The following is a 55,522-nucleotide window of genomic DNA, read 5'->3' as shown; positions in this document are numbered from 1 at the left end:
GGTCGCATCGAGTTTTTCGCCGGCCATGACGCGGGCGGCGATCTTGGCGATCGGCGCGCCGATGGTCTTGGCGACGAAGGGCACGGTACGCGAGGCGCGGGGATTGACTTCGAGAACGTAGACGGTGCCGTCCTTGATGGCGAACTGGACGTTCATCAGGCCGCCGACATTGAGGGCCTTGGCCATCGCCTTGGCCTGGCGCTCCAGCTCGTCGAGCATCTCGTTGGAGAGCGTGCGCGGCGGCAGCGAGCAGGCGCTGTCACCGGAATGGATGCCGGCTTCCTCGATATGCTCCATGATGCCGGCGACATAGACGTCGGTGCCGTCGGAGAGGCAGTCGACATCGACTTCGATGGCGTGGCTGAGATAGCTGTCGAAGAGCAGCGGGTTCTTGCCGAGCAGAGTGTTGATCTGGCCGGTCTTGTCGTTGGGATAGCGCTGCTTGATATCCTCAGGCACCAGCTCAGGGACGGTATCAAGCAGGTAGCTCTGCAGCTGGCCTTCCGAATGCAGGATCTGCATGGCGCGGCCGCCGAGCACGTAGGAGGGACGAACGACCAGCGGGAAGCCGATTTCGGTGGCGACCATGCGGGCCTGCTCGACCGAATAGGCGATGCCGTTGTTCGGCTGGTTGAGGTCGAGCTTCATCAGCAGCTTCTGGAAGCGGTCGCGGTCCTCGGCAAGGTCGATCATATCGGGCGCGGTACCGAGGATCGGGATGCCGTTCTTTTCCAGCGCCTCGGCAAGCTTCAGCGGCGTCTGGCCGCCGAACTGGACGATGACGCCGACGACTTCGCCCTTTTCCTGTTCTGCCCGCAGAATCTCGATCACGTCCTCGGCCGTCAGCGGCTCGAAATAGAGGCGGTCCGACGTATCGTAATCGGTCGAGACGGTTTCCGGGTTGCAGTTGATCATGATCGCCTCATAACCCGCATCCTTCAGCGCGAAGGCGGCGTGGCAGCAGCAATAGTCGAACTCGATGCCTTGGCCGATACGGTTCGGGCCACCGCCAAGGATGACAACCTTCTTGCGGTTGGACACTTCAGCCTCGGAGCGGGCGGCGCCGACGAAAGGCGTCTCATAGGTCGAATACATATAGGCGGTCGGCGAGGCGAACTCGGCCGCACAGGTATCGATGCGCTTGAAGACAGGGCGGACATTCAGGCTGTTGCGGAATTCGGCGACTTCCTTCGGGCGCTTGCCGGTCAGGGTCGCCAGACGCGCGTCGGAGAAGCCCATGGCCTTCAGCATGCGCAGGTTTGTGGCATCCTGGGGCAGGCCGTGCTCGCGGATGCGAGCCTCCATCTCGACGATCGCCTTCAGTTCGGCGATGAACCAGGGATCGATCTTGCAGCCTTCATGGACTTCGGCCTCGCTCATGCCCTGGCGCAGCGCCTGGGCGACCATGCGCAGGCGATCGGGCGTCGGTGTGCCGATTGCGGCGCGGATGGCGTTCTGGCTGGACTCTCCCTCTTCGAAGCCGGGGATCTCGATCTCGTCGAGGCCGGTCAGGCCGGTTTCGAGGCCGCGCAGTGCCTTCTGCAGAGATTCGGCGAAGGTGCGGCCGATCGCCATGACTTCGCCGACCGACTTCATCGCGGTCGTCAGCACCGGCGAAGCGCCGGGAAATTTCTCGAAGGCAAAACGCGGGATCTTGGTGACGACGTAGTCGATCGACGGTTCGAAGGAGGCAGGCGTTGCACCGCCGGTGATATCGTTATCCAGTTCGTCGAGCGTATAGCCGATCGCGAGCTTGGCGGCGATCTTGGCGATCGGGAAGCCGGTGGCCTTGGAGGCGAGCGCCGACGAGCGCGAGACGCGCGGGTTCATTTCGATGACGACGAGACGACCGTCCTTCGGATTGACGGCGAACTGGACGTTCGAGCCGCCGGTCTCGACGCCGATCTCGCGCAGCACCGCGATCGAGGCGTTGCGCATGATCTGGTATTCCTTGTCCGTCAGCGTCAGCGCCGGCGCGACGGTGATCGAATCGCCGGTGTGGACGCCCATCGGATCAATGTTCTCGATCGAGCAGATGATGATGCAGTTGTCCGCCTTGTCGCGGACGACCTCCATTTCATATTCCTTCCAGCCGAGCACCGATTCCTCGACCAGCACTTCGGTGGTCGGCGAGGCATCGAGGCCGCCGCCGACGATCTCGAAGAATTCCGAGCGATTGTAGGCGATGCCGCCGCCGGTGCCGCCGAGCGTGAAGGAGGGGCGGATGATAGCGGGCAGGCCGACATGGTCGATCGCCTGGGCGGCAATCGCCATGGCATGGCTCATGTAACGCTGCTTGCGGTCGCTCTCGCCGAGGTTCCACTGGTTTTCCAGTTCGTCCAGCGCCGTGTCGAGGTCGGGTCCGGAAAGGCTTTCACGCAGCTTGATGCGCTCGGCCTCGTGTGTCTTGCGGTCGAGGTCCTTGATGTCGGTGGCGTTCGCCAGCATCGAGCGCGGCGTTTCCAGCCCGATGCGGGCCATCGCCTCGCGAAACAGCGCGCGATCCTCTGCCATGTCGATGGCGGCGGGTTTGGCGCCGATCATCTCGACATTGTAGCGGTCGAGCACGCCCATGCGCTTCAGCGAAAGCGCGGTGTTCAGCGCCGTCTGGCCGCCCATGGTCGGCAGCAGCGCATCCGGACGCTCCTTGGCGATGATTTTGGCGACGACTTCGGGGGTGATCGGCTCGACATAGGTGGCGTCGGCAAGACCCGGATCGGTCATGATCGTCGCCGGGTTGGAGTTGACGAGGATGACGCGGTAGCCTTCCTCTTTCAACGCCTTGCAGGCCTGGGTGCCGGAATAGTCGAACTCGCAAGCCTGGCCGATGACGATCGGTCCCGCGCCGATGATGAGGATCGATTTGATATCTTGGCGCTTCGGCATGAGTGCTTCCGTTTTCTGGCTGCGCAGAAAGCCGGCCAGGGTGGGTGATCACCGGGTCGGGTCGCGCATGCTGGGTCTTTTCAGGCTAGAAGCGGCTTATAGGCAAATGTATTTGCAAACGGAACCCCATAAATCGCGGAATCGACAGGAATCCAACACAGCACGAAAGACTATTTCCCGTCAGGCACGACCACCACCCGGATTTCGCCGCCGCCCTGCTTCCGGAAGAGCGAAAGCGGGAGTCCCATCAAGCGCTTGGCGCGACTTCTTTAGGTGAAGCGGCGGCGCACATCCTCGGCATAGCTGCGGCTGACCGGGATTTCCGTGCCGTCGCGGGTCAGGATCAGCAGCCTGCCATTGTCGCGTTTCAGGCTTTCGACATGGGCGTCGGCCACCCAGTGCGAGCGATGGACGCGAAGGCCCGGCGTTGCGGCGGTTTCCTTCAGCGCATCGGCGAAACGCAAGAGTACCAGTTCGCGCCCGCGGCCGGTCACCACCTCGGTGTAGTGATCCTGAACGGAGAGGCGCAGCAGCGGGCCCCGATTCTCAGGCTTCAGCCGGTTGAGGATCGAGGCGCCCGGGCTGGCTTCCTCAGGAACTGCGGCTTCGGCGATTTTCTGGCTCATCGCCATGTAGGTCAAAAGGCAGAAGAGGGCGCAGAGCGGCACCGCAAAAAGCGCGCGCTGCAGGCCGCTTTGCAGCGTGGTCGTTTCGCCGGTGAAAACATAGTCGACGAGGCCGATGGCAAAACCGATCGGCAGGGCGGCTATGAGCGAACCCGTCATCATGCGGGCGAACATCGAAACGATCACCCCCCGCAGCAGTCTTTCGGCCGTTACCGCGCAGAGGATGGCTATCGCCCAGGCAAGGGCATGCAGGGTCAGCCAATAGGCGAGGCGTTCGCCGAACGCCATGCTTTCCATCGTGCCGTAGGGACCGGTGAAGGCAAAGAGCAGGACGATCGCGGCAAAGGTTCCCCAGAAGCGCCGGGAGTGGAGAAAGACCTGCAATTCGCGAAGCGTGGATTGCAAGAAGGGGTGAATCACGAAGTTTTCCTGCCGTTTGCGCGGTTCGGATTGAGGCTGATGAAGTCTTGGCGGAAACAGCGATCGAATTCAACCGGATGCTGCCCATGACCCTCGAACCGCTCCTCGGCGCCCCGCTCGCCGTTCAGATCCATGTCACTGCTGTTACGCCGGCGGCACTTCTCGGTGCCTATATCCTGCTGCGCCCCAAGGGCACGCCGCTGCACCGGCTGCTCGGCAGGATCTGGATGGCGCTGATGGTTGTCACGGCGATATCGAGCTTCTTCATTCACCAACTCGATCTCTTCTACGGGTTCAGCCCGATCCATCTTTTGTCGATCGCAACGTTGTTCGGCAGCTGGAATGCGATCGCGGCGGCCCGCCGCGGCGATATCCGTCTGCACAAGCGCATCGTCGCCGGCCTTTATTTCGGTGGCATCGTCCTTGCCGGCCTGTTCACTTTCGTGCCTGGCCGGATCATGCATGCGGTCGTCTTCACCGGCGTCGAATGGCCGGCTGCCCTTGCCGCGGCGGTGATCGGCTCGATCCTGGTCGCGATCGTGCTGCGTCGCCGGCGCGGGCGCCTGATTGCCCGATGAAGTCGCTGGAATTCCGGCCGCCGACGGATATATAACTCGTTGAGTGCAAGCACGGGCATTGCCGGGGAGAGCGAAGATGGAATGGAGAGGCCGGCGTCAGTCCGACAATATCGAGGATCGCCGCAGCGATCCGACCGGCGGCGGTTTCGGCCGCGGCGGTGGCTTCAACTTTCCTTCCGGCGGCGGTGTTCGCCGCGCCGGCGGCGGCCTCAGCATCGGCACGATCATCTTCCTCGTCGTCATCTATTTCATCTTCAAGATGATGGGCATCGATCTGCTGCAGGTGCTCGATACCGGCAGCACGACAAGCGGTCCCGGCTACGAGCAGAGCCAGTCCAGCGGCACACGCACACCCGCCAATGACGAGATGACCGCATTCATGCGCACCGTCCTTGCCGAGACTGAGGATACCTGGAAGGGCATCTTCCAGGCGCAGGGCCAAAATTACGAAGAGCCGCGTCTCGTGCTGTTCTCGGGCTCGACGGCCTCGGCCTGCGGCTCGGCATCGGCGGCAACAGGTCCGTTCTACTGCCCGAGCGACCACAAGGTCTATCTCGATACAGAATTCTTCCAGGAGCTTTCCGACCGCTTCGGCGCGTCGGGCGATTTTGCCGAGGCCTATGTCGTTGCCCATGAGGTCGGCCATCACGTGCAGAACCTGCTCGGCATCCTGCCGAAGTTCAACCAGGCCCGCCAGCGCATGAGCGAGGCCGAGGCCAACAAAATGTCGGTGCGCGTCGAATTGCAGGCCGATTGCTTTGCGGGCATCTGGGGCAAATATACCCAGCAGAAGGGCCTGCTCGAGTCAGGCGATCTGGAGGAAGCGCTGAACGCCGCCCAGCAGATCGGCGACGATTCGCTGCAGAAGCGGTCACAGGGTTACGTCGTGCCTGAGAGTTTCAACCACGGCACCTCGGAGCAGCGGGTCAGATGGTTCAAGCGCGGCTTCGACAGCGGCCAGCTGTCGGCCTGCGATACGTTCTCGGGACCGGTTTGAGGGGAGATGAAGGGCGCATGGCACAAAGCACATCGCAGCCCCTTCCATTCCTTGCTTACTTCTCGCTGTCCATATGCTGCAGCATATGTTCCGGATAACGCCCACCCGCGGCCGCATCTTTCGGCACGGCGCGTTCGATGATGGCGAAATCGTCTGGCGACAGGTCGACGGCGCGTGAGCCGAGCGCCTCGGTCAGTCGGTCGCGGCGGCGAGCGCCGATGATCGGGACGATATCCTTGCCCTTGGCGGCGACCCAGGCGATGGCGATCTGGGCGACCGAGACGCTCTTTGCCTGGGCGATCTCACGCAGCTTCTCCACCAGAGCGAGGTTCTGTTCGATATTGCCTTCCTGGAAGCGCGGGCTGTAGGCGCGGAAATCGCCGGCCGTCCCACCCTGGCCCTTCTGCCAGTGGCCGCTGATCAGGCCGCGCGAGAGCACGCCGTAAGCGGTGATCGAAATGCCGAGTTCGCGTGTCGTCGGCAGGATCTTCTCCTCGATGCCGCGCGAGATCAGCGAATATTCGATCTGCAGGTCGACGATCGGGGCGACAGCGGCGGCGCGGCGGATGGTGTCGGCGCCGACTTCCGACAGGCCGATATGCCTGACATAACCTGCCTTGACCATGTCGGCGATGGCGCCGACCGTGTCCTCGATCGGCACGTTCGGATCGAGGCGGGCGGGGCGGTAGATGTCGATATAGTCGACGCCGAGGCGCTGCAGCGTATAGCTGAGGAAGTTCTTCACCGCGACCGGCCGAGTGTCGATGCCGCTCCAGCCGCCGACGGGATCCCGCAGACCGCCGAACTTGACGCTGATGACGGCGTCCTCGCGCCTGCGGCCCTTCAATGCCTCGCCGATCAGCATTTCGTTGTGGCCCATGCCGTAGAAATCGCCGGTGTCGAGCAGGTTGATGCCGGCATCGAGCGCGGCATGGATCGTCGCGATGCTTTCTGCACGGTCGGAGGGGCCGTACATGCCCGACATGCCCATGCAGCCGAGGCCGATGGCCGAGACATCGGGTCCGGTCTTTCCCAAACGATAGGTCTGCATTGTCTTCTCCTTTTCGGCGCCGGGGCGGCGCTGTCGGACGCCGTTTTACCGCTTTCGCATTTGTGCGATAATCCGGATAGTGTCGAACGGGTCGTACGGAAAAATGCACAATGAACGATCTTCCTCTGAGTGATCTGGATGTCTTCACGGCGATTGCAAGGGAGCGAAGCTTCCGCGCCGCCGCCCGCAAGCGCGGGGTTTCAGCGTCTTCGCTGAGCGAGTCGCTCAGGCGGCTGGAAGAGCGGCTCGGCGTGCGCCTGCTCAACCGGACGACGCGCAGCGTCACGCCGACGGCCGCCGGCGAACGATTGCTGGCCCAACTGGCGCCGGCGCTCAGTGAGGTCGCGGCCGCACTCGGGGCGCTCGACAATTTCCGCGACAGGCCGGCCGGTACGCTGCGGCTCAATGTGCCGACGATCGCGGCGCGGCTGTTCCTGCCCGACATTGCCTGCCGGTTCCTGAAGCTCTATCCCGAGATCGAGCTGGAGATCGTCGCCGAGGATACGTTCATCGACGTGCTCGCCGCCGGTTTCGATGCCGGCATCCGCTATGACGAGCGCATCGAGCGCGACATGATCGCCGTGCCGATCGGCCCGCGCCGGCAGCGCTACGTCACCGCCGCTTCGCCGGCGTATCTCAAGGAAAGGGGCGTGCCGCAGCATCCGCGCGACCTGCTGGAGCACAGCTGCATCCGGCACCGGTTCCTCAGCGGATCGGCGCTGACCTGGGAGTTCGAGCGCGGCGGGGAGTCGCTGACGATTTCGCCGCGTGGAGCGCTTACCTCCAATTCAATCGAGGTGGAGCTTGCGGCCGCTGTGGCGGGACTGGGCATCATCGGCTCATTCCAGGAGCTCCTGGAACCGGGCCTTGGCTCTGGTCTACTGGTTGCTATCCTCGACGATTGGGTCAGCGAGTTTTCCGGACCGTATCTCTACTACGCGAGCCGACGGCATATGCCGGCACCGTTGCGCGCTTTCGTCGATTTTTTGAAGCTGGAACGGCCGCGCGCGCCCTCCGGTTGAGATCTCTGATAAATTCCCGTACAGCATTATCAAAAGCTTTGAAATGTTCACGGATTGTTTCGGTTTCTTTTCTGAGCTATGTCACTTTCTCGGCGACGAGATCGTCTTTTCAGAACAAACCGCTGTAGAGATGCCTCATGCTTGACCCGAAATTTGTTCGCCGCGGCCTTTTCCTGGTCTTCATCATCCTTTTCCTCGACATTATCGGCATCGCCATCATCATGCCGGTGCTGCCCGCCTATCTGGAGCAACTGACCGGCGGCAGCGTCAGCGATGCGGCGATCGACGGCGGCTGGTTGATGCTCGTCTATGCCGGTATGCAATTCCTGTTCGCGCCGCTGCTCGGAAACCTGTCCGACCGTTTCGGCCGCCGGCCGATCCTTTTGCTTTCGGTGCTGACCTTCGCGATCGACAATTTCATCTGCGGCATCGCCACCAGCTTCTGGATGCTGTTCGTCGGTCGCGTGCTTGCCGGCATCAGCGGCGGCAGTTTCGCGACCTGCTCGGCCTATATCGCCGATATCAGCACGGAAGAGAACCGGGCGAAGAATTTCGGGCTGATCGGCATCGCCTTCGGTGTCGGCTTCACCATCGGCCCCGTCGTCGGCGGTGTCCTCGGCGAATTCGGCCCGCGTGTGCCATTCCTCGGCGCGGCCGCGCTATCGCTTGTCAATTTCATCGCCGCCTGCTTCCTGTTGCCGGAAACGCTGGAGGCGAAGAACCGCCGGCGGTTCGAGTGGAAACGTGCCAATCCGCTCGGCGCGTTGCGCCAAATGCGCCACTATCCCGGCATCGGCTGGGTCAGCCTCGTCATGTTCCTGTTCTTCCTGGCGCATGCCGTCTATCCCTCGGTCTGGTCGTTCGTCTCAACCTATCGCTACGGTTGGAGCGAGGGGCAGATCGGCCTGTCGCTCGGCATTTACGGCATCGGCGCCGCGATCGTCATGGGGCTGGTCCTGCCGCGGATCGTGCCGGTGCTCGGCGAGTGGAAGACCGCTCTTCTCGGCCTCTGCTTCTCGGCCGTCGGGCTCACCGGTTATGCCTTCGCCTGGGAAGGCTGGGTCGTCTACGTCATCATCGTTGCGACCGTCATGGAAAATGTCGCCGATCCGCCGCTGCGCAGCATCGCCGCCGGCATGGTGCCGCCCTCGGCGCAGGGTGAGTTGCAGGGCGCGCTTACCAGCCTCAGCAGTATCACCACCATCGCCGGGCCGCTGATCTTCACCCAGATGTTCGGCTACTTCACACGGCCCGAGGCGCCTGTCACCTTTGCCGGCGCGCCCTATCTTGCCGCCGCCCTGTTCATCCTGGTGGCCGCCGGCGTGTTCCTCGTGCGGGTCCGGGTCCGTGAACCGGCCGAGGCGCTGGAAGCGGCAGGTTGATCGATCAGAAACGCTGATGTGATGATGAATTTTTCATCATCTGCCTCATTTGGGGTAGTTCTTTGCGGGGCTTTGATCTAAGCCCGGATGATATTTCGCCGCAAGCTGCGGCGACGCATATTTCAATCACAGGACTGGTGTCATGGACACGCCGATCGACGCGCGCAGACTTGCGCCGACAACCGATAATCGTTGGGGCGCACATTTCCGTGCCACGCTGGCGCTCGGCATTCCGCTGATCGGCGCGCAGCTTGCCCAACTCGGCATCAACACCACCGATGTGATGATCGTCGGCCGCCTCGGCGCCGAGCATCTGGCGGCAATGGTGCTTGCGGCACAGTTCCTCTTCACGATCCTGATCTTCGGCTCGGGCTTTGCCATCGCCGTCATTCCGATGGTGGCGCAGGCCTATGGCCGCGGCGACCTCGTCTCGGTGCGCCGGTCGCTGCGCATGGGTCTGTGGGTGGTGATCGCATACTGGGTGATCATGCAGCCGGCCTTCTTCAATTCGGAGCAGATCCTTCTCTTCGCACAGCAGAAGCCCGAGGTGGCCAAGCTCGCCCACGGCTACATCATGATCGGCCAGTTCGGCGTGCTGCCGGCACTGCTCTTCAACGTCATGCGCGCGCTGGTCAGCGCCATCGGCAAGGCGGGCATCATCCTCAACGTCACCATCGCCACGCTGGTGATGAACGCGATCTTCGCCTATATCCTCGTGCTCGGGCATTTCGGCTTTCCGGCGATGGGGCTCGAAGGTGCTGCAATCGTTTCGGTCGTCGTCCAGACGGCCGGCTTCCTGTTCATCCTGGCTTTCGTGCAGCGGCGGGAAGAGACGCGGCGCTACGAGATTTTCGTGCGGTTCTGGAAGCCCGACTGGCATGCGCTGCTGGAGGTCATCCGGCTTGGTTTCCCGATCAGCGTTACCATCCTCGCCGAAGTCAGCCTGTTCACGGTGGCCTCGCTCTTGATGGGCTATATCGGCACCATCGAGCTCGCCGCCCACGGCATTGCCCTGCAATGGGCCTCGATCGCCTTCATGATCCCGCTCGGCCTCAGCCAGGCGGCGACGGTGCGCGTCGGCGTCGCGCATGGGCGGGGCGATTATCAAGGGCTGGTGCGCGGTTCGATCACGGTGCTCATCCTCGCCTGCGCCATTTCGGCGGTGGGCAGCGTGCTCTTTGCCACCATGCCGCAGTTCCTCGGCAGCTGGTTCCTCGACGTCAACTCGCCCGAGGCGCCTAAGGTGCTTGCCTATGCCGGACCGCTGATCGTCGTTGCCGGACTTTTCCAGCTCGTCGACGGGCTGCAGGTGATTGCCAATGGATTGCTGCGCGGCCTCAAGGACGCACGTGTGCCGATGATCATGGCGTTGATCGCCTACTGGCCGATCGGCTTTTTCCTCGCCTGGGCCTTTGCCTTCCCGCTGGGTTTCGGCGGCATCGGCATCTGGTTCGGCTTTCTCGTCGGGCTGGCAGCCGCCGCCGTCATGCTCTGCGCGCGCTTCTACCTTCTTCTTCGCCGCGAAGGAGTGGCGGCCGGCGCCTGATATCTCCTGATCAGGCTGCGACCGGCTTGTAGCCGGCGATATCGGCGCGGATGCCGAGCCGTTCGAACATTTCCTGCGCACTAAGGTTCGTCGTCGCCTGCGCGGCGGCGCCCGCTGCCTGCGATTGCTCGAACGCTTCGGCATTTTCCCATTCGGCGATCGTCACGAAGTTGAATTCGCCGGGTCCTGCGACCTGTTCCAGGACAGAGTGACGGGTGAAGCCTTGCTGCGTCTGCAGCAAGGCATGTGTGCACACCATATGCATCAGGAACTCGTCACGCGCCGGGGGCGGCACGGCGAACTTGTCGATCCTGTAGAAAACGCCGTTCATCCGGTTTACCCCCGCATCAGATGTTTGCAGGCAGATCTGTAATCCCTCAAGTTAAGTTGAGGTCAATATGCGAATGAAGAAAAAGGCCCGCCTAAGCGAGCCTTCGTCTGAATGGGTATTATTTGAAATCAGCGCTCGGCGAGCGCCGGTTCGCCCTTCTTCTCGCGCACCATGTTGATGAAGCGACGGAAGAGATAGTGGCTGTCCTGCGGGCCGGGAGAGGCTTCCGGGTGGTGCTGGACCGAGAAGACCTGCTTGCCGAGGACGCGCAGGCCGCAATTGGTGCCGTCGAAAAGCGAAATATGAGTCTCTTCAACGCCATCCGGCAGCGACTTCGAGTCGACCGCGAAGCCGTGGTTCATCGAGACGATCTCGACCTTGCCTGTGGTATGGTCCTTGACGGGGTGGTTGGCGCCGTGGTGGCCCTGATGCATCTTCTCGGTCTTCGCGCCGAGTGCCAGGCCCAGCATCTGGTGGCCGAGGCAGATGCCGAAGACCGGGATATCGGTCTTAACAAGCGTCTTGATCACAGGCACGGCATATTCGCCGGTTGCCGCCGGATCGCCCGGGCCGTTCGACAGGAAGATGCCGTCCGGCTGCATGGCGAGCACGTCTTCGGCGCTCGTTGCGGCCGGCACGACCGTCACTTTGCAGCCGAGGCCGGCAAACAGGCGCAGGATGTTGCGCTTGACGCCGTAGTCCAGGCAGACGACGTGGTATTTCGCCTCCGTCGCCTTGAGTTCACCGTAACCTTCATTCCACACCCACGGCGTTTCGGCCCATTGCGAGGACTGGCCCGAGGAGGCGATCTTGGCAAGGTCGAGACCTTCGAGGCCGCTCCAGGCTTTGGCTTCGGCCTTCAGCGTCTCGGTGTCGAAGACGCCGTTCGGGTCGTGGGCGATCACCGCGTTCGGAGCGCCGTTCTCACGGATCCAGGCGGTCAGCGCGCGCGTGTCGATGCCGCAGAGACCGATGACGCCGCGGGCCTTCAGCCATTGGTCGAGGTGCTTGGCGGCGCGGTAGTTCGAAGGGTCCGTGATGTCGGCCTTGAAGATGACGCCGACGGCGCCATGGCGGGCGGCAGGGGTCAGATCCTCGATGTCTTCATCGTTGGTGCCGATATTGCCGATATGCGGGAAGGTGAAGGTGACAATCTGGCCGAGATAGGAAGGGTCCGTCAGGATCTCCTCATAGCCGGTCAACGCGGTGTTGAAGACCACTTCGGCCGGCACCTTGCCGGTGGCGCCGATGCCCTTGCCTTCGATGACCGTGCCGTCGGCAAGAACGAGCAGGGCGGTCGGCTTTTCGATTGTCCAGGGTGCTGTCGCGGTCATCTTCATCCCGTTTCCGGCGATCGGTCACGCGTTGCCGCGGCTGGCCGCCTTTTGATCTCGCAGGCGTGTGGACGCGGCAATGCCGCGCGCTTCAAGCCTGATCACGAATTTTGGTGCAGGTGGCGGTAAATAGCCACGCAATCGCTTGCGGTCAATCTTTGTAGCCGAGATTGCTGCCGTTTTCCTGCGCTTTATCGCACTGACCGCGCAATTTATTTGATCCCCCGCATCAGCGTGGTTTATGAAGCGGCATCAAAACAGGAGTGAAGACCATGCTGCGCGATCAACTCGCCACCCAGCTGAAAGAGGCGATGAAGGCCAAGAATGCGGAGCGGCTTTCCACCGTCCGGCTGATTCAGGCCGCGGTCAAGGACCGCGATATCGCCAATCGCGGCATTGGCAAGGAGCAGGCGAGCGACGACGAGATCCTGCAGATTCTCGCCAAGATGGTGAAGCAGCGCGACGAATCGGCCAAGATCTACGAGGAGAATTCCCGGCCGGAGCTTGCCGCCAAGGAGCGCGCCGAAATCATCGTCATCCAGGATTTCATGCCGAAGCAGCTTTCCGACAGCGAAGTGCGCGCCAACGTCTCGGCGATCATCGCCGAGACGGGTGCCGCAGGCGCCAAGGACATGGGCAAGGTGATGGCGGCGCTCAAGGAGCGTTATGCCGGCCAGATGGATTTCGCCAAGGCGTCGGCGACCGTCAAGGAACTGTTGAACGGATAAGCTTCAGATAACGCGTCTTGCCTGCGGTTCGTCACGGACCGCAGGCCCGAGCACCGCTTCGGCGGCAGCATCGATGATGGCGAATTTCGCCGCCTGATAATTCCAGTATTCACGGATGAAGTGGCCCGACAGCCAGAAGTCGCCCTTGCGGGAGGGTTCCGTCCAGCCAATGCTCTCCATGGTCGCTGCCTGCATCAGAAGCCGCTTCAGGTGGGTATTGGAGATCATGAACTGTTCGCGGATTTCCCTGAGCGACAGAGGGCCGAGCACGACGCGATCGGCCGTCCTTGGAAAATCGGGAAGGCGCGATATCAGGTAGTCCATCACCAGCCCGCCGGAATTCGCCCAGTTGAAGAGGTTGAAGGTGACGCCTGGATTGCGGACCGCTTCACTTCCTATGATCGCCCTTGCGATTAGCGGCTGGATCGCTGCCATCATCGCCGAGGGGTCGGCGGTGATCTTATCGGCGCGCTCACCGCCGTCGAGGCTGTCGAGGATCATCATATGGGCGACGAGCCATCGGGTGAAATGCTGCTCGGCGATTTCGGTAGGCTCCAGGTAACGTGTGCGCTTGTCGGGGCCGGGAACCGGTCGCAGGAAGCGATAGGCCAGCATTTCCTGCATGAAGGCCGCAGCGGTGTTGCGGCTGGCAATGTCGTTCCTGACTGCAAAATCGATGAAGCGGCCGGAATAGAGGCCGCCGCTCTTCCCGTCGTCGGAATAACCGTAATGAAGCGCGAAGCCGGCATGGGCCATCAGCCAGCGCTGCTGCGCGGCGAAGATCGAGGCGATGCGCGGGCTCTCGCGATAGATGGCGAGCATCTGATCGGCGCAATGCAGGATGGCAGCGAGAAAGCGATCGTCTGCTGCGAGATTGTCCGCGGTAAAAGCCATTTGGAGAGGTCCAGGGAGTTCGGCGCATACATCTTTCATGCAGGCGCCGCCTGTCAACGGTTTTGTCAATAAGCGGTTAATTTCAAAGGGAGAGTTGTCGCAGGGAGAGCCACAATTTAAGAAGGCAGGAGCTGGGGGCGCTCCTGCCTTCTTGCTCTTTGCGTCCACCGGCACGCAGGGCCGAAGCCCAAGCCGGAGGGTATTTGCAAAGGCACCCTTGCGAAGCGGCGCCGGGGGTAGGGATGGTGCTTCGCTCGGGGATCGCTTTGTTGAGATCGAACCTATTGCGGTGCGGCGGCTTATTCAAATTACAAAAAAATAATAATTGCCGGAATCGGCGGATTGGGAGGCGTCGAGGCGGACTCTCGGGAGGTGGCGCAGAGGATGATGAAGCGCAATCATCTGAGGAAATAATCCATTGTTTCCAAAAGATTTTTTCTCATCTCTGTTGGATGCCGCCGCCCTCGCTGTAGCTTTTCTGACGGCGGAATTCCGGCTCTGAAGGGACAATAATGTCGCACCCTGTCGCAGGGGGCGATAACGCGTTGTTGATTGGATAATCGGAGCCGCCGATGACCGCCACATAGCCTGTGAATAGTGGGTTTTCATGACAAGTTTCGTGGCATGGAGCGGAAAAGCAGCTTATATGGAGATTGGCCAAGAGGTATAAATGCGCTTTTCCAACACCTTTCTCGATGATATTCGCGACCGCGTTCCGATTTCGAACGTGATCGCGCGCCGCGTCAGCTGGGACAAGCGCAAGACCAACGTGTCGCGCGGCGATTACTGGGCCTGCTGCCCGTTCCACGGCGAGAAATCACCGAGCTTCCACTGCGAGGACCGAAAGGGCCGCTATCATTGCTTCGGCTGCGGTGTCACCGGAGACCATTTCCGCTTCCTGACGGAACTTGAAGGTCTGAGTTTCCCCGAGGCGGTGCAGCAGATCGCCGATATGGCCAGCGTGCCGATGCCGCTTGCCGATCCTGTGATGGAGAAGCGCGAGAAGGAGCGCGGCTCGCTGATCGACGTCATGGAGATGGCGACACAATTTTTTCAGGATCAGCTGCAGACGGCGAATGGGGCGAGGGCGCGCGCCTATCTGCGCGACCGCGGATTGACGGGCCGCACCATCGAGACCTTCCGTCTCGGCTTTGCGCCCGACAGCCGCAATGCGCTCAAGGAATTCCTCGCCGGCAAGGGTGTCTCCAAGGAGCAGATCGAGGCCTGCGGTCTGGTCGTCCATGAAAACGTGCCGGTTTCCTACGATCGTTTCCGCGACCGCATCATGTTCCCGATCCTCTCGTCGCGGGAAAAGGTGATCGCCTTTGGCGGCCGCGCCATGTCGGCCGATGCGCCGGCGAAATATCTGAACTCCAACGAGACGGAGCTCTTCCACAAGGGCAACGTCCTTTACAATTTCGCCCGCGCGCGGCGCGCGATCCAGGGACCGGGCCGCAGCGACGCTCAGGACGACAATGCGACCGGCACAATCATCGCCGTCGAAGGCTATATGGACGTGATCGCGCTGCATCAGGCGGGCATCGAGAATGCCGTTGCGCCGCTCGGCACGGCGCTCACCGAAAACCAGCTCGAACTGCTCTGGAAGATGGTGCCGCAGCCGGTGCTCTGCTTCGACGGCGACGGCGCCGGCATCCGCGCCGCCAATCGCGCCGCCGAACTGGCGCTGCCGCATCTGAAGCCCGGCCGTTCCGTTCGCTTCGCGCTTCTGCCCGACGGTAAGGATCCCGACGATCTGGTGCGCGATGACGGGCGCGCGCCTTTCGACAAGGTGATGAGCCAGGCAAAGCCGCTTTCCGAGATGCTTTGGAGCCGGGAGATCAATACCGGCAAGTTCGACACGCCCGAGGCGCGCGCCGAGCTCGAGGCGCGGCTGAAGCAACTGGTCGCCGTCATCGCCGACGAGAACGTGCGCCGTCACTACCAGCAGGATATTCGCGACCGGCTGAACGCCTTGTTCCAGCCGCAGTTCCAGAACCGCAATAATGGCGATCGCCGCGGCGGCTTCAACGGCAATGGCAATTACCGGACGGGCCGCGACAATGCGGGCAAGGCCGGACCGAAAAGCCCGAGCGTCATTTCCGAAAGGCTCGCCCGCTCCGGTCCCGTGCGCGGCCACCAGAACAATACGGCGCTGCGCGAAAGCGTGCTCGCGCTGACCGTCGTCAATCACCCCTCGCTGATGATTGACGATTATGACGAGATCGCCGCGATCGAATATGACAGCCGCGAGCTGCAGCGGCTCTGGTCGGCGATGCTGGGGGCAGCCGCGGCCGTCGCCGGCCCGCATCTGACGCGCGAATATCTGACCGAAAGGCTGGAATTCGAAGGCTTCGGCCCGCTCATCAAGAGCCTCGACCAGCAGGTGCGCAATGCCCGGCTGTGGATCGCGACCGAGGAGGCGGCGATGGAGGATGCGCGTGAGGGATACCGCCAGGCGCTGGCTTCCCACAAGCGGGCGAAGGCGCTGCGCCGGCAGAAGATCGAGCTCGAGCGCGAGATCGCGCTGGCGACCGAAGCCGGCGACGGCGAGGCGATCGTTCAACTGATGCGAGCGCAGCAGGAAGTGCATTTCGAAGGGGTGCGCCTCGAGAACCAGGAGGCCATCATCGATGGCTTCGGCGTGCTTTCCGGCCGCGTCAAAGGGGCGGCGAACCACTGATGTCGCTGACTGAACGCAATGAACCGGGCTTTTCCGCTTCCGGCGCGCTGTTTTCTTCCGGCCGCTCGCCGCTCGATATCCTCAAGCAAGTCTACGGCTATTCCTCCTTCCGCGGCAAGCAGCAGCAGGTCGTCGAGCATGTGGTTTCCGGCGGCGATGCGGTCGTGCTCTTTCCCACGGGCGCCGGCAAGTCGCTGTGCTTCCAGATCCCGGCGCTCTGCCGCGACGGTGTCGGTATCGTCGTTTCGCCGCTGATTGCGCTGATGCGAGATCAGGTGGAGGCGATGAAGCAGCTCGGCATCCGCGCCGCAGCACTCAATTCGTCGCTGTCGCGCGAGGAGTTCGTCGAGGTTCGCCGCGCGCTTTCGGCGGGCCAGCTCGATCTTCTCTACGTGACGCCCGAGCGTATTCTGACCGATGGTTTCCGCGAGTTGATCGCCAACGAGAAGATCGCGCTGTTTGCGATTGACGAGGCCCATTGCGTCTCGCAATGGGGTCATGATTTCCGGCCGGAATATCGCGAACTCGGCCGGCTCGGCGAGCAATATCCCGGTGTTCCCAGAGTGGCGCTGACGGCGACGGCCGATCCGCATACGCGCGACGACATGATCGAGCGGCTGGGTTTGGATTCTGCTGAGATCTTCACGACCAGCTTCGACCGACCGAACATTGCCTACGAGATCGTCGAGCGCGACCAGCCGCGCCAGCAGTTGCTGCGGTTCCTGTCCGGCCACAAAGGCGACAGCGGCATCGTCTATTGCCTGTCGCGCGCCAAGGTCGAGGATACGGCCGAGTGGCTGAACGGGCAGGGCATTCGCGCGCGTGCCTATCATGCCGGCATGGACAGGGCGGTTCGTGACGCCAACCAGGATGCCTTCCTGAAAGAAGAGAATCTTTGCCTGGTCGCCACCGTCGCCTTCGGCATGGGCATCGACAAACCCAACGTGCGTTATGTTGCCCATCTCGACCTGCCGGGCTCGGTAGAAGCCTATTATCAGGAGACTGGGCGCGCCGGCCGCGACGGCCTGCCGTCCGAAGTCTGGATGGCCTATGGCATGGCCGACGTCATCCAGCGCGGCCGGATGATCGACGAGGGCAGTGCCGCCGCGGAGATCAAACGGGTCGAACGCGCCAAGCTCAATGCGTTGCTGGCGATCTGCGAGACCGCCTCCTGCCGCCGCCAGGCAATTCTTGCCCATTTCGGCGAAGCGCATGCCGGACAATGCGGCAATTGCGACACCTGCCTGAAGCCGGTAGAGACCTGGGAGGGCACGGAAGCGGCGATCAAGGCGCTGGCGGCCGTCTACCGCACCGGCGAGCGTTTCGGCGCTGGCCATGTCGTCGACGTGCTCCTCGGCAATGTCAACGAAAAGACCGAACGTTTCGGCCATGCCGAAATGCCGGTCTTCGGCGCCGGCAAGGATATTCCGGCGCGCGTCTGGCAGTCGGTCTTCCGCCAGCTGCTCGCCATGGGGTTGATCCGCGTCGACCACGAGGCTTTCGGGGCGCTGAAGCTGGAGCCGGAGGCGCGTGCCGTCTTCAAGCACGAGCGGCAAGTGTTCTTCCGCAAGGACCGCCCGGCCTCGGAACGGCGCACGAAGAAGGCAGAGCGCAGCGAACGCAAATCGGGACTATCAGGCGCCGACGGCGGTCTTTTCGAGGCGCTGCGGGCCGAGCGCATGGCGATCGCCAAATCGCTCGGCGTGCCGCCCTATGTCGTCTTTCCCGATACGACGCTGATCGCCTTCGCCACGGAGCGGCCTCGCAGCCGCAAGGAATTGCTCGCCATATCAGGCGTCGGGCAGGCGAAGCTTGAGCGCTACGGCGATGCCTTCCTGGAGATCATCCTGGCGCAGGACAACGGTTAACGGACCCGCCTGATCCTTGAGATCGGGCGAGGGGGCATGGTAGTGCTGCCTCTACAGCGCCGCGCGTCTTTTCAGACGCGCAAAGGACGCTGTAGCACTTTGAATGGCTGCATAATTTTATCCTTAAATCGATTCCGATTTAAGGAATTATGCAGTAGGGAGGAGCGCCGATGGCCCAGAATATCTACGACCGACCGGAATTCTTCGCCGGATATAGCGGCATGAGACGATCCTTGCATGGGCTCGACGGAGCATCCGAGTGGCCGGCGGTACGCGCGTTGCTGCCCGATCTTGCCGGCAGGCGTGTTATCGATCTCGGCTGCGGCTTCGGCTGGTTTTCGCGTTTCGCCGTGAGCCAAGGTGCTGCAAGCGTGTTGGCGCTCGACATCTCGGAAAAGATGATCGCCAGAGCGAGGGCCGATACGACTGAAGCAGCGATCACCTACGAGATCGCCGATCTCGAGCATCTCACGCTTGCTCAAGCTTCTTTCGATTTCGCCTACAGCTCGCTAGCGCTGCATTATATCGAGGATTTCGCCGGTCTGGTCGCGACGGTCTATCGCGCGCTTTTGCCGGGATCGCATTTCGTCTTCACCATCGAGCATCCGATCTTCATGGCGCCGACCAATTCCGCCTGGACAACCGATGCCGAAGGGCGGCGCATCTGGCCGCTCGACCGCTATTCCGTCGAAGGTTCGCGCACCACCGACTGGCTCGCCAAGGGTGTCGTCAAGCAGCATCGCAGGCTCGGCACGACGCTCAACACCTTGATCGCGGCCGGCTTTGCCATTCGCCATGTCGAGGAGTGGAGCCCGAACGAAGATGAGCTCCAAGACAATCCAGACTGGGCGGAGGAGCTGGACCGGCCGATGTTCCTGCTGATCTCGGTCCAGCGCTGAGAAGACAAGCCGGCGGCAATATGCTAACCCGGCGGTAGCGCATCGGCCCGAAAATCGGAATCGATTTTTGGAAAGCACGATGCGCAGATTAAAAGTGTAACAGCGTCCTTTGCGCGTCTGATAAGACGCGCGGCGCTGTAGGGAAATCTCTGGGAAAGGCCGTCCATGACCTCGCAATTTCTCTCCCATCTCAGCAACGAGATCTCAGCGCTCAAGGATGCCGGCCTCTACAAATCCGAGCGCGTCATCAGCTCCAAGCAGGCGGGCGAGATCGTGATTTCCACCGGCGAGCGGGTGCTGAATTTCTGCGCCAACAACTATCTCGGCCTTGCCGACAACGAGGAACTGGCCGAGGCCGGCAAGCAGGCGCTCGACCGATACGGCTACGGCATGGCCTCGGTGCGCTTCATCTGCGGCACGCAGGAAGAGCATAAGCAACTCGAAGCGCGCATCTCCTCCTTCCTCGGCATGGAAGACACGATCCTCTATTCCTCCTGCTTCGACGCCAATGGCGGTCTGTTCGAGACGCTGCTGTCGGAAGAGGACGCGATCATCTCCGACTCGCTGAACCACGCCTCGATCATCGACGGCGTCAGGCTTTCGAAGGCCAAGCGTTTCCGCTACGCCAACAACGACATGGCGGCGTTGGAAGAAGAACTGAAAAAGGCCGAAGGCAGCCGCTTCAAGCTGGTCGCCACCGACGGCGTCTTCTCGATGGACGGCATCATCGCCAATTTGGGCGGTGTCTGCGATCTCGCCGAGAAATACGGTGCGATGGTCATGGTCGATGACAGCCATGCCGTCGGTTTCGTCGGCAAGAACGGTCGCGGCTCCGCCGAACATTGCGGCGTCGAGGGCCGGATCGACATTATCACCGGCACGCTCGGCAAGGCGCTCGGCGGCGCCTCGGGCGGCTATACCTCCGCCAAGGCGGAAGTCGTCGAATGGCTGCGGCAGCGCTCGCGGCCCTATCTGTTCTCGAACACGCTGGCGCCCGTCATCGCCGCTGCCTCGCTCAAGGTGTTCGACCTCATCGAAAACGGCGATGCCTTGCGCAAGCGTCTTTCCGACAATGCGGATCTCTTCCGCAGCGAAATGACCAAGCTCGGCTTCACGCTTGCCGGCGAAGGCCATCCGATCATCCCCGTGATGCTGGGGGAGGCTAAGCTCGCCCAGGATATGGCCGGCCTGATGCTGAAGAAGGGGATCTATGTGATCGGCTTCTCCTTCCCCGTCGTGCCGAAAGGCCAGGCCCGCATCCGCACGCAGATGTCGGCGGCGCATTCGCGGGCGGATGTCGAGCGGGCGATCGCGGCCTTTGCCGAGACAGGGCGGGAACTGGGTGTGATTTGAGTTTGACGGCGTGCCGTGTCGCCCCCTCATCCGCCCTACGGGCACCTTCTCCCCGCTGGGGAGAAGAGGGGATAGCAAAGTCGGGCGCCAAGTAAGGGTGGATATTGTCGATGTCGAACATGATGAAGGCGCTGGTCAAAGCGAAACCGGAAGTCGGGCTCTGGATGGAGAATGTGCCGGTTCCCGAGGTCGGGCCGAACGATGTGCTGATCCGGGTGAAGAAATCGGCGATCTGCGGCACCGACGTCCATATCTGGAACTGGGACCAGTGGGCGCAGAAGACCATTCCGGTGCCGATGGTGGTCGGCCATGAATTCTCCGGCGAGATCGCCGAGATCGGCTCGGCGGTCACCCGCTATCATGTCGGCGAGCGGGTCTCCGGCGAGGGGCATATCGTCTGCGGCAAGTGCCGCAACTGCCGGGCGGGCAGGGGGCATCTCTGCCGCAACACGCTCGGCGTCGGCGTCAACCGCCCGGGCTCCTTCGGTGAGTTCGTCTGTATTCCCGAAAGCAATGTCGTGCCGATCCCGGATGATATTTCCGACGAGATCGCCGCAATCTTCGATCCGTTCGGCAATGCCGTGCACACGGCGCTTTCCTTCGATCTCGTTGGCGAGGACGTGTTGGTTACCGGCGCCGGGCCGATCGGCATCATGGGCGCGCTCGTCGCCAAGCGATCCGGCGCCCGCAAGGTCGTCATCACCGATATCAATCCGCACCGGCTGGAGCTGGCGCGCAAGCTCGGCATCGACCATGTCGTCGACGCATCGAAGGAAAACCTTGCCGACGTGATGAAGGTGATCGGCATGACGGAGGGATTCGACGTCGGGCTCGAAATGTCGGGGGCCGCACCTGCCTTCCGCGATATGATCGACAAGATGAACAATGGCGGCAAGATCGCCATTCTCGGCATCGCGCCGGCCGGCTTCGAGATTGACTGGAACAAGGTGATCTTCAAGATGCTCAATCTCAAGGGCATCTACGGCCGCGAGATGTTCGAGACCTGGTACAAGATGATCGCCTTCGTCCAGGGCGGCCTCGATCTCGCGCCCATCATCACCCACCGGATCGGTATCGACGATTTCCGCGACGGCTTCGAGGCGATGCGGTCGGGCAATTCCGGCAAGGTTGTCATGGATTGGATGTGAGGGGACGACATGCGCTATGAAGGAAGCTGCCATTGCGGCAATGTGGCTTTCGAGGTCGAAGGCGAATTCACCGAGGCGCTCGACTGCAACTGCTCGCCGTGCTTATGACGGCGCGGCGCGATAGCCACTATTCCTCAGGCTAGCTCATCGGCCCGAAAATCGGAATCGATTTTCGGAAAGCACGATGCGAGGATTGAAAGTGTTAGAGCGTCCTTTGTGCGTCCGAAAGGACGCACGGCGCTCTAAGCGCGCATATATCGCCTGCACAACTGCAAAAATGGTGGAAACAACTGCTACGGCGGGCAAAATTCTTGCTGCCCTTGTCTTTTGTTCGCCGCATCTTAAATAAGGCTTCGCAATCGCTGCCGCGGTTCGAAGCCTGTGGATAAGGCTTTTTCCGTATTTTTGTGGGCTTTTTTTCCGGAAAAGCTTGACGAGAACAAAAAATGTGGGAATCACCGTTCGACTTGTTGAATGGTGAACTGGGTCAAGGCGGATCGCGCAACCATGGCCGGAAATCCAAAAGCAAGAAAGCTTTGCTGTCCGGTGCCGGTTATCGTGGTTAATCAGGCTTTAAATGTCATCCCGTTAGGTGGGCAAAGGTGATTCGAGGGCGGCGCGTGCGGCGCGTCAGGCCCTGAGACAGCCCGTTCACCGTAGCGAGATTGGATAGCGTCAGGAAGGCGACGATATAAATGGCAACCAAGGTCAAAGAGAACGAAGACGCGGAAGTCGAACGCGACGGCGCAAGCGACGGCCCTCTTCTCGATCTTTCCGACGACGCGGTCAAGAAGATGATCAAAGCCGCCAAGAAGCGCGGCTATGTGACCATGGACGAGCTCAACGCGGTCCTGCCGTCCGAAGAAGTGACGTCCGAGCAGATCGAAGACACGATGTCGATGCTGTCCGACATGGGCATCAACGTCATCGAAGACGAGGAAGCCGAGGAAGCCGGTGCTTCCGGCGGCAGCGATGACGACGACGCCGGCGGCGACGAGGAGAGCGAAGGCGGCGAACTCGCGCCTTCGAGCGGCACGGCGCTGGCGACCGCCAAGAAAAAAGAACCGACCGACCGTACCGACGATCCGGTTCGCATGTACCTGCGCGAGATGGGCTCGGTGGAGCTTCTTTCCCGCGAGGGCGAAATCGCGATCGCCAAGCGGATCGAGGCCGGCCGCGAGACGATGATCGCGGGTCTCTGTGAGAGCCCGCTGACCTTCCAGGCGCTGATCATCTGGCGCGACGAACTCAACGAAGGCACGACGCTGCTGCGCGAGATCATTGATCTCGAAACGACCTATTCCGGCCCTGAAGCCAAGGCTGCGCCGCAGTTCCAGAGCCCCGAGAAGATCGAGGCCGATCGCAAGCTCGCAGAAGAGAAGGAAAAGACCCGTCGCGCCCGCTCCGGTGACGACGACATTACCGATGTCGGCGGCGAAGGCCTGCCTCCCGAAGAGGAGGAAGAGGACGAGGACGAATCCAACCTTTCGCTGGCGGCGATGGAAGCCGAGCTTCGCCCGCAGGTGATGGAGACGCTGGATACGATCGCCGAGACCTACAAGAAGTTGCGCAAGCTGCAGGACCAGCAGGTCGAGCAGCGGCTGTCGGCTTCCGGCACGCTGTCCACGGCCCAGGAGCGCCGCTACAAGGAACTCAAGGATGAGCTCATCAAGGCCGTCAAATCTCTGTCCTTGAACCAGAACCGCATCGACGCCCTGGTCGAGCAGCTCTACGACATCAACAAGCGCCTCGTTTCCAACGAGGGCCGCCTGCTGCGTCTGGCCGAATCCTACGGCGTCAAGCGCGACTCCTTCCTGGAGCAGTATCAGGGCGCCGAACTTGATCCGAACTGGATGAAGTCGATCGGCAATCTGGCCGCTCGCGGCTGGAAGGAATTCGCCAGGGGCGAAAACACGACGATCCGCGACATTCGCCAGGAAATCCAGAATCTGGCGACCGAGACTGGTATCTCGATCTCGGAATTCCGCCGCATCGTGCATATGGTGCAGAAGGGCGAGCGCGAAGCGCGCATCGCCAAGAAGGAAATGGTTGAAGCGAACCTTCGCCTCGTCATCTCCATCGCCAAGAAATACACGAACCGCGGCCTGCAGTTCCTCGACCTCATTCAGGAAGGCAATATCGGCCTGATGAAAGCGGTCGACAAGTTCGAATACCGCCGCGGTTACAAGTTCTCGACTTATGCGACATGGTGGATCCGTCAGGCGATCACCCGTTCGATCGCCGACCAGGCCCGCACGATCCGCATTCCGGTGCACATGATCGAGACGATCAACAAGATCGTCCGCACATCGCGCCAGATGCTGCACGAGATCGGCCGCGAGCCGACGCCGGAAGAACTGGCCGAAAAGCTGGCCATGCCGCTCGAAAAGGTCCGCAAGGTCCTGAAGATCGCCAAGGAGCCGATCTCGCTCGAAACCCCGGTGGGCGACGAAGAGGATTCGCATCTCGGCGATTTCATCGAGGACAAGAACGCGCTGCTGCCGATCGACGCCGCCATCCAGGCGAACCTGCGCGAGACGACGACCCGTGTTCTCGCCTCGCTGACGCCGCGCGAGGAACGTGTTCTGCGCATGCGCTTCGGCATCGGCATGAACACCGACCACACGCTCGAAGAAGTCGGTCAGCAATTCTCGGTCACTCGCGAACGTATCCGCCAGATCGAGGCGAAGGCGCTGCGCAAGCTGAAGCATCCGAGCCGCTCCAGAAAGCTGAGAAGCTTCCTCGACAGCTAAGGCTTCGGCCACGCCATTCTGATTGGAAAAGCCGGGCTGCGTGCCCGGCTTTTGCTTTTGTGATTAATACCAATGATCCCGGCATCTTTCTTGTCCCTCCACGGTGACAAGCCTATAATCCGGCCACGGGGGAAGGCATCGATCGCAACCCGCGAGCGAGGGCTGACGTGTGCCTGCGTGAACGAATCCTCCGCTAGATCCGGATAATTTCAGGCCTGACAGGCCTGAAATCTGAGTCTGGATCCACATCAAAGAAATAGAGCATGACCTCGTCCGAAAACCGCTGACACTTTTCGGCATCATGCTCTGGGAGGTGCGACATGACCACTTACATTCTTTTGATCAATTGGACGGATCAGGGCATCCGCAATATTCGCGACTCGGCAAAACGGCTCGATGCGGCGAAGAAATTGCTCGCCGGCGTCGGAGGCTCCTTCAACCAGTTCTTTCTGACGATGGGCGGGCACGACATGGTCGCCGTCTGCGAGGCGCCCGACGACGCCGTCATGGCGCATTTTACCCTCTCGCTGGCGATGGGCGGCAATGTCCGCACGGAGACGCTGAAGGCATTCCCGGAGGCCGCCTACCGGGATCTCATCGGGTCGCTCGGGTAGCTAGAGCCTTTCCGGGTTAGATTGAAGCATTCTGTTGGCTCAAACGGAGTCGGATGGCCGGTCGATCAGCCGGCCCGTTTCAGCCAACCTTCCCGCAGATTTGCCTGGCAAATCTGCAAGACTCAGAATCGCCGGGCGCACCTATCGCTTCGCCCTGGCGAAGCGGTGCGGCCGGTGGGCCGGGCATCTTTCCGCCAGGATCAGAGGCGATCGGCTCGGACGTACCAAGAGGTATGCCCTTCGCCAATCGCCTCTGCCCTGACGAAAACCTGCTCCGGCAGAATGCTTCAATCTAACCCGGAAAGGCTCTAGGGCCGGCGATCGTCGATCTTAGACGTTGCGGAGCACTCGCTGCGCTGGCAGTGTTGCGGCGTGCTTCAATTTCTGCGGCAGGCTCCGGCCCGACTTTTCGGCAAGCTCATAATGAAAGCGCTCATCAGTTTCATGATCGTCATCGATCGTCCGACAGCCGCTTCCTGACCGATGGAACTGGCGGCGGACAAATGGGATGACGGGATCCGGCGGGGCGCTACAGCGTCCTTCGCGCTGCATGCCATCGCGATCCTGCTCCTTCTGCTGCTGTTGCCGAAGGCCGAGCCGCCGTTGCCATTACCGGATGACGGTCTGTCGGTGGAGATCGTCCCGCAGCCTGTGGAATCGCTGAAAATGCCCGAACCCGCCAAGACGCCTTTGCCGGAAGAGGCAAAGCCCGAGGCGGCAAAACCCGAAGCCCAGCCGGCGGCGCCGGTTGCAAATAATCCGCCTGCTGCGGCAATGCCTTCTGTGGCACCGATCACTTTGCCGATGCCAAAGCCGGCTGAATTCGTCGAGGCAAGGCAGCTGTTTTCCGACAAGGTCCTTGCCGATCCGCGCAGCCGCCGCGCCCGCGAGGCGCTGCGTGGCCTTGCCGGCAGCGAGCGCAATTTGCAGCTCTGTGATCTCGAGGCGCTGGAGCAGGTGCGCCGGGCGCTGCCGGCCAAGGCGCCGGATGCGCTTGCGCCCTATGCGATGGCGGCGGAGAAAGTCAGCGGCAACAGCGTCGAGGTGAAGGGCGGCGCCTTCCGCAGCAAACGCAAGTGGTACAACATCCAGTTCAAATGCGAGCTCGATGCCGGCTCCGGCAAGGTCCTGTCCTTCGCCTTTCTCGTCGGTGATGCCATTCCGCAAGGCGAATGGCAGGAGCACAATCTGGTGGCCGAAGATGGAGCCGCCGACCAATAACTCTCGTCGCTGCTGCGATCACGCGGTTTTTTTCTTTTGTGGCTTGATGCTGCCGGCTTTAGAGGCCACATCGCTGCTGTGACAGAAGAAGACGTGGAACCGCCGGAAACGCAGCACGAAACGGGAAAGCAGCGGCCTGAAATCCGCTGGGGCATCGTTGCGTCCGTTGTTGCGCATATTCCTATCATTGCTCTTCTGATTTTCGGGCTGCCGAAGATCGAGCCGAAACCTGCCGAAGACGAGAGCGTGAAGGTGGAGCTCGTTCCGCCGCCGGAGGAGAAGAAGCCGGAGCCCAAGCCCAAGGAAAAACCACCGGAGCCGAAGCCGCCGGAAGAGGCCAAGAAGCAGCCACCACCTCCGCCGCCACCGCCACCTCCGCCTCCGCCTCCGTCGCCGGAAGCTGCAAAGCCTCCCCCCGAAGCCACGAGACAGTTGTCTGCCACTCGTCCGGTCTTTGAATTTGGAGATAAGAATACCGGACGGATGAAGTCAGACACAGGAAACTCCTCGCAGGGTGAGGCAAGCCTGACACCTGTCCCTCCGCCGTCGGCGCAGCCCCAGGTGCAGCCTGAACCTGCCGAGCGTGCCGCGGATAAGCCCCAACCGATCGAGCAGCCTCCGGGCAATCCGGTTCCGAAGGACGTGAATTTGCCTGAGCTTACCGCGGTGGATAGCCATCCGGAACGAAATGCACCTTCTGTCCCGGCAACAGGAGAGGCGCGGACGAGCTTCGAACCGGAGAAGCCTTCGGAGGCAAAAAAGCCGACGCAGCAGAAAGACGAAGCGCCAAAGGATCAATTGCCCCAAGTAAAGACGCTGTTTTCACAGAGCGCCAACGATGATCCGGTTGCTCGAGCGGCATTGGGTAATATGTCGCCCGGCCAGCGCGTGAACGAGTTGTGCATGACCGAGTTAAGCCAACAGCTTGCGCATGAGTCGTCTAAATATTGGGACGCTGCTCTTCCATCCTATTCGTTGACCAATCAAACCGTTGTGGACGTGCGGAAGGGCGTCTTTACCAGTGGCGGCAATTGGTACGGTATCCAGTTCAGGTGCGAGGTTAACGCTGATGCCACGAAGATCCTGTCGTTTGCCTATAAGGTCGGCGGATTGATCCCTCGCAGCCAGTATGCGAAGTACAAAATCCGCGATTAGTCCTTGAGACATCTATCGTGTCGGAGCTTTGCAACAAGCCACGCGCAAGGAACCGCACCTAGCCTCTCCCCATGGCCGTGATGATCCGGTGAAGAAGAGGACAATGATATGTCGAACGAGATTGAGCGTTTTTTTGAGCGACAGGACGAGGCCGTGAGCGCGGTGTTCCTGGAAAACAAAGGTGATGAGCTGACCGATATTTTGGTGGCTGCTCTGGAAGAAGCTTTTGAAATCCTTCTCGAAGCCGCGCCCGCCGAAACCGTTCATTGAGGTCGCAGAGGGCTCGCTCAGTCTGCCAATGTGTTCTGACCGATCGTGCCGCTTGCGGTGCCCCGCCTTGTCGGGATAATGCGCCAGCATCAATGGCCCAGATATCATGTCGATTTTCCAAGAGGATCAACCACCGTCAGCGGGCGCGCTTGATGCCCGTCTGGCCGGTTACCGGTTCGAACGCGATGCGCTCGGCCGTTCCGCCGCGAGTGTCTTCCGGCTGGAAGCTCTCGGATTGCCGACGCTTTATCTGAAGGTCGAAGAGGCCGGTCCCTTCGGCGAACTTGCTGACGAAGCAGCCAGGCTTCATTGGCTTAAGGCTTCCGGTCTGCCATGTCCCGATATCATCGCAGAGGACAGCGACGGTGTGCACAATCGGCTGCTGATCAGTGCGCTCGCCGGGAGTGACCTCGCCAGCGCATCGGCGCTGACGCCGCTTGCGCGGGTCGAACTGCTGGCTGTGGCGCTCCTCGATCTGCATCGCCTGCCGATCGCATCCTGCCCCTTCGATCACCGCCTGAAGATGCGTATTGCGGCGGCGAAAGCACGGATGCAGGCCGGCATCGTCGACGAGACCGATTTTGACGAGTTGCGACTTGGAAAGAGTGCGGAGGCTCTGCTTGCCGAACTCGAAAGCGGGAGGCCTGGCCGCGAGGATCTCGTCGTTACCCATGGTGATGCCTGCCTGCCGAATTTCGTCGTCTCCGAAGACGGGTTTTCGGGCTACATCGACTGCAGCCGTCTCGGCGTCGCCGACCGCTATCAGGATATCGCGCTCGCCTGCGGCAGCATCGCCTACAATTTCGGCGAGGCGCTGGTGCAGCCCTTCCTTGATCGCTATGGCATGTCGGCCACGGATCCGGCGAGACTCGATTATTATCAGCTACTCGTCGAGTTCTTCTAAAGCGCGTCTCGATCTTTCAGATTCGCCCTCGCGCTTTAGGTCTTTATTTTTACGCATGTCGTTGTCGCAAAACCGCTGCACACTTTTGCGCGACCTGCTTTAGGCATGCATCCTAGCCGCCACGATTGCGTCATCTCACGGCGGCTGGCAGAGTGGCCGGCGATCGGACCTGCGGACAGATGATGGCGAGAAACCAGTTCAGGATGTTGCGCTCGGCGCTGGCAGGCATCGAAGTGGTGGAAGCGGAAACGCATCACAGCTTTGCGCGCCATACGCACGAGCAGTTCGGCATCGGTTTGATGTCCGCCGGGGCGCAGTCGTCGCTTAGCGGTCGCGGCATGGTGGAGGCTGAGGCCGGCGACATCATCACGGTCAATCCGAACGAGGTGCATGATGGCGCGCCGATCGGCGAGGGGCGATCGTGGCGCATCCTCTATTTCGATCCCGCCATCGTCAGTGGTCTGTCGCAAGAGATCAGCGAAGATGAGGCTGGGCGATCGGAAATCCCGCATCCGGTCATCCGTAATGCGGCGATCGCCGCCCGTTTCGAGACGCTGTTTCGTACGGTGACCGGCGGCGGCGCGGCGGATGGGCTGCTTTGCGAGGAACTGCTTCTGCAGCTCATCGCCGATGTCATGCGCGAGCGCTGCGGTACCGAAGAGCGGCCGCTGGTGCCGGCGTCGATCCGCGTGGCCCGAAACCTGATTGACGACGACCCGCTTGCGGCCGTCTCGCTCGCCGATCTCTCCAGGGAAAGCGGGCTCAGCCGCTTCCAGGTGCTGCGCGGTTTTGCCAAGGCGACGGGCTTGACGCCGCATGCCTATCTCGTCCAGGCCCGCATCCATATCGCCCGCCGGCTTATCGCTCAGGGCATGCCGCTTGCGGAAGCGGCCTTTGCCAGCGGCTTTGCCGATCAGAGCCACATGACGCGGGTCTTCGTGAGCAAATACGGACTGTCCCCGCGCCTCTATGCCGGCGCCTTTCTCTGAGCAGCTGCTTTGCACCTGCAATTTCGTTCAAGACCCTGATCCATCCCTGCTGTTTTCTCGGCGCATTCAACAGGAGACGCTGAATGTCGAGGCAGGTTCAAGGTTATGTCTATCTGGCGCTGGCGATGCTGACGGTCGGAAGCACTGTGATCGCAAGCAAGCTGATCGCGTCGGGTCTGCCGCCGTTCAGCGCCACCGCATTGCGCTTCGCCATCGCCTTTCCGGTCTTACTCCTGTTGATGCGGGCGACTGGCGCGCGGCTGCCGAGGTTTTCCCGGCATGACCGCCTCATCCTCATCATCCAGGCCGGGGCCGGCAGCGTTGGTTATACGACGCTGCTGATCTCCGGCCTCAACCTGACCTCGGCCGCCGATGCCGGCGTCATCATCGGCACGCTGCCGGTGGTTTCGGCCGCAATCTCCATCCTACTGCTTCGCGAACGGCCGCAGCGTGCCCTGCTTCTGGCCGTGGCGCTTGCGACGGCGGGCGTGCTTTCGATCGCCTTCACGCCGGATGCGGCAGGCGGATCATTGGCCGGCAATGCGTTGACCTTCTGCGCCGTCGTCTGCGAGGGGTTGTTCATCCTGCTCAACAAAAGACTGAACACCGAGATTGCGCCGCTTGCGCAGTCGACGCTGATGGCCGGCATCGGTTTCATCGTCGCCGCTATCCCGGCTATTTTCGAAGCGCCTTTCGCACATGGTATTTCCGCAAGCGCTGTAGGCGCCGTCGTCTATTATGCGCTGGTGCCGACCGTCGGCGGATTTCTGTTGTGGTATGCGGGGGCAGAAAGGGTGAGCGGCACGGAAGCGGCGCTCTTCACCGCGCTGGCTCCGGTTTCCGCCGTCGTGCTTGCCTTCATCATCCTTGGCGAGCCGGTTGGGCTCCACCAGTTCGCCGGTATCGCCTGCGTGCTTGCGGCCGTGCTCGGTCTTGCTTTTGCCGGGAGCCGTACAGTGAAACTTGCCAGCGGGAGATAGATCATGCAGTTCAGCCATTCCGATGCCGTATGGCAGGCCTTTCCGGAGCTTCGCGCCGGCGCGCTGCATGCGGGAGGGATCCATGCGGATGCCGATGTCGAGGCGGCGATCGCAGACTTCAACGCGATCGCCGAGGCCCGGCTGACGCAAGCGCAGGAAGGCGAATTCCCCGAAATCCAGGCCTGGCGACGCGGCTTTTCCCGCATGGGGCTGAAGCCGACGCAATATCGCTGCGCTTCCGAAGCGCTGCTGCGCCGCTTCCGCCAGGAACATGCGCTGCCGCGCCTGCATCCGCTCATCGATCTCTGCAATGCGATTTCACTTGCCTTCGCCATTCCGGTCGCCGTCTTCGATGCTGAAAGGATCGTTGGCGATCTCCAGGTCCGGCGGGCGAGGGGTGACGAGACCTATCTGACCTTTGGCGGCGAAATCGAACATCCCGAGCCGAACGAAGTGATCTTCGCAGATGCCGGGGAGAACGCGCATGCGCGGCGCTGGACGAACCGGCAGAGCGGGCTTTCGGCGGTGCGGGAGACCACGCGCTCGGTGCTGATCGTTGCCGAGGCCCTGCACGTCTCCGCCGGCGACGACATCGCCAGGCTGGTCGAAACAGCTGCAGATGCGCTTGCACGTCACTGGCCGGCGACGCCGAAAACGGCGATGCTGAGCTTTGTATCGCCGCGTTTCGAATTCTAAGGGCGCAGCGTTTCAGGGAAAGCTGCGTTCGGGGCCTTGGGCCGGCCGCATGCCCGCCCTATCTCTATGCGATCGATAGCTTCTGGAGACGAACCCGATGTCAGATAAGTCGTTCAAGATTCCGGGGCCGGATCATCCGATCACCGTCGAGCACAATCCCTCCCGCGTCGTCGTCACGCTCGGCGGCAAGACGATTGCCGATACGCGCGATGCGCTGACGCTGTGCGAGGCCTCCTATCCGCCGGTGCAATATATTCCGCGCAGGGATGTGGACATGTCGCTGCTACAACGCACCGACCATAGCAGCCATTGCCCCTATAAGGGCGACGCTTCCTATTACAGCATCATTCCGGGCGGCGAGCGCTCGAAGAATGCCGTCTGGACCTACGAGGCGCCGAATGCCGCGGTCAGCAGCATCAAGGATCATCTCGCCTTCTATCCCGACCGCGTCGACGCTATCGAGGAGATGGCCTCTCCGGAAGCCGGCGCCTTCTGACGGTACGCATGACACGGAAACCCGTTCCGGCGGAACATGTTGTCCGCCGGACCGTTAGGATCACCTGGAGCATTTCTGTTTCTCCGAATCACGGAAATGCTCTGGCTTTTGTTTGTGCAATTCCGGATGCAAAACCGCTGCGCACTTTGCCGGAATTGCTGCAGGGGATGTGTCGTGCCAAAATTCTATTTTCAGCTCTTCGATCGTGATGGCGCCGGGACGACCGAGACGGCCTATGATTTTGAATCCATCGAAGCTGCGAAAGCCGAGGCACGGCGCGTGTTGGCGGAGATGGCCACCGAAGGCTTGCCGGCGGCACCTCTGAATATGATGTCGGTGGAACTCTTCGATGAAAGCCGGCGACCGCTCGCAGAAATCCGGCTGATTCTCGAAGAAATTGCAAAACAGCCACGATAGGCACGCCGACCTGTGAATGCCTGTCGATCAAGCCAAAGCAATCAAAAAACTATGTCAAATTTAATTGCCGGCTATGAAGGCGGGTCTTAGCGTCGCGCCAATCGACCGAGTCGGATTGATGCGTAGGAGTGATCGGCGGCAGCCCTTAAACCGCAGCCGCTATCGTAAGACGTCGAGCCATTCATTGTGGAAGATGAGGCTGGCAACCGTGACCGGATCGCCGCTTTCGTCGCGAACGGTGATGGCGATCGTCATGCGATCGCCCGCCGGCAATTCGTCGCGGGCCACATCCAGCAGGATGCGGGTCAGCTCTTTCGGAATGTCTTCACGAGATTTGAGCTCGGTGCCGTGCTCGTCGCGCGTGGGACCTTCCCCGTTGTGTAGATCGAAATAGTAGCGAGCCATGTTTTTTCCTGCGCGTCACAGGAGAAATCACAGATGAAGACAATTGTTCCAGAGGCTAAGCATTGATTCTTATAGAAAATACAGGTCGCATCGAAATGGTCAGGAACTCTTGCGATATCGGCGGGCAAACCCGTGATTGAATCCCTGCTGCTCAATCTTGGCAGCCGCGATGTTTTGTCGGCCGAAGAGGAAAGCCGTCTCAGAGCGATCATCGTCAAAGACAGGTATTTTGCTGCCGGGGAGGATCTCGTCTCCGAAGGGAGCAGGCCGGGTTACAGCACGCTGCTGCTCGATGGTTTTGCGGCGCGCTACAAGGTGATGGCCGATGGCAGTCGCCAGATCACCGCACTGCATGTCGCCGGCGATTTCGTCGATCTGCATGCTTTCCCGATCAAGAAGATGGATCACGGCATCGTTGCGCTGTCATCCTGCCATGTTGCCTTCGCCGATCACGCCGACCTCAGGGCGATCACCGAACGCATGCCGCACCTCACGCGGCTGCTCTGGCTCGACACGCTGGTCGATGGCGCCATCCACCGCGAGTGGATCGTCGCCATGGGCCGGCGCTCCAAGCGCGCTCGTATTGCCCATCTCGTCTGCGAACTCTTCGTGCGGCTGCAGGTGGTGAAGCGGACGCGCGGCGCAAGCTTCCAGTTTCCGTTGACGCAGATCGAGATGGCCGACGTGCTCGGCGTTTCCGTCGTCCACCTGAACAAGACGCTGCAGGCGCTGAGGCGCGAGGGCGTGTTCACCTGGGAGAACCGGACGATCACCATCGTCGATTGGGAACGCCTCCAGGAAATCGCCGAATTCGATCCCGGCTATCTCAGTATTTCCAGGGAACCGCGCTAAACGTCGACGGTTCTTGCATATGAAGAGGGCTTTCAACATGATCCCGGTCGATAGTCATTCACCGGGATCATCCACACCATGAATAATCTTCAAGCGGTCGATCTCAACCTCCTCGTCGCCTTCGACGCGATCATGGCGGAGCGCAGCGTCACCCGGGCCGGCGCCCGCATCGGCCGCACCCAGCCGGCGATGAGTGCAGCACTTGCCAGGTTACGGCAGCTTTTTCAGGATGAGCTCTTCGTGCGCAGTCCGAGCGGATTGGAGCCGACACCGCGTGCGCTCGATCTGGCCGAGCCGATCGGAAAATCTCTGCGGCATGCGCAAGAGGCGCTGGCTTTCAGTGGCGTTTTCGATCCGCGGTCGTCATCGGCTTCGTTCCGGCTCGGTCTTTCCGAACACCCAGCCTTCGCGCTTCTGCCGAAGCTGCTGGCGGCGATCAGGCAGGCCGCGCCGAATATCAGCGTCGACGTCAAAGGTTTCGTCGCCCGCGAAAGGGCGGTGGAAATGCTCGATGCCGGAGAGGTGGATGCGGCGGTCGGCGTGCCGGTCTCCTCGTCGCCGCGCATCCTTTCCCGACTGCTTTTCGAGGAGAGCTTCGTTTCGATCGTCCGCGTCGATCATCCGTCGGCGGCAAAGAGCCTCGATCTCGAAACCTTCGTCGGTCTCGACCACCTGCTCGTATCCCCGGAAGGCGATCGTTATGGCCATGTCGACCGGAAGCTTTCGGAATTCGGTCTGCGCCGCAGGCTCGGCCTGACACTGCCGCAAATGTATGCGGCGCCGGCGATCGTCGCCGAGACCGATCTCGTCGCCACGCTGATGCGCGGCATCGTCGAGATCTCGGACAGCCGCGCCCGGCTGTCGATCCACAAGCCGCCGATCGAACTGCTGCCGGTCTCCTTTGCGCTGTCATGGCATCGCCGCAACGATTCCCATGTCGGGCAGCAGTGGTTCCGCGAACTGATCCGCTCCGTCGCGGCCGCGAAACAGGATCAGTCCGAGGAATTGCGCTGATCCCGCCTTTGGGATCAGCCGGCTGGTTTAGAGCATGATGCCGAAAAGTGTGAGCGGTTTTCGGGCGACATCATGCTCTAACTCTTTAATTCAGAACAGGATTCAGATTTTAGGCCGAACAGGCCTAAAATCATCCTGTTCTAGGGTCTGACAAGTGTCTTGCCGCGGGCGCCGCCCTTCGACAGAGACCGCAAAGCCTCGACCGTGCTTGCAAGGGCGAACTCCTGGCCGATGACGCTGTGGAGACGACCATCGGCGGCAAGTGCTGCCACTGCGGCCAGGCGGCCGGCATCGCTCTCATGAAAGAGAAACTGCGCATCGATGCCGCGCGCCTTCGGCCCTTCGGTGTCGAACGGTGCGGAAAGGCCGATGAGTTTTCCGCCGGGGCGGATGATGCCGAGCGAGCGCTCCAGCGTTTCGCCGCCGACCGTGTCGATCACCAGGTCGACGGCCCCAGTGAAGGCAGTAAAATCCTGGTTGCGATAATCGATCACCTGGTTGGCGCCAAGCGAGTGGACGAGGTCGAGATTGGCCGCAGAGGCTGTCGCCGTCACAGACGCGCCGGCACGCTTTGCGAGCTGAACGGCGAAACTGCCGACGCCACCGGCGCCGGCATGGACCAGAACCGATTGACCGGGCTGGACCGCTGCGGCCTCGAACAGCGCCTGCCAGGCGCTGGCTGCAGCGGTCGGCAGGCCGGCGAGGCTTGCGAGCGGCAGATCGGCCGAAACCGGAACGACCAGTCGGGCAGGCACGGCCGCCAGTTCGGCAAAGGCGCCGCCGCTTGCCGGATCGGTGCGCGCGATCACCCTGTCACCCGGGCTGACGGTGGCGACGAGCGGGCCGGTTGCAACCACCGTTCCGACGAGATCGGTCCCCAGCGTATAAGGGAAGGCGAGGGGGAAGAAGTCCTTCAGATATCCGGCAAGCAGCTTGTTATCCATTGGATTGAGGGCGGCTGCCTCGACGCGGATGAGCACCTCGTCAAGGCCGGGTACCGGCTCGGACACATCCTCGATCCGGATATCGTCGAGTGCGCCATAGGCATGGACGCGGGCGGTCTTCATCACGCGCTCTCCGGATGAAGGGACGTCGTCTTCGGCGGCCAGGCGCCGAGCTGGTGCAACATGCCGAACCAGTCCTCGAGATGCCAGGTATGGGAGATCCTGTCGCCTTCGAAGCGGTGGAATTCATGGAGCGCGATCTCGATCCGGCGGTTCGTCGCCGGAATGCCGAAAAGCGCGCCGCGCTGGGTGCCGACAATACGGGCGCGAACGCCGGCGCGGTCGTTGAAGCCGATCACTTCGTCGACCAAGATCTCCACATCCGGCAGGGACCCGATGAAGCCGAGGATGATCGGCTTCAGTCCAGCTGGCCCCGGACCCTGGCCCGGTGCCAGCGGAATATCCTGCCAGTCTGATGTGACGGCTTCGTCGAGAAGATCGGGGTTCTTGCGCGTGAAGGCGCCGTAGAAGGTTTCAAGCGTTGCATGCTGACCTGCAGTCAGTGCGCTTGCGGTTGTATCGAAGGTCATCGAGAGCCTCTTTGTTTATGACAAGAGGAGGTTAGGGCATGCGGCCGTCATATCGGAAATCGATATGCGATATGAGTTATCATTGATAATTGATATGCCGACGGGCTGGGACCAATACAAACCGGCGGCTGCTGCGCATTGCGATTGACAAATCGTCCATTCGGGCAGAACACCGCTCCGACCTTCCTAAACTCCTTATAAGGCTGGCGCGACCGCAGCCGGCCGGTGACATCGCAATGGACATATCCCAAGGACCGGGGAGCGTTCTTCGCCACCCCGGCTATCTGAACTTCGCTGCCTCCCGCGTTTTTTCCTCGCTCTCCTTCCAGTCCATTGGCATCGCCATGGGATGGATGATCTACGACCAGACGCACAGCGCCTTTGCGCTCGGCCTCGTCGGCTTCTGCCAGTTCCTGCCGATGGCGGTGCTGACCTTCGTCGTCGGCCATGTCGCCGACCGGTTCGACCGGCGGCGCATCGGGCTTGTCTGCCAGTTGATCGAGGCGGCGACGGCGCTGGTGCTGGCGATCGCCACCTGGCAGCAATGGCTGACGCCGGCCGGCATCCTCGCCGCCGTCACGGTGCTCGGGGCCGTCGTCGCCTTCGAGCGCCCGACCATGGCGGCGCTGCTGCCGAACATCGTGCCGGCCTCGATGCTGCAGAAGGCGGTTGCAACCTCGACCTCGATGATGCAGACGGCGCTGATCATCGGCCCCTCGCTCGGCGGCCTGCTTTATGGCCTGCACCCCGTCGCGCCCTTTGCTATAGCAGCGCTGCTTTTTGCCGTTGCGAGTTTCAACGTCATCTCGATCCGGATGCAATGGAGCCCTGCCAAGCGCGAGCCGGTAACATTAGCCTCGGTCTTTGCCGGCGTCTCCTTCATCCGCAGCCGGCCGGTGATGCTCGGCACGATTTCGCTCGATCTTTTCGCGGTGCTGCTCGGCGGCGCCACCGCGCTGCTGCCGATGTTTGCCCGCGATATCCTGCATGCCGGCCCATGGGGGCTCGGCCTGCTGCGCGCGGCGCCGGCGATCGGCGCGCTCGCCATGTCGATCGTGCTTGCCCGCCGGCCGCTCGAGAGCAATGTCGGGCGCAAGATGCTTGCCGCCGTCGCCGTGTTCGGCGTCGCCATCATCGTCTTCTCGCTCTCCACCAATATCGCGCTTTCCGTCGTGGCACTGCTTGTCGTCGGCGCGTCCGATACGGTGAGCGTCGTGGTGCGCAGCTCGCTGGTGCAGCTGCTGACACCGGACGAAATGCGCGGCCGCGTCAGTGCCGTCAACTCGCTGTTCATCGGCACCTCCAACCAGCTCGGGGAATTCGAATCCGGCATGATGGCGGCAGCGCTTGGGCCGGTCGCCACGGGCTTTGTCGGCGGGCTCGGTACGATCGTCGTTGTGCTCCTGTGGATGCGGCTCTTCCCGGATCTCACCAAGGTCAAGACGCTGCAGGGCTAGCGCATGCATGACGCGTTGAAAGCGGCGACCGCTCCCGTTAGGTTCGGCCCGAAACATCATTCGGCGGAGCCGCGCGTGACGACAAATTTTCTATCCTATGTGCTTGCGGCGGTTTTCACGTCGGTGCCGGCCGTGGCGCTGGCCGAGTGGCAGGCGGTCGAAGAGGTGCGGCCCTATTCGATATCAGGCACGTCGGGGGCCGGGCTCTATGCATCGATCGGCGAGCGTGGGCCGGAGGCGAGCGGCTTCGGCCGGGCAATCGCGCATACGACGTTCAAGCTGACCTGGACCAGGAAATACGAACCGCAGGGAAATGCCTGCGTTATCGTGACCAACCGGCCAAAGCTCATCATCACCTATACGCTGCCGAAACCATCTGCCGCGCTGCCAGCCGCCGTGAAGAGCAGCTGGGAGGCCTTCATATCAGGCGTGCAGGCGCATGAGCGGGTGCACGGCGAGACCATCAAGGAGATGGTCAAGGAAATCGAGGCGACGAGCATCGGCCTCACCGTTGCTGATGATCCTGATTGCAAGAAGGTCAGGATCGAGCTGACCCGGCGGCTCGGCGAGATCTCCCAAAGACAGCGCCAGCGCGGCCGTGACTTCGACAAGATCGAAATGGGTGACGGCGGCAATATCCAGCAGCTCATCCTCAAGCTGGTGAATGGGCCCTGATCGCCAGGAGGCTGATAAGCGCGCGCGGTAGCCGCTCGGCAGCGGACTGGACCCGTTTGGCAAGTCTCCTATCTCCTCCACGATAACGACGCGCAAAGGAGGAACGAGATGTCCTATGTCGATGGTTTCATCGTGGCGGTGCCGAAAGGGAATATCGAGGCCTACAAGGAATTCTCGACCTTTGCGGGCTCGATCTGGAAGGAATATGGCGCGCTCGAATATGTCGAATGCATCGGCGACGACGTGCCTTATGGAGAGCTGACCTCGTTTCCCCGGGCCGTGCAGGCGAAGGAGGACGAGGTGGTGGTGTTTTCCTGGATCGTCTACGGCTCACGCCAGGAGCGCGACGATATCAATGCCAAGGTGATGGATGATCCCAGGCTCAAGGGCGACCAGTGGCAGATGCCGTTCGACGGCAAGCGGATGATCTACGGCGGCTTCGAGACGCTGCTCAAGCTTTGAAGCTTGACTTCCAAACTCTGCCGCCGCTCAGGAATGACGATGCGCATGCAAGACTTCAGGCCAGACGCTCGAATGGCAGGATGCTTGGCCTCCCATGTTCCCTTCTGCCTTGCGCGAGCGCATAATCGCTCCGCTGGGCTCGGCAGGCCGCCGGCTGCCACCGTGGGGGGACGGACATGCAGCGACGTGATTTCATCAAGGGACTGATCGTGCTTGGCGCCTGCCCGGCCTGTGCTAGCGCCGGCTTTGCCGCCGAAGGTGCGCATTGGAGCTACGAGGGCCAGTCAGGCCCGGACCACTGGGGCGCGATGGCACCGGAGAATACCGCCTGTTCAGCCGGCTCGCAGCAATCGCCGCTCGATCTGACCGGTGCTGTCAAGGCGGAGCTTCCGCCGATTGCGATCGACTGGAAGGCCGGTGGCAGGATCGTCAACAACGGCCACACGATGCAGGTCAACATGCCTGGTGGCAGCCGGCTTTCGCGGGCCGGCAACAGCTACGAGCTGCTGCAGTATCATTTCCATGCGCCGAGCGAACATCATGTCGACGGCAGGAGCTTCCCGATGGAGGCGCATTTCGTCCACAGGCACAAGGAGACCGGCACGCTTGGGGTGCTTGGTGTATTCGTGACGCCGGGTGCCGCCAATCCCGGCTTCTCGCGGCTGGCGGCCGCCTTTCCGAAAACGGCAGGCGGCGAGGCTGCGGTCGATGTCGACCCAAACGGCCTGCTGCCGAAAGAGCTCACCTATTGGTCCTATGAGGGGTCGCTGACGACACCGCCTTGCAGCGAGATTGTCGATTGGATGGTGCTCAGGCAGCCGATGGAGGTCGACGAAAGGGATATAGGAGCCTTCACGACGCTCTATCCGATGAATGCCCGGCCCGTGCTTGCCGCTAACCGGCGCTTCATCCTCTCTTCTTTCTGAAGCGATCATCGACTTCCCACGCAAGCTTGACTTGCCCGCGCGAGCACACGCGAGCTTGACTTGCGGCAAGCAGCGCGCCAACTCGCGAGACATGTCATCTCGAAGCGGGAGAGCGCCTTGCCCCAGACGATCCTCACTCTGTCCACACGCGGACAGGGCCTTTACGAATTCACCGGTGAGGCGGAGGCCTTCGTCAGCGCGTCGGGGCGGGAGGAGGGGCTTCTCACGGTCTTCGTGCGCCACACGTCCTGTTCGCTGCTGATCCAGGAAAATGCCGATCCCGATGTGCGCACCGATCTTCTCTCCTTCTTCCGCCGCCTCGTGCCACCTGCCTCCGATCCCGACATGGGCTGGATCGTGCACAGGGCAGAGGGGCCGGACGACATGCCGGCCCATATCAAGGCGGCGCTGACGCAGGTCTCGATCGGCGTTCCCGTTGCCAGGGGGCGGCTGATGCTTGGCACCTGGCAGGGTATCTATCTCTACGAACATCGCGACCGGCCGCACCGGCGCGAAATCGTGCTGCATCTCGGCACCTGAAATCGGATTAATTCCAGATCCGGATGACCATCCGGTTCTAAATCGAAGAGGGAGGGCATGATGTCGTCCTAAAACCGCTCACACTTTTCGGCATCATGCTCTTGTGAATGCACACTGAATGCCCGGTTCGAACACCGTTCAGTTTGCGGCGGTTACTGTCGAAACAATCCCTGAAGGGAGAGCTTAGGTAATACCAATCGACGGAGACACCCCATGACGCATTTCCTGACCAAGGCTTCGCTTGCCGCATTGCTCGCCCTCTGCTCCATTCCGGCCACTGTTTCCACCGCCGCCGCCGCAGGTCCGCAGACGAGCTTTATCGTCGAGGCGCAATACCATCGTCCGATCCGCGGTTGCTCGCCGATGCATGCAGTACGCAAGGCGCGTGATTTCGGCCTGCGCGATGCCCGCATCACCCGCATGTCGCCGCGGGTCGTCGTCGTTGCCGGGCGCGAACGCCGCGGCTGGGACAGGATTACCTTCGCGAATGTCCGCGGCTGCCCGCTGATCCGGCGCTGAGGACTGCGGCCGGAGGCGCCGATGCGGCGCTTCCGGTCCGTTTTTGCCTTGACGCTGACACTTTCCGCCGTCTCTTCTCTGACCTGTATGAGTGATTCCCAAATGACGCTTCGGCGTATTGCGGACTAATGGGGAGGGCGGCTTGACCGGCCCGACTTTCAAACGAAAGGTTTTTCGATGATGCAGTTTCTCGCAAAGGCGGGTCTTGCCGCCATGCTGACAGCCGGTACCCTGGCCGGCACGGTGGCCCCGGCTGCCGCCCAGTTGAATATCATTATTGGTGAGCCGGACCGTGGTCCGCCGCAGGATTACCGCCGTCCGCCTCCGGGTTATGACCGTCCGCCTCAGGGCTACGGCCGCCCGTCGCGCGGCTGCAATCCGCAGCTCGCCGAAAACCTTGCTCGCGATTACGGCTTCCGCCGCGCCCGGGTTGTCGACATCACGCCGCGCCGCGTCATCGTCCAGGGCTGGACGCGTCGCGGCCCCGATGAGATGAGCTTCGGCAATGTGCGCGGTTGCCCCGCCCTGCGCCGCTGATATCAAGGTAGAATACCGCCTCGTCTCCCCGATGCGGCGGCACTGCATAATTCCCTAAATCGGAATCGATTTAGGGATAAAATTATGCAGCAATTCAAAGTGTTACAGCGTCCTTTGCGCGTCTGGAAAGACGCGCGGCGTTCAGTTTTATGACAACCTCGCTCTTTCCCCGGCGTCATCCCCGGCCCTGTCCCACGCCCGTCTGGTTCGCGCCAAGGGCTGCCCCTCACCCTAACCCTCTCCCCGTAAAAACGGGGAGAGGGGACGTGCCCTGTGAGAGGTGAGTGGGGAATGGAGAGGTCGCGGCATATCCCCTTCGCCCCGTTTACGGTGGCGGCAGCCGGATGAGGGGCCGGCATCGGCGTTCTCTCGGGCCGAGGAGCAGAAGATGACATTGAACCGAGCGCCGTGCGCCTGAAAAGACGCGCGGCGCTTTCATTTTACTGCTCGATGGCAAAGGTCACGGTGACGCTGACATTGTAATTGTTCTCGCCGCTCTGGACGGGAACGGCAGCGTCGGAGGCCTCCTTCATCATGGTGGCGCGATAGACCGGCTGCGGCATCGCGCGCGGCACATTCTCGTTGATCTCGAGAATGCGGCCGAGCTTGACGCCGGCGGCTTCACTCAGCGTCTTCGCCTTCTTGACGGCACTGGCGACAGCATTCTTGCGCGCCTCGTCGATCACGGCGTCCGGCTTGTCGTTGGTAAACTGGATATCGCCACCCTGGTTGATCCCGAGGCTGACGGACTGGTCGATCACCGCGCCGAGCTTGGCGAGATCGCGCAGCCTGACGGTGATCGAATTGATGGTCTGGTAGCCGATCAGCTGCGGCTGCTGCTGCTGGCCGTCGACCGGCTGCGGATAGTTGTATTGCGGCTGGATGGAAAAGCCCGAGGTCTGCAGATCGCGCTCGGCGATGCCGCCGCCCTTCAGCGCGGCAAGCACGTCGTTCATCGCCTTGTTGTTCTCATCGAGCGCTTCGCGGGCGGTTTTCGCCTGTTTGACGACGGCGAGATTGACGACGGCCATATCGGGAGCGATGGACGATTCGCCATCGCCGGTCACCGAAATCACCGGCTCACGCGGCTTCATCTCCTGCCCGAAGGCGGGCGCTGCGGCGGTGAGCGGCAGCGCCAAAAGGGCGGTCATCAGGACAGTTCTGGTATAGTTCGGCGCCATGTTTTCATTCCTTGGTTGTCGTTTCCCTGAACAGCTTTCTGTCGGTTGATTGTGAAGCTATTGCGGCGGAAAAGACAGGCGCATGTGTAGCGAGAGAAAAATGTGGAGTAACGAGGAGAGGGGGCTCACACGGCGGCACTGATCATCATCACAATGCCCGGATCAGAAACGCCGGACACCGGCAAATAATGCTCCTCTCCGCACGCCGACTTGGCAACGCTTCCCAAATCCTGCAAACCTGATAGCAAATACGGCGGGTTAAGGAACAAGCGGCGGCCGCGTACTGCGGCCGGCAAAAGGGGCAGCATGCGCTTCATGGCAATTCTTTCGATCAGCCTCGCCATCGGTCTGGCGGGGTGCTCTCAAGTGGCGGAAAAGGCGGAGAACGCCGCCAACCGCTCTTACACCAGCTATTCGCTGGGCAAGCCCTATACAGAAGTCGCCAATCTTGGCCAGTCGCCAATGGCGCGGCTTTCCGGCTCCGAAGCGACCTTCGGGCCGATGATCGGCGCAACGCCCTTGAAGAACGGCATGACGATCTACCGGCATATGGCGCCTGGCGCTCAGACCGAGACCGGCACGAATTTCGCCGGTCTGGTCGGCAGTTCCACGATTTCGCAGAACAACCGGCTTTCCTATTTCCTGGTGGGCGCCGACGGGATCGTCAAGGATTGGGCCACGGGCTCCGTGCAGGGCAGCGCCAGCGACTGCGTGCGGTATATCGGCGGCATCATCAACCGCTGCAACGATATGCGGCAGCTCCAGGCTTCGCTCGCGCTCTACGACATCAGGGTGGCGACCAAGGCCGGCCAACCCATTTCCAGCTGGGGCGAACCAGCCGCACCCGCAGTCAACTGAGGATGCGCGCCAGCCGGGATGAGGGTTATCTTACCCGGCGGCGAGCGGATGCCTTGGATGGCCAAAGCATGTCGTGCAAATGTGTGGAGCGGTTTTGCGATAAAGAGATGCGCAAAACCAAAGCTAAAGCGGGGCAGGGAATCTAAAAGATCGCTACGCGCTTTAGGCGCCGAAATCGTCCATGAAGGATGGATGGATGGCGGGCTTGCGCTCTTCGCGTGCGTCGCGAATGCGCTGGGGAACCGCACCGAGACCAGCGACAAAGCGGGTCAGGAGATTGCGGTTGAAAAGTTTATGTATGGCACTCATGGCAGTTCACTCATTCTTTTTTTTGTTAGCCGGCAGCATATATTTTGCCCAGGCTGCCGTAACAATGGGCAATTTAGCATGACAGTTATGCGACAGTGCATGGCTGGAGAGCGGCTGGCCTAAAAGGTGATCACATTGGCGTTAGAACGGGCCGCCGAGAGCGGTCTGCGCTATAAATCCTCGTCTGCATTCGCCGTGGCGTGGTAGATTGCCCGCTTGGGGTAAAACCATGCCCTTCCGAAGGAGAAGCTCAGATGAACCGATTTTTCGCATTTGTCGCGACCGGAACGCTGATCAGCCTTGCCACGATCATTTCGGCTTGCACTTCGTCCGGAAGCCTCGACCAGACTTCGTCGATCGGCGGCGGTTACTATGAGAGTCAGCCGCTTAATCCGGCGTGTGGTGGTGGGTTCAGGCCGAGCGATGGGCGTTCTTGTAGCTATTAAAAATGTGCACCGATCGAGCATGATGCCGTCGGACGAAGTCGTGTGCTACTGGCCATCGCCGGCGCGAGCTATCGCGGCAATCAGACTTCTAATTTCCCAGCGCTAATAGCTGCATGGGCGATCATTGCCGAATCCATCGCGGCAGGCGGGCCGAAGGGCAAAGTCAGCGCTATGAGCGGTATAGCCGATCGAGCCCGTTTGTATCGAGTCGTTTGGGCTCGTGCTGCAGGCCGATGCCGACATGGCAATGACGAAAGCGGCTGTCATGGCCCCCAATAGTTTGCGAGTTTGAAGCATCTCCCCACTCCTCACTGTCCAAAGTGTCCGTATAATCCTGGCAAGTAGGGCCATGGGGCGTCCTGATAACTGTCGTTGTCGATCAAGATTTTGTTATTGGCTGAAAACCCCTACGTCAGCGCTCGCTGCCACGATCAAGGCTGCATGGCAACGCCTGCAGAAGGGATCCACGGCTACGTCGGCTTCACCTAAAGAACTAGGCTTGGCGAAATGGCCGCTCAAGGCATCAACTATCGATGATCTAGCCACTGGTTGCCAATTCACCGAAGATGGAAAAATAGGGTCACGCCGCTCGACGAGCGGATAGCGCATTCGTTCGAGTCACCGGGAGCCTACATGCTTCATATCGCTAATATTGCGCCACCTCGGCTCAGGCTATGGACGCGCGCTTCACGAGAATGGCGCCATGGTGAGCCCGAGCTTCGGATCCTCGATAGATTATGCCGTCGAGGCCAGACTGCAATCGATATAGGTGCGAACTACGGTGTCTATTCTTGGTACCTGACCAAGTATGCGAGCGATGTCGTCGCCTTCGAACCTCAGCCTCACATGGTCGCTTTTCTGAAGGCTGCGCTTGGTTCGTCGGTTCGGGTCGAGCAGGTCGCACTTTCCGACAGCGCTGGCGTTGCAACGATGCGGATCCCCAGTGATCAGCTCATGGATGGCTGCGCCACGATTGAGGAGCAGAATACGCTTTCGACGCAAAATGTTGAAGAAATTTCCGTTCCAACCCGGCGCCTGGATAGCTATCAGTTCGGCCCTGTAGGCTTCATTAAGATCGACGTTGAAGGGCACGAACTAAAAGTACTCAAAGGCGCGCAGGCTATACTGAACCGGGATCACCCAAACCTGCTCATCGAAGCGGAAGACCGACATCGACCCAACGCTGTCGCCAGTGTGATCGACTATCTTAAGCCGTTTGGCTATTCTGTATATTGCCTGAAAGATCGAAAATTTCGTTCCCTGTCGATCGACGAGGTCCAGAAGGGCTCTTCCGGAACGCCTTATAACTACGTCTTTTCTATCCGCAAGGATCTATAAAGCGCCTTTCGTGTGCCCCGTGCCCACCACCCCTTCATCAGATGCTGTCATGGCGGCAGCCGATGTTTCGCCCCATATCGCCCCTATGGCCCAATCCATGACTGGCTTTCCATGGACCGAGCGAGCGGAGATTGCAGTTGGGCGATTGCGGCCAACTGCCTACAGCCGGCGGCTCCGCTCTCCCTTCTGACAAGCATCGCCGTGCCAAAAGATGCGGATCAAGGCTGCCTCGGCCACGCTTACAGATGTCGTTTGTTTGGACAACGACGATATGGGGAGCCGCAGCATGTTGAAGGGGTCCCATTCACCCCGGTCGATTGCCGATCTGGGGTAGTAGTCGGAGGCTCATGCTTGCGGCCATGAATCCAGAGCGAAGGTCAAGGCCGGTCGGCGACAAATTCGCCGAGGTGGTAGCCTTTCGCAAAGGAGATGAGGCGGCCGAATAGGCACTCTGCTCGAGGACATCCGACATCTGCGCCAGCAGCTTGCATTGGCAGAAGGCGCCTTGAGGCGCGGATGCCATATCCGGCGCGCACCCGGTCAGGTCGCATTTAAACGCTTGGGTTCCTCGGCAAGAGAACAGCAAGCGGCAACGAACAGGGCTTTGGAAAACAAGGCAGAAGTCCTGTCGCAAGTCCTTCCAACCAGGAGAGAACTTAAGTTTATAGGGAGAACAACCTGCGACAGGGAAATTCGGCTTCTGCGCTGGACCTGTGAAATTGACATATTCAGTTGCCGGCGGAAAAGGTGTCGCCGCTGCCGAGTTGATTATACAAGGTTAGAACGATGCCTGACGAGAAGTGGGTGCGAGAGCATATCGTGCCTCACAGCGGATGGGAGGCAATGTCACGGGACGCATGCCGGAGAGTTGAAGAGCATTATGAAAAGCTGAAGGGTTTGCATGGACGGGATCATTCTTAGCGCCCAATGCGGCGGCCTGCTAATCGTAGAGATACGCACGCTGTTCCAAGGCTGAGGTCGTCAGGAGTGGAACCCTAGGCAGCGCGTTATCGACCAGTTCATCAATCAAGGTTGAAGCCTTAGAATTGGAACGGAACTCTTTGATCCAGATGTGAGGATAATACCGAGTGATCATGCCCGCTATGAAAAGAGCCACATAGTAATATCCGAACTCGTTGAGATGATCTCCATCCCCGATGAAGAGCAGCTCTTCTTTGGTATTCGCGAAAACCTCTGGTAAAGTGAACAGTGATTGCTCAGGCAAATTGGCCTTCCAGACGACCGACAAGCCGGAGCCTATTCGGTTCATCTTGAATTCCGAAACGGCTCGCGGAGCAATTTTAAATTTTGATCCAATGTCGTGGAATGCAGCATCTGTGAGATGGTGCATGATATAGCTGCGAGTACGAGTTTTGAAGGATTTGCCATCTTCGCTGAGCGCAATATCCTCTTCGATTTGGCCCCTGCACAGCTTCGTTTGCTCATTGTAAGCCTCTAACGCCGGCGTCATCGTAGGGATGTGCTTCAAGCACTCCAGCAGTGTGATAGGCTCGATTGGGCAGGGCACTTCTCTAAGGGTAGTCACGCTCGATGTAGCATTATACACGATCGAAAAACCACCTTCGGGGTATCGGATCGTCTGCTTCGCGTAGTTTGGAATGTGTGTAGCAAACTGCCTCCATAGTCCGAAAAGTCCGCGAATCCCCTGTTCATCCGTCTTCGGCCTGGCGCCGAAGTTCGAGAGATCTTGGTGGTCTTGCACGAGGTCAAATCCGTGGGCGTTGAATCGGACATCTCTTGTGTCAAAACTATGCATACCATCGCCGCTCCACAGCACCTCAGCGTTGGCGAGAGCAATCAATCCGTAGTAGGCCATCAATGCCCTCGCGGTTGGACCGCTTGTCTCCGCCGACCGGAAATATTCTCGGGCTTGGTTCAGCGAAAAAGCTAACTGTTCCATCTGCTTTCGGACATTCAACTTCTGGTTCTTGGGAATCCCCCGCTCAGCCATGACTCTCTCAGTCACTCGTTCGGTTTCCTGAAATCGCGCCAGGCGCCGCCAAATAGCGTCGGCGCCGCGACTTTCCTTGACAAAGTGAATTTCAAAATTGGCCACTTTCTTCCCCCAACAAATGGTGGGAAAAGGTCATATCGTTTCTCTCAAACGCGCGTAAGGCCACTGGTCAACGTTTGCGAGGCTGTAGCCGCCTCTCTTCGAACCAAGCCTGAGATGGGTCTGCGATCCTGAGGACGGGAGGGACTGCCAACATGACCACAGCTGACTGGGCATTGATAATCAGCCTTTTATCGTTCTGCGTGTCTGTCGCCGGCTTTGTTTGGAACGTCTGGTCCAAGTTTATTTTTCCAAAAGCCAAGGTCCAGGTGCATTTCAGCGTCAATAACCTGATTCAAGAATGGGAACCGGAGGACCACCAGATGCTCGTCTTGCACGCGACGAATTTTGGTCCAGGCGAGATTATACTCCATATGGCGATCGGCAGGGCTCGGCCGTCATATTTCAAAAAACTCACCCATTTCATACTCAATCCTCTACATAATTTCCCAGTTGAGCTTGACCGCACACTCGGCCCTTTTAGCGGCGGCCTGCCAAAGAAGATTCAACCTGGTGAGAGCCACAGCGCGTACTTTGTCCTTTTTCATGAGGGCCTCCGCGAGCAGCCCATCGTGGATGTCGGTTTCTCCGATACTTTTGGAAGAAGCCATTGGGCGACGCGAAAGCAGGTCGCCGCGGTCAGAAACGCGGTGAAAGACGCTTATCGCAAAGGTGAAGCTGAGCTCTAAGCTCTTTTTGTCGCAGCGCTCGCATGGTGTCTGTGACAGCTTGGCCGACCGGCAGGAATTGGCGGCGTCAGCGGATGAGAGAGGCAACTACGGCTTCCTGCCTCGGCTCTTCGACAGCTGGGGCTATGGCTTCTTCAATGTCGGTTGTCCAGGCGCCAAGGCCGTGCAGACGCTGGCGGCCAGCGCCATGAAGATTTGGCAAGGCCTCGACGAACTGTCCACCATGAACCCAAATGGCAAGCGGCCTTACAACAATTACCTTCAGCGGATGGGCCGCAACGACAACAACGCCGCATCCGCCACGTGGCTCACGCCCATCCGCAATCTGAATACGCGGTTGCGGACGCGCGATCCCACCATCCCGATCATCGGAGCGACGATTCCCGCCACCACCACCACCACCACTGAAAGGCATCAGACCGAGGCGGGACAGTCGGTTGCCGCGCTATGGGGCGCGACTCTGGCGGCGGTGAATGCTGCGATCCTAGCTGGCAACAGCGGCACCACAGATAATGTGATCGACTTCAATCTCTATCGCATGGCGGCAAGCGGGAAATTTCGTCCAGGGAGTGAGCATCTTAAGGGCGCCGTGGCGGTATCGACCGGCGACGGCGTGACGCCGACGACGCAGCTCATCTTGGATTTCATGCCGAGCCTTGGCCAGCAATACACGATCGATCTGAGCGCCGGCGCCGGGACATCGCTTTCGGGCCGCACCGTCATCGATTTCACAGGCACCGGCCCTTACACCTGCACGTGCATCGAGAATTTCTCGACCATCGTCCCGGCCGGATCGCTCGTCTACGAGCAGCCAACGCCTGACGGGACGCACTTCAACAAGGAATACAACATTCAATCCGTCGCCAATGTGCCGGCGTCGGAGGCCGCGAAGTTCGTCGTGCTCTAGCGACTTGCAGACCACCAACGAATGCCATGGACGACGATACCGGCGTGGCGTCGTCTCAGCTGTCTGGCGGAGTGAGTGTCTCCCCAGTAACGTAGATATCCTGCCAAAATTCGTCAGGTGGTTTGCCCAATCCCTGGAAGAAGACGTCGGGATCGAAGCTGTGAGCTTTCAGTCGCTCCACGAATGCTTCGTCCTTCGTAATTGCCACAGCGATGGCTTCGTCCAGAGACGTTTTTCTGCGCATGCGCTCGGAACTGACGTAGCTGATGGCTACGGTCAAAAGCTCGAAAAGGTCGTGAGCGGCGTCCGCGCGATAATTTGTGCGCTTAAAGATGTCGATTGAGGATAGTCGCCCATCAACTGGTCGCATTGCGACTTTGTCATGGACCCAGATGTCCCCGTGTTTGCCCAGACCCTTATGGTAATGGGCCATTGCCGTGCTTCGAAGATTCTTGATATCGAGGTGCTTCTTAAATTGCTCTGGGGTGAATGCCTTTGTGTCAACGTTGATACGCCGACGGGCATTTGTTTCGGATACCGTGGCCCTGCAGTAGCAAAGAACGGCGTGAGTGAAGAGTGCTTGCGCAAAATCCACCCGCATTTCCGGCGTGAGCTGTATGGCCTCCAGGGTCCGTAGTGACGCCTCTGCAGCTCGCAGGTCTCTTAGGATGGAAGCGGCAGCCTCGAACTCTTCAATCAGTACCCTGTATTTTTCAAAGCGATTATCTCCTGCGTTTTTACGGCGTTCGAACTCATCAGCGAGAGCAGTGAGATCAAAGGCCTTCTTTTCATTTAGATCAATCACGCGCTCGCCCTTAAATCATCAAAGCTAGTCTCGTTGCCCAACAGGAGCAGCCAAAACTAGTCCTCTTTCACAACCCGTCAATGACTCGCTTGCGTAAACTCAAAAGGGCGCTTCGTGATGTCGATCAACACGTTCAAGAAAGGGGCCGTTCGCCGGGTGTCTAATTCGCCCTGCCGAATTCCGAATATTCGCGTCCGGCTACACCGCGACTTGTAGCCCGGTTTGTAGCCCGCACCGCAGGCTAAAGTTTTGAACTTGATCTAACTCTTTGAAATAAATGGTGGGCCCGGAGGGCCTGCCGAATTCCAAGAAAATCAGCAGCTTAACCCCGTGTGGGACGAAGACCCCATTTTATAAAAATCAATGGCTTAGTAAAGCCGCCGTCCCACTTTTTCCGGCCGTTTCTGCCCCTTCTTTCCCGGTCGTATTGCGACCAGGGAGGCGCGCATGAACGGGGCGCGGCCATTTCGGGACGTGAAGCTGCAATGGCTTCAGCAGCTGAGCTGCGACAAGGACTTGAGCGACAGCGCGCGGTCCGTGGCGCTCTACATCATCACCACGCATTTGAACGGCCACACCGAGAAGGCGTGGCCGTCCTATCAAACGATTGCCGACGCGACCGGCAAGAGCGTCAAGACCATTCAGCGCGCCGTCCGTGAACTTGAGGTCAAAGGATGGTTCGAGGTCCAGCGCGGAAATGGCGTCGGGCACAACACAGAATATCGTCCCTCAGCGGCGTCGATTTTACGCGCATCGGAAGCCCGCGAAAAGACGGACAAAGTTGTCACCCTTTACCCCGACAAAGGCGGTCAAAATCGTCCGGAAAGGCGGTCAGATGTGTCTGGCGAAGGGGGACAAATATGTCCACCAAACTTAGAGAAAGAAAAAATAAATAAACCTAACCCGCGCGAGGACGCCCCGCCGCGCGTCGAGACGCGGCGAGCCGTCCCGCTCGTTTTCGTGGCCGAGACCAAGGCGGATCAGGTCGAGCAATGGCGCAATTGGTTGCGACGTCACGGCTTTCCTTCGATCGACGCCTTGGGCATGCGGACGGTGAAAACCGGCAAGCCGGGCTATGCCCTGCCCAGCTATTGGCCGCCGGACGAGACGAGCCCGAGTGCGCTGGATTGGATCGCATTCTTTAGCCGCCGCCGTGACCATATCGCCGATGAAACCGCCCGGCAGACGACAGTCCGGAGGGCGTCATGACGGCTGGCGATTTGAAGGGAGCAAGGCGACCCCTGTCATACGGCGAGCCGTCCGACAGGGAGCCTTGTGAGGGGAAGCAGGCCTCCCCTTCAAACCCCACCAAGGGCACGCGGCGATCGCCCAAAGGCGACCTCAATGCCGTCGTGGTTTTCCGCTGCACGGCATCGGAAAAGCAGGCGCTCACCGCCCGCGCGGCGCGGGCCGGTTTGCCCTTCGCCACACTCATGCGGGAAGCGCTTGGCCTCACTGAGGCACGCCGCCGCCGTCCTGTCCCAAAGGTGGACCCGGAGCTGGTGCGCGCCATCGCTAGGATCGGCGGCAACCTCAACCAGATCGCCCGATGGCTGAACACGGCCCAGGCTCAGGGCCAGTTGTCAGCCATCGACGCAATCACGGTTGCCGCCCGCCTGGTCGCGATAGAGCGGGCGCTTTCTGACACACTTGAGCAGTTCACGGCCAAGGATGGCGCGCCGTGCTGATCAAGTTTTTCCGAAACGGCCAGGGTGGCGGATCGGGACCGGTTGACTACCTGGTCGAGCGCGACGTCGTCGCTTACGACCAAAACCGCAACGCGATCCGCGACACGCGCGGCGAGGTCATGCTGTTTGCCCGCGATCCCTTGCCGGAGGTGCTGCGCGGCGATGCAGACCGCATGCGCGCTCTGATCGACGCCTGCCCTTACCAGTGGACATATCGCGCCGGCGTCATCGCCTTCACGGCGGAAGACGCGCCGAGCCCTGTCCAGCAACGGCAGGTGATGGACGCCTTCGAGAGCCTTGCCTTTGCCGGCCTAGAACCTGACCAGCACGATATGCTTTGGGTCCGCCACACCCATGAGGGCCGCGTCGAACTGCATTTCGTAACGCCGCGCATGGAGCTTGTGAGCGGACGCAGTCTCAACATCGCGCCGCCCGGCTACCAGAAGCACTACGACACCCTGCGCGATGTTCTGAACAAGGAACACGGCTGGAACGATCCGATGGCGCCGGAGCGCGCCCGCGAGACCGCCAGCCTCATCGAGAGCGTCAGGCGCGGCGATGCCCGCGAGCTGATCCATGATTGGATCGTCCAGCGCATCGAGACCGGCAACATCCGCGACCGCCCGAGCATGACCGAGGCTTTGACGGCGGCAGGTTTTAATCTGCCGCGCGCCGGCAAAAATTACATCACCGTGCGCGACCCCGAGACCGACGAGCGCTGGCGTTTGAAAGGAGACCTGTTTCGTGAAGACTGGACCCGAGAGAATACCCTTGAGCGAGCGCTTGAAAGATCGGTTGGCGAGCCCAACCGTTCCGGAAGCCGGCTCGACGCCATCGCCCTCGACGAGCTTCGAGACCGATTGGAGCGAAGCCTTGAAGCGCGCGCAAGCTACAATCGAGACCGATATCCGCAGCTTCACGGACGCGAACCGCCAGCACTTGAGCGAGGCACTGGCGACGACCGAGGCGGACGTGAACCGGCTCCGGTCGATGGTGCAGCCATTCTTCCTGACCATGGGCGCGGTGGCATTGCTGATCGTCCTGTTGAGCTTCACCGCGAGCTGGTTTTGGGCAGGGCTGATGATCGACCGCGCCAAGAGCGCCAGCCTCTGGCAGATGGGCTTGCAGATCAACCAGACCAGCAGCGGCAAAGTCCTGACATGGGACGTCAACCGCCTTCAGCTGATCACCTGCCAGGCCGGGACCGCCAAAACGCCATGCCTGAAGATCGCCCAGGGAGATTAACCGATGACCACACCCGCCAGACCACAGATGCCCGAGACCCTGTCGCCGCTGGAGCGCGAATTGCTGGGTTACGTCGAGACGTTGATGAACACCTTGAGCAGCGGAACCGCGCAATTCGAGGCGCTGGAGAAACGCTCGACCGACATAATCGAAAACCGGCAAGCGGCTTTGGAAGGATCGCTGAAATCGCTCATCGCGTCACAGGCTACCTTCATGAACGCCTGGCTCGCCTCCGGCAATCCTTCCAGCGGCACGGCCTCGACCGAGCTGGCGGAAGCGTTCGCCCTGCTGGAGCAGGCCGAAGCGATGCTGGAGACGGTCGCGCCAACGACGTGACAGCCCGACCGCCTGCGCCCGGCCGCGGCCGCGGCACCAACTGATTATCATTTCCGTCTGGAGTTTCGATCCATGAATTTGATCATTCAGCCCTATCGTTATGCCCTTTCCATCGCCGTCGTTGCGGCGGGTTTCCTGCTAATGGAAACCGCACCGTTGTTCTGGCCACCCATCTACCAAAACGCGCGCGCCGCGATCCTGGTCATTTTTTGCGGGTTTGCGCTGCTGACCTTGGCGGGAGACACCCAGGGCCGCATCCGCAGCGCGTCGGGCTTAGCTGTGGGGGCTGCCCTCCTTGCCGCGTCTGCTCTAGCCCTTACCGACCCGACCATTGCGGCAGGCGTCCTGCTCGACAGCTTCAAGGCTTGGCGCAACGCCGGCTATTCCGGAATCGAGAGCATCCGGGGCATGGTATCGACATGGGATCGTTTCACAGAGGCGCAGAAGCTGGGCGTGCAAACCAGCCTCGCCATCGGTCTGCCCGTGCCACTGTTCCTTATTCTGCGAGCGATCTCGATTGCCGCCCCGGCATCGTCCAGCCGGATTTCCAAACAAGGACCATGGCGCGCCCGGTGGATGAACCGGAGCGAGTTGCGCCAGCTCCGGCACAACGACGCGGGCTTGCCGCTCGGTCTCTTCGGCGGTGCGATGCTGCGCTACCGCCCCAACCCGAAAACCGGATGGCGCGCCGGCCACCATGTCGCCATTGCCGGCACACGCGCCGGAAAAGGTGTTTCCGTCGTCATTCCGGCCATCATAGACCATGACGGGCCGGTCGCCGTTCTCGACATCAAGGGCGAGAACTTCGCCGTCACGCGCCGCTATCGGCAGTCGCTTGGCCGCCAGGTCGTGGTTCTCAATCCCTTCGGCGTCATCGAGCCGTCGAAGGACAGCTTCAATCCGCTCGATTATATCCGGCAAGCGCACCTCGTCCGCGACATCGAGGTCATTGCCGAGGGGCTTGTTCGACCGGAAGGCGGAAATGGCGCACACTTCGCCGAAATGGCGAAATCCATGATTGCCGCCGTGATCGAGGTCGTCATGACCAGGCGCGCAGACGCCGATCGCAACCTCATCACCGTCATGGACCTGCTGTTTTCCGCCGGCTTTGAAAAGACGCTGACGGAATGGGCCGGTGCGCCGGAGACATTCGGCACCCGCCCGGCCGCCGCCGCCGCGACCTTCCTTGCTGCCGGAGAAAACGAGCGCGGCGCGATCAAGACGACGATCAAGAAGGCCTTCGATTGGGCTCGTTCCGACGAATTGCGCGCCTTTCTCAGCACATCCACATGCTCGCTCGAAGACCTGTTCGAGGGCCGCGCCGATCTCTTCATGGTCGTGCCCCTCGACCAGGTGGACGCCCAGGCCGTTTTCCTCCGGCTGCTGACGAACATCATTCTCGGCATGGCCGTGCGCCTTGAAGGCGCGAAGAAGCCCAAAAAGAACGTACTCCTGGTGACCTTGCCCCGTTGAAATAATCCATTTTGAAGTAAGCTCTGGCCCATTTGAGAGGACCAGAGGATGAAGCGCAATCGTTTCACAGACGAACAGATCATCGGCATATTGAAGGAGCACGAGGCAGGCACGCCGGTCTCGGAGCTTTGCCGCAAGCATGGCGTCAGCGATGCCAGCATCTATAAATGGAAGGCCAAGTTCGGCGGCATGGAGGTGTCCGAGGCCAAGCGGCTGAAGACGCTTGAGGACGAGAACACGAAGCTGAAGCGGCTTCTGGCGGATGCGATGCTCGACAATGCTGCCTTGAAAGACCTTCTGGGAAAGAAGTGGTGACGCCCGCGGCCAAGCGGAAAGCTGTCGCGCATCTGATGAGCCATCATGAGATGAGCGAACGGCGGGCGTGTAAAGCCATTGGTTTTTGCCGAATGACGGTCCGTTACGAGACCAGGCGCGACGATGATCATGAGCTTCGCGAGCGAATGAAGGCGTTGGCGCATGAACGTCGCCGCTTCGGATATCGACGCATTCATGTGCTGCTCCGGCGGGAGGGTCACCTCGTGAACCACAAGAGGCTCTTCCGGCTCTATCGGGAGGAGAAACTGACGGTGCGCAAGCGCGGCGGTCGCAAGCGAGCGATAGGCACGCGAGCGCCGATGCTGGTGCCGATGGTGGCCAATGATCGTTGGTCGCTAGACTTCGTGTCGGATCAGTTCACCGATGGGCGCAGGTTGCGGATTCTGACCGTCGTCGATGATTGCACGAGGGAGTGCCTGGCGCTCGTCTCCGATACATCGCTTTCCGGTCTTCGCGTCGCACGGGAGCTTGACCGGATTATCGAGGAGCGCGGCAAGCCGAGGATGATCGTCAGCGACAACGGCAGCGAGTTCACCAGCAACGCGATCCTGCAATGGGCGGACCGGACCAAAGTTGACTGGCATTACATTGCGCCTGGCAAGCCTATCCAGAACGCTTTTATCGAAAGCTTCAACGGGCGGCTGCGAGACGAGTTCTTGAATGAAACTCTGTTCTCGT

At 60.9% G+C, this 55,522-nt stretch carries 58 protein-coding genes and 1 pseudogene (2 of these 59 running past the window's edge); 43 read left to right on the top strand and 16 right to left on the bottom strand.

The window, feature by feature from the left end; all coding sequences use genetic code 11:
* Positions 1–2,886, bottom strand: the 5' portion of a protein-coding gene (gene carB / locus J3P73_RS17625; RefSeq protein ID WP_018074021.1) for a carbamoyl-phosphate synthase large subunit. It extends 603 nt beyond the left edge of the window; the window shows 2,886 of its 3,489 coding nt (coding positions 1–2,886); the start codon lies at positions 2,884–2,886; its stop codon lies beyond the left edge, outside the window.
* A gap of 269 nt (positions 2,887–3,155) precedes the next feature.
* Positions 3,156–3,932: a LytTR family DNA-binding domain-containing protein gene (locus tag J3P73_RS17620; RefSeq protein ID WP_018074022.1), complete on the bottom strand. Its 777-nt coding sequence runs from the start codon at positions 3,930–3,932 to the stop codon at positions 3,156–3,158.
* Positions 3,933–3,979: 47 nt separating this feature from the next.
* Between J3P73_RS17620 and J3P73_RS17615 the strand changes: the two genes are divergently transcribed.
* Both J3P73_RS17615 and ypfJ read left to right on the top strand, forming a co-directional pair.
* Complete coding sequence (locus tag J3P73_RS17615; RefSeq protein WP_018074023.1) at positions 3,980–4,510, top strand: DUF2306 domain-containing protein; 531 nt, start codon at positions 3,980–3,982, stop codon at positions 4,508–4,510.
* Positions 4,511–4,586: 76 nt separating this feature from the next.
* Positions 4,587–5,507, top strand: coding sequence for a KPN_02809 family neutral zinc metallopeptidase (ypfJ, locus tag J3P73_RS17610; RefSeq protein WP_018074024.1), 921 nt, complete (start codon positions 4,587–4,589; stop codon positions 5,505–5,507).
* 55 nt (positions 5,508–5,562) lie between these two features.
* On the opposite strand, the gene J3P73_RS17605 is transcribed toward ypfJ, so the two are convergent.
* On the bottom strand, positions 5,563–6,558 hold the full coding sequence (locus J3P73_RS17605; protein ID WP_027689215.1) for an aldo/keto reductase: 996 nt from the start codon (positions 6,556–6,558) through the stop codon (positions 5,563–5,565).
* 110 nt (positions 6,559–6,668) lie between these two features.
* On the opposite strand from J3P73_RS17605, the gene J3P73_RS17600 reads away from it, so the two are divergent.
* The 3 genes from J3P73_RS17600 to J3P73_RS17590 all read left to right on the top strand — a co-directional run bounded on the left by J3P73_RS17600 (position 6,669) and on the right by J3P73_RS17590 (position 10,508).
* Entirely contained in the window at positions 6,669–7,580 is a 912-nt protein-coding gene (locus J3P73_RS17600) for a LysR family transcriptional regulator (RefSeq protein WP_018074026.1), read from the top strand.
* 137 nt (positions 7,581–7,717) lie between these two features.
* Positions 7,718–8,962, top strand: coding sequence for a TCR/Tet family MFS transporter (locus J3P73_RS17595; RefSeq protein WP_018074027.1), 1,245 nt, complete (start codon positions 7,718–7,720; stop codon positions 8,960–8,962).
* Between the two features lie 142 nt (positions 8,963–9,104).
* Positions 9,105–10,508 carry an MATE family efflux transporter gene (locus tag J3P73_RS17590; RefSeq protein WP_018074028.1) on the top strand — a complete coding sequence of 468 codons (1,404 nt, stop codon included), beginning with the start codon at positions 9,105–9,107 and terminating at the stop codon, positions 10,506–10,508.
* A gap of 10 nt (positions 10,509–10,518) precedes the next feature.
* Here the strand turns inward: J3P73_RS17590 and J3P73_RS17585 are convergent, their stop codons facing one another.
* On the bottom strand, positions 10,519–10,839 hold the full coding sequence (locus tag J3P73_RS17585; protein WP_018074029.1) for an antibiotic biosynthesis monooxygenase family protein: 321 nt from the start codon (positions 10,837–10,839) through the stop codon (positions 10,519–10,521).
* 128 nt (positions 10,840–10,967) lie between these two features.
* A complete protein-coding gene (carA, locus tag J3P73_RS17580) occupies positions 10,968–12,173 on the bottom strand; it encodes a glutamine-hydrolyzing carbamoyl-phosphate synthase small subunit (RefSeq protein ID WP_032996063.1) in 1,206 nt (401 codons plus the stop codon).
* Between the two features lie 272 nt (positions 12,174–12,445).
* Here carA and J3P73_RS17575 point away from each other — a divergent pair, with 272 nt between their 5' ends.
* The gene (locus J3P73_RS17575) at positions 12,446–12,901 is read left to right on the top strand and encodes a GatB/YqeY domain-containing protein (RefSeq protein ID WP_018242983.1); all 456 of its coding nucleotides are present in this window, start codon (positions 12,446–12,448) and stop codon (positions 12,899–12,901) included.
* Positions 12,902–12,904: 3 nt separating this feature from the next.
* On the opposite strand, the gene J3P73_RS17570 is transcribed toward J3P73_RS17575, so the two are convergent.
* Positions 12,905–13,795, bottom strand: coding sequence for a hypothetical protein (locus tag J3P73_RS17570; RefSeq protein ID WP_018074032.1), 891 nt, complete (start codon positions 13,793–13,795; stop codon positions 12,905–12,907).
* A gap of 670 nt (positions 13,796–14,465) precedes the next feature.
* On the opposite strand from J3P73_RS17570, the gene dnaG reads away from it, so the two are divergent.
* From dnaG to J3P73_RS17490, 17 genes and pseudogenes are all read left to right on the top strand, one after another.
* Positions 14,466–16,475, top strand: a complete 2,010-nt coding sequence (gene dnaG, locus J3P73_RS17565; protein ID WP_130692327.1) for a DNA primase — start codon at positions 14,466–14,468, stop codon at positions 16,473–16,475.
* On the top strand, positions 16,475–18,343 hold the full coding sequence (gene recQ, locus J3P73_RS17560; RefSeq protein ID WP_075224499.1) for a DNA helicase RecQ: 1,869 nt from the start codon (positions 16,475–16,477) through the stop codon (positions 18,341–18,343). Before dnaG ends, recQ begins: the two co-directional genes overlap by 1 nt.
* A 170-nt stretch (positions 18,344–18,513) precedes the next feature.
* Positions 18,514–19,242: a class I SAM-dependent methyltransferase gene (locus J3P73_RS17555; RefSeq protein ID WP_018074036.1), complete on the top strand. Its 729-nt coding sequence runs from the start codon at positions 18,514–18,516 to the stop codon at positions 19,240–19,242.
* Positions 19,243–19,407: 165 nt separating this feature from the next.
* Entirely contained in the window at positions 19,408–20,595 is a 1,188-nt protein-coding gene (locus J3P73_RS17550; RefSeq protein ID WP_018074037.1) for a glycine C-acetyltransferase, read from the top strand.
* A 110-nt stretch (positions 20,596–20,705) separates the two neighbouring features.
* A complete protein-coding gene (gene tdh, locus J3P73_RS17545; RefSeq protein ID WP_130664892.1) occupies positions 20,706–21,743 on the top strand; it encodes an L-threonine 3-dehydrogenase in 1,038 nt (345 codons plus the stop codon).
* 9 nt (positions 21,744–21,752) lie between these two features.
* Positions 21,753–21,845, top strand: a pseudogene (locus J3P73_RS37625) (GFA family protein); the annotation flags it as partial.
* 593 nt (positions 21,846–22,438) lie between these two features.
* Positions 22,439–24,496 (top strand): RNA polymerase sigma factor RpoD, encoded by a 2,058-nt coding sequence (rpoD, locus tag J3P73_RS17540; RefSeq protein ID WP_018074040.1) that lies wholly within the window; start codon positions 22,439–22,441, stop codon positions 24,494–24,496.
* A gap of 320 nt (positions 24,497–24,816) precedes the next feature.
* Positions 24,817–25,110, top strand: a complete 294-nt coding sequence (locus J3P73_RS17535; protein WP_018074042.1) for a GYD domain-containing protein — start codon at positions 24,817–24,819, stop codon at positions 25,108–25,110.
* A gap of 483 nt (positions 25,111–25,593) precedes the next feature.
* Positions 25,594–26,331, top strand: a complete 738-nt coding sequence (locus tag J3P73_RS17530; protein WP_018074044.1) for a DUF930 domain-containing protein — start codon at positions 25,594–25,596, stop codon at positions 26,329–26,331.
* 36 nt (positions 26,332–26,367) lie between these two features.
* Entirely contained in the window at positions 26,368–27,486 is a 1,119-nt protein-coding gene (locus J3P73_RS17525; protein WP_130692323.1) for a DUF930 domain-containing protein, read from the top strand.
* A gap of 108 nt (positions 27,487–27,594) precedes the next feature.
* Complete coding sequence (locus tag J3P73_RS17520) at positions 27,595–27,756, top strand: hypothetical protein (protein WP_018074046.1); 162 nt, start codon at positions 27,595–27,597, stop codon at positions 27,754–27,756.
* Between the two features lie 106 nt (positions 27,757–27,862).
* Complete coding sequence (locus J3P73_RS17515) at positions 27,863–28,660, top strand: APH(3') family aminoglycoside O-phosphotransferase (protein WP_207579676.1); 798 nt, start codon at positions 27,863–27,865, stop codon at positions 28,658–28,660.
* A 182-nt stretch (positions 28,661–28,842) separates the two neighbouring features.
* Entirely contained in the window at positions 28,843–29,649 is an 807-nt protein-coding gene (locus tag J3P73_RS17510; RefSeq protein WP_130692319.1) for a helix-turn-helix transcriptional regulator, read from the top strand.
* An 83-nt stretch (positions 29,650–29,732) separates the two neighbouring features.
* Positions 29,733–30,629, top strand: coding sequence for a DMT family transporter (locus J3P73_RS17505; protein ID WP_130692317.1), 897 nt, complete (start codon positions 29,733–29,735; stop codon positions 30,627–30,629).
* Positions 30,630–30,632: 3 nt separating this feature from the next.
* Positions 30,633–31,325 (top strand): B3/B4 domain-containing protein, encoded by a 693-nt coding sequence (locus J3P73_RS17500; RefSeq protein ID WP_130692315.1) that lies wholly within the window; start codon positions 30,633–30,635, stop codon positions 31,323–31,325.
* 97 nt (positions 31,326–31,422) lie between these two features.
* Positions 31,423–31,821, top strand: a complete 399-nt coding sequence (locus tag J3P73_RS17495) for a DUF427 domain-containing protein (RefSeq protein ID WP_018074051.1) — start codon at positions 31,423–31,425, stop codon at positions 31,819–31,821.
* A 174-nt stretch (positions 31,822–31,995) separates the two neighbouring features.
* The gene (locus J3P73_RS17490; RefSeq protein ID WP_018242968.1) at positions 31,996–32,238 is read left to right on the top strand and encodes a DUF6894 family protein; all 243 of its coding nucleotides are present in this window, start codon (positions 31,996–31,998) and stop codon (positions 32,236–32,238) included.
* A 159-nt stretch (positions 32,239–32,397) separates the two neighbouring features.
* On the opposite strand, the gene J3P73_RS17485 is transcribed toward J3P73_RS17490, so the two are convergent.
* A complete protein-coding gene (locus J3P73_RS17485) occupies positions 32,398–32,643 on the bottom strand; it encodes a DUF6894 family protein (RefSeq protein ID WP_024319582.1) in 246 nt (81 codons plus the stop codon).
* A gap of 132 nt (positions 32,644–32,775) precedes the next feature.
* Here J3P73_RS17485 and J3P73_RS17480 point away from each other — a divergent pair, with 132 nt between their 5' ends.
* Positions 32,776–33,495, top strand: a complete 720-nt coding sequence (locus J3P73_RS17480) for a Crp/Fnr family transcriptional regulator (protein ID WP_130692313.1) — start codon at positions 32,776–32,778, stop codon at positions 33,493–33,495.
* A 78-nt stretch (positions 33,496–33,573) separates the two neighbouring features.
* Positions 33,574–34,509 (top strand): LysR family transcriptional regulator, encoded by a 936-nt coding sequence (locus J3P73_RS17475; protein WP_130692311.1) that lies wholly within the window; start codon positions 33,574–33,576, stop codon positions 34,507–34,509.
* A gap of 140 nt (positions 34,510–34,649) precedes the next feature.
* On the opposite strand, the gene J3P73_RS17470 is transcribed toward J3P73_RS17475, so the two are convergent.
* Both J3P73_RS17470 and J3P73_RS17465 read right to left on the bottom strand, forming a co-directional pair.
* Positions 34,650–35,576 carry an NADP-dependent oxidoreductase gene (locus J3P73_RS17470; protein WP_130692309.1) on the bottom strand — a complete coding sequence of 309 codons (927 nt, stop codon included), beginning with the start codon at positions 35,574–35,576 and terminating at the stop codon, positions 34,650–34,652.
* Complete coding sequence (locus tag J3P73_RS17465; RefSeq protein ID WP_130692307.1) at positions 35,576–36,043, bottom strand: ester cyclase; 468 nt, start codon at positions 36,041–36,043, stop codon at positions 35,576–35,578. The genes J3P73_RS17470 and J3P73_RS17465 overlap by 1 nt, the downstream gene beginning before the upstream one ends.
* A gap of 236 nt (positions 36,044–36,279) precedes the next feature.
* On the opposite strand from J3P73_RS17465, the gene J3P73_RS17460 reads away from it, so the two are divergent.
* The 7 genes from J3P73_RS17460 to J3P73_RS17430 all read left to right on the top strand — a co-directional run bounded on the left by J3P73_RS17460 (position 36,280) and on the right by J3P73_RS17430 (position 41,159).
* The gene (locus J3P73_RS17460) at positions 36,280–37,500 is read left to right on the top strand and encodes an MFS transporter (protein ID WP_130692305.1); all 1,221 of its coding nucleotides are present in this window, start codon (positions 36,280–36,282) and stop codon (positions 37,498–37,500) included.
* 3 nt (positions 37,501–37,503) lie between these two features.
* Positions 37,504–38,175 (top strand): DUF922 domain-containing Zn-dependent protease, encoded by a 672-nt coding sequence (locus J3P73_RS17455; protein ID WP_197726838.1) that lies wholly within the window; start codon positions 37,504–37,506, stop codon positions 38,173–38,175.
* A gap of 108 nt (positions 38,176–38,283) precedes the next feature.
* On the top strand, positions 38,284–38,637 hold the full coding sequence (locus J3P73_RS17450; protein WP_018074059.1) for a DUF1428 domain-containing protein: 354 nt from the start codon (positions 38,284–38,286) through the stop codon (positions 38,635–38,637).
* A 176-nt stretch (positions 38,638–38,813) separates the two neighbouring features.
* Positions 38,814–39,563, top strand: a complete 750-nt coding sequence (locus J3P73_RS17445) for a carbonic anhydrase (protein ID WP_130692303.1) — start codon at positions 38,814–38,816, stop codon at positions 39,561–39,563.
* A 117-nt stretch (positions 39,564–39,680) separates the two neighbouring features.
* Positions 39,681–40,103, top strand: coding sequence for a secondary thiamine-phosphate synthase enzyme YjbQ (locus J3P73_RS17440; protein ID WP_130692301.1), 423 nt, complete (start codon positions 39,681–39,683; stop codon positions 40,101–40,103).
* Between the two features lie 213 nt (positions 40,104–40,316).
* Entirely contained in the window at positions 40,317–40,622 is a 306-nt protein-coding gene (locus J3P73_RS17435; RefSeq protein ID WP_130692299.1) for a hypothetical protein, read from the top strand.
* A gap of 177 nt (positions 40,623–40,799) precedes the next feature.
* Positions 40,800–41,159 carry a hypothetical protein gene (locus J3P73_RS17430; RefSeq protein ID WP_130692297.1) on the top strand — a complete coding sequence of 120 codons (360 nt, stop codon included), beginning with the start codon at positions 40,800–40,802 and terminating at the stop codon, positions 41,157–41,159.
* A gap of 440 nt (positions 41,160–41,599) precedes the next feature.
* On the opposite strand, the gene J3P73_RS17425 is transcribed toward J3P73_RS17430, so the two are convergent.
* Positions 41,600–42,340 carry an SIMPL domain-containing protein gene (locus J3P73_RS17425; protein WP_130692295.1) on the bottom strand — a complete coding sequence of 247 codons (741 nt, stop codon included), beginning with the start codon at positions 42,338–42,340 and terminating at the stop codon, positions 41,600–41,602.
* Between the two features lie 125 nt (positions 42,341–42,465).
* Positions 42,466–42,657 (bottom strand): hypothetical protein, encoded by a 192-nt coding sequence (locus J3P73_RS17420; protein WP_130655931.1) that lies wholly within the window; start codon positions 42,655–42,657, stop codon positions 42,466–42,468.
* Here J3P73_RS17420 and J3P73_RS17415 point away from each other — a divergent pair.
* Positions 42,647–43,198, top strand: coding sequence for a hypothetical protein (locus J3P73_RS17415; RefSeq protein WP_130692293.1), 552 nt, complete (start codon positions 42,647–42,649; stop codon positions 43,196–43,198). The two genes, J3P73_RS17420 and J3P73_RS17415, sit on opposite strands and share 11 nt — an antisense overlap.
* 162 nt (positions 43,199–43,360) lie before the next feature.
* Here J3P73_RS17415 and J3P73_RS17410 read toward each other — a convergent pair whose 3' ends face one another.
* On the bottom strand, positions 43,361–43,507 hold the full coding sequence (locus J3P73_RS17410) for a hypothetical protein (RefSeq protein ID WP_003561157.1): 147 nt from the start codon (positions 43,505–43,507) through the stop codon (positions 43,361–43,363).
* 254 nt (positions 43,508–43,761) lie between these two features.
* On the opposite strand from J3P73_RS17410, the gene J3P73_RS17405 reads away from it, so the two are divergent.
* Positions 43,762–43,953, top strand: a complete 192-nt coding sequence (locus tag J3P73_RS17405; RefSeq protein ID WP_018074065.1) for a hypothetical protein — start codon at positions 43,762–43,764, stop codon at positions 43,951–43,953.
* Positions 43,954–44,055: 102 nt separating this feature from the next.
* Here the strand turns inward: J3P73_RS17405 and J3P73_RS37620 are convergent, their stop codons facing one another.
* Positions 44,056–44,250, bottom strand: a complete 195-nt coding sequence (locus tag J3P73_RS37620) for a hypothetical protein (protein WP_130655929.1) — start codon at positions 44,248–44,250, stop codon at positions 44,056–44,058.
* 336 nt (positions 44,251–44,586) lie between these two features.
* Between J3P73_RS37620 and J3P73_RS17400 the strand changes: the two genes are divergently transcribed.
* Complete coding sequence (locus J3P73_RS17400) at positions 44,587–45,291, top strand: FkbM family methyltransferase (RefSeq protein ID WP_130692291.1); 705 nt, start codon at positions 44,587–44,589, stop codon at positions 45,289–45,291.
* Positions 45,292–46,231: 940 nt separating this feature from the next.
* Here J3P73_RS17400 and J3P73_RS17395 read toward each other — a convergent pair.
* Positions 46,232–47,368 carry a YaaC family protein gene (locus tag J3P73_RS17395; RefSeq protein ID WP_207579675.1) on the bottom strand — a complete coding sequence of 379 codons (1,137 nt, stop codon included), beginning with the start codon at positions 47,366–47,368 and terminating at the stop codon, positions 46,232–46,234.
* Between the two features lie 152 nt (positions 47,369–47,520).
* On the opposite strand from J3P73_RS17395, the gene J3P73_RS17390 reads away from it, so the two are divergent.
* Together J3P73_RS17390 and J3P73_RS17385 are read left to right on the top strand one after the other, a co-directional pair.
* Entirely contained in the window at positions 47,521–48,054 is a 534-nt protein-coding gene (locus J3P73_RS17390) for a hypothetical protein (RefSeq protein ID WP_130692287.1), read from the top strand.
* A 163-nt stretch (positions 48,055–48,217) separates the two neighbouring features.
* Positions 48,218–48,961 (top strand): hypothetical protein, encoded by a 744-nt coding sequence (locus tag J3P73_RS17385; protein ID WP_130692285.1) that lies wholly within the window; start codon positions 48,218–48,220, stop codon positions 48,959–48,961.
* A gap of 55 nt (positions 48,962–49,016) precedes the next feature.
* On the opposite strand, the gene J3P73_RS17380 is transcribed toward J3P73_RS17385, so the two are convergent.
* On the bottom strand, positions 49,017–49,766 hold the full coding sequence (locus J3P73_RS17380) for a hypothetical protein (RefSeq protein ID WP_130692283.1): 750 nt from the start codon (positions 49,764–49,766) through the stop codon (positions 49,017–49,019).
* A gap of 447 nt (positions 49,767–50,213) precedes the next feature.
* On the opposite strand from J3P73_RS17380, the gene J3P73_RS17375 reads away from it, so the two are divergent.
* On the top strand, positions 50,214–50,975 hold the full coding sequence (locus J3P73_RS17375) for a helix-turn-helix domain-containing protein (protein ID WP_207579674.1): 762 nt from the start codon (positions 50,214–50,216) through the stop codon (positions 50,973–50,975).
* The gene (locus tag J3P73_RS37615; protein ID WP_245002687.1) at positions 50,972–51,454 is read left to right on the top strand and encodes a MobC family plasmid mobilization relaxosome protein; all 483 of its coding nucleotides are present in this window, start codon (positions 50,972–50,974) and stop codon (positions 51,452–51,454) included. The genes J3P73_RS17375 and J3P73_RS37615 overlap by 4 nt, the downstream gene beginning before the upstream one ends.
* Before the next feature lie 311 nt (positions 51,455–51,765).
* Here J3P73_RS37615 and J3P73_RS38285 read toward each other — a convergent pair whose 3' ends face one another.
* Positions 51,766–52,032: a hypothetical protein gene (locus J3P73_RS38285; protein WP_425328902.1), complete on the bottom strand. Its 267-nt coding sequence runs from the start codon at positions 52,030–52,032 to the stop codon at positions 51,766–51,768.
* Between the two features lie 166 nt (positions 52,033–52,198).
* On the opposite strand from J3P73_RS38285, the gene J3P73_RS37605 reads away from it, so the two are divergent.
* From J3P73_RS37605 to J3P73_RS17355, 4 genes are all read left to right on the top strand, one after another.
* Positions 52,199–52,699, top strand: coding sequence for a hypothetical protein (locus J3P73_RS37605; protein WP_245002744.1), 501 nt, complete (start codon positions 52,199–52,201; stop codon positions 52,697–52,699).
* Between the two features lie 3 nt (positions 52,700–52,702).
* Entirely contained in the window at positions 52,703–53,035 is a 333-nt protein-coding gene (locus tag J3P73_RS37600) for a hypothetical protein (protein WP_245002743.1), read from the top strand.
* A gap of 72 nt (positions 53,036–53,107) precedes the next feature.
* The gene (locus J3P73_RS17360) at positions 53,108–54,508 is read left to right on the top strand and encodes a type IV secretory system conjugative DNA transfer family protein (RefSeq protein WP_245002686.1); all 1,401 of its coding nucleotides are present in this window, start codon (positions 53,108–53,110) and stop codon (positions 54,506–54,508) included.
* A 48-nt stretch (positions 54,509–54,556) separates the two neighbouring features.
* A protein-coding gene (locus tag J3P73_RS17355; protein ID WP_085989693.1) for an IS3-like element ISRle4 family transposase occupies positions 54,557–55,522 on the top strand; the annotation gives its coding sequence in 2 pieces (ribosomal slippage) (positions 54,557–54,806 and positions 54,806–55,522; 1,191 coding nt in all); it runs 224 nt beyond the window's last position.

This window comes from Rhizobium ruizarguesonis, assembly GCF_017357285.1.
GTDB lineage: Bacteria > Pseudomonadota > Alphaproteobacteria > Rhizobiales > Rhizobiaceae > Rhizobium > Rhizobium ruizarguesonis.
This window is presented reverse-complemented; position numbering and strand designations above follow the sequence as displayed.

Bases quoted from the DNA above. Each gene is read 5' to 3' on its own strand.
- J3P73_RS17495 (WP_018074051.1), top strand. From the start codon at position 31,423: ATGTCAGATAAGTCGTTCAAGATTCCGGGGCCGGATCATCCGATCACC.
- recQ (WP_075224499.1), top strand. From the start codon at position 16,475: ATGTCGCTGACTGAACGCAATGAACCGGGCTTTTCCGCTTCCGGCGCG.
- J3P73_RS37600 (WP_245002743.1), top strand. From the start codon at position 52,703: ATGACCACACCCGCCAGACCACAGATGCCCGAGACCCTGTCGCCGCTG.
- J3P73_RS17455 (WP_197726838.1), top strand. From the start codon at position 37,504: ATGCATGACGCGTTGAAAGCGGCGACCGCTCCCGTTAGGTTCGGCCCG.
- J3P73_RS17600 (WP_018074026.1), top strand. From the start codon at position 6,669: ATGAACGATCTTCCTCTGAGTGATCTGGATGTCTTCACGGCGATTGCA.
- J3P73_RS17405 (WP_018074065.1), top strand. From the start codon at position 43,762: ATGAACCGATTTTTCGCATTTGTCGCGACCGGAACGCTGATCAGCCTT.
- J3P73_RS17410 (WP_003561157.1), bottom strand. From the start codon at position 43,507: ATGAGTGCCATACATAAACTTTTCAACCGCAATCTCCTGACCCGCTTT.
- J3P73_RS17485 (WP_024319582.1), bottom strand. From the start codon at position 32,643: ATGGCTCGCTACTATTTCGATCTACACAACGGGGAAGGTCCCACGCGC.
- J3P73_RS17460 (WP_130692305.1), top strand. From the start codon at position 36,280: ATGGACATATCCCAAGGACCGGGGAGCGTTCTTCGCCACCCCGGCTAT.
- J3P73_RS17570 (WP_018074032.1), bottom strand. From the start codon at position 13,795: ATGGCTTTTACCGCGGACAATCTCGCAGCAGACGATCGCTTTCTCGCT.
- J3P73_RS17465 (WP_130692307.1), bottom strand. From the start codon at position 36,043: ATGACCTTCGATACAACCGCAAGCGCACTGACTGCAGGTCAGCATGCA.
- J3P73_RS17555 (WP_018074036.1), top strand. From the start codon at position 18,514: ATGGCCCAGAATATCTACGACCGACCGGAATTCTTCGCCGGATATAGC.
- J3P73_RS17420 (WP_130655931.1), bottom strand. From the start codon at position 42,657: ATGAAGCGCATGCTGCCCCTTTTGCCGGCCGCAGTACGCGGCCGCCGC.
- J3P73_RS17575 (WP_018242983.1), top strand. From the start codon at position 12,446: ATGCTGCGCGATCAACTCGCCACCCAGCTGAAAGAGGCGATGAAGGCC.
- tdh (WP_130664892.1), top strand. From the start codon at position 20,706: ATGTCGAACATGATGAAGGCGCTGGTCAAAGCGAAACCGGAAGTCGGG.
- J3P73_RS17515 (WP_207579676.1), top strand. From the start codon at position 27,863: ATGTCGATTTTCCAAGAGGATCAACCACCGTCAGCGGGCGCGCTTGAT.
- J3P73_RS17425 (WP_130692295.1), bottom strand. From the start codon at position 42,340: ATGGCGCCGAACTATACCAGAACTGTCCTGATGACCGCCCTTTTGGCG.
- J3P73_RS17550 (WP_018074037.1), top strand. From the start codon at position 19,408: ATGACCTCGCAATTTCTCTCCCATCTCAGCAACGAGATCTCAGCGCTC.
- J3P73_RS17595 (WP_018074027.1), top strand. From the start codon at position 7,718: ATGCTTGACCCGAAATTTGTTCGCCGCGGCCTTTTCCTGGTCTTCATC.
- J3P73_RS17400 (WP_130692291.1), top strand. From the start codon at position 44,587: ATGCTTCATATCGCTAATATTGCGCCACCTCGGCTCAGGCTATGGACG.
- J3P73_RS17535 (WP_018074042.1), top strand. From the start codon at position 24,817: ATGACCACTTACATTCTTTTGATCAATTGGACGGATCAGGGCATCCGC.
- J3P73_RS17505 (WP_130692317.1), top strand. From the start codon at position 29,733: ATGTCGAGGCAGGTTCAAGGTTATGTCTATCTGGCGCTGGCGATGCTG.
- J3P73_RS17445 (WP_130692303.1), top strand. From the start codon at position 38,814: ATGCAGCGACGTGATTTCATCAAGGGACTGATCGTGCTTGGCGCCTGC.
- J3P73_RS17520 (WP_018074046.1), top strand. From the start codon at position 27,595: ATGTCGAACGAGATTGAGCGTTTTTTTGAGCGACAGGACGAGGCCGTG.
- J3P73_RS17430 (WP_130692297.1), top strand. From the start codon at position 40,800: ATGATGCAGTTTCTCGCAAAGGCGGGTCTTGCCGCCATGCTGACAGCC.
- J3P73_RS17500 (WP_130692315.1), top strand. From the start codon at position 30,633: ATGCAGTTCAGCCATTCCGATGCCGTATGGCAGGCCTTTCCGGAGCTT.
- J3P73_RS17415 (WP_130692293.1), top strand. From the start codon at position 42,647: ATGCGCTTCATGGCAATTCTTTCGATCAGCCTCGCCATCGGTCTGGCG.
- J3P73_RS17510 (WP_130692319.1), top strand. From the start codon at position 28,843: ATGGCGAGAAACCAGTTCAGGATGTTGCGCTCGGCGCTGGCAGGCATC.
- J3P73_RS17450 (WP_018074059.1), top strand. From the start codon at position 38,284: ATGTCCTATGTCGATGGTTTCATCGTGGCGGTGCCGAAAGGGAATATC.
- J3P73_RS37620 (WP_130655929.1), bottom strand. From the start codon at position 44,250: ATGCTTCAAACTCGCAAACTATTGGGGGCCATGACAGCCGCTTTCGTC.
- J3P73_RS17360 (WP_245002686.1), top strand. From the start codon at position 53,108: ATGAATTTGATCATTCAGCCCTATCGTTATGCCCTTTCCATCGCCGTC.
- J3P73_RS17585 (WP_018074029.1), bottom strand. From the start codon at position 10,839: ATGAACGGCGTTTTCTACAGGATCGACAAGTTCGCCGTGCCGCCCCCG.
- dnaG (WP_130692327.1), top strand. From the start codon at position 14,466: ATGCGCTTTTCCAACACCTTTCTCGATGATATTCGCGACCGCGTTCCG.
- J3P73_RS17530 (WP_018074044.1), top strand. From the start codon at position 25,594: ATGGAACTGGCGGCGGACAAATGGGATGACGGGATCCGGCGGGGCGCT.
- J3P73_RS17475 (WP_130692311.1), top strand. From the start codon at position 33,574: ATGAATAATCTTCAAGCGGTCGATCTCAACCTCCTCGTCGCCTTCGAC.
- carA (WP_032996063.1), bottom strand. From the start codon at position 12,173: ATGACCGCGACAGCACCCTGGACAATCGAAAAGCCGACCGCCCTGCTC.
- J3P73_RS17590 (WP_018074028.1), top strand. From the start codon at position 9,105: ATGGACACGCCGATCGACGCGCGCAGACTTGCGCCGACAACCGATAAT.
- J3P73_RS17470 (WP_130692309.1), bottom strand. From the start codon at position 35,576: ATGAAGACCGCCCGCGTCCATGCCTATGGCGCACTCGACGATATCCGG.
- J3P73_RS38285 (WP_425328902.1), bottom strand. From the start codon at position 52,032: ATGGATCAGCTCGCGGGCATCGCCGCGCCTGACGCTCTCGATGAGGCT.
- ypfJ (WP_018074024.1), top strand. From the start codon at position 4,587: ATGGAATGGAGAGGCCGGCGTCAGTCCGACAATATCGAGGATCGCCGC.
- J3P73_RS17375 (WP_207579674.1), top strand. From the start codon at position 50,214: ATGAACGGGGCGCGGCCATTTCGGGACGTGAAGCTGCAATGGCTTCAG.
- J3P73_RS37615 (WP_245002687.1), top strand. From the start codon at position 50,972: ATGACGGCTGGCGATTTGAAGGGAGCAAGGCGACCCCTGTCATACGGC.
- J3P73_RS17390 (WP_130692287.1), top strand. From the start codon at position 47,521: ATGACCACAGCTGACTGGGCATTGATAATCAGCCTTTTATCGTTCTGC.
- J3P73_RS17435 (WP_130692299.1), top strand. From the start codon at position 40,317: ATGACGCATTTCCTGACCAAGGCTTCGCTTGCCGCATTGCTCGCCCTC.
- J3P73_RS17605 (WP_027689215.1), bottom strand. From the start codon at position 6,558: ATGCAGACCTATCGTTTGGGAAAGACCGGACCCGATGTCTCGGCCATC.
- rpoD (WP_018074040.1), top strand. From the start codon at position 22,439: ATGGCAACCAAGGTCAAAGAGAACGAAGACGCGGAAGTCGAACGCGAC.